Source organism: Mesorhizobium sp. WSM4846, from assembly GCF_055811415.1.
Window position 1 is genome coordinate 110,527 of sequence record NZ_JBVVPZ010000008.1, and the last position, 55,826, is coordinate 166,352.

General features: G+C 61.6%; 55 protein-coding genes and 2 pseudogenes (2 of these 57 only partly in view). 25 read left to right on the forward strand and 32 right to left on the reverse strand.

All coding sequences use genetic code 11. From position 1 onward, the window contains the following. On the forward strand, window positions 1–1,657 hold the 3' portion of the coding sequence (gene polA, locus AC0L15_RS10130; RefSeq protein ID WP_287245931.1) for a DNA polymerase I. 1,310 nt of this gene lie to the left of the window's left edge; 1,657 of the gene's 2,967 nt are visible here — the last part of the coding sequence; its start codon lies off the left edge, out of view; its stop codon occupies window positions 1,655–1,657. 254 nt (window positions 1,658–1,911) lie between these two features. Here polA and AC0L15_RS10135 read toward each other — a convergent pair whose 3' ends face one another. The 8 genes from AC0L15_RS10135 to AC0L15_RS10170 form a co-directional block, all read right to left on the reverse strand. Further along, a complete protein-coding gene (locus AC0L15_RS10135) occupies window positions 1,912–2,316 on the reverse strand; it encodes a Fur family transcriptional regulator (RefSeq protein WP_023797411.1) in 405 nt (134 codons plus the stop codon). A 273-nt stretch (window positions 2,317–2,589) separates the two neighbouring features. Further along, window positions 2,590–3,636 (reverse strand): L-glyceraldehyde 3-phosphate reductase, encoded by a 1,047-nt coding sequence (gene mgrA / locus AC0L15_RS10140; protein ID WP_287245930.1) that lies wholly within the window; start codon window positions 3,634–3,636, stop codon window positions 2,590–2,592. 125 nt (window positions 3,637–3,761) lie between these two features. Beyond that, window positions 3,762–4,925: a Gfo/Idh/MocA family protein gene (locus tag AC0L15_RS10145; RefSeq protein WP_287245928.1), complete on the reverse strand. Its 1,164-nt coding sequence runs from the start codon at window positions 4,923–4,925 to the stop codon at window positions 3,762–3,764. 12 nt (window positions 4,926–4,937) lie between these two features. Next, a complete protein-coding gene (locus AC0L15_RS10150; protein WP_287245926.1) occupies window positions 4,938–5,684 on the reverse strand; it encodes a sugar phosphate isomerase/epimerase family protein in 747 nt (248 codons plus the stop codon). Window positions 5,685–5,753: 69 nt separating this feature from the next. Continuing rightward, window positions 5,754–6,851, reverse strand: coding sequence for an ABC transporter ATP-binding protein (locus tag AC0L15_RS10155; RefSeq protein ID WP_473496292.1), 1,098 nt, complete (start codon window positions 6,849–6,851; stop codon window positions 5,754–5,756). Between the two features lie 2 nt (window positions 6,852–6,853). Next, window positions 6,854–7,789 (reverse strand): carbohydrate ABC transporter permease, encoded by a 936-nt coding sequence (locus AC0L15_RS10160; protein ID WP_287245922.1) that lies wholly within the window; start codon window positions 7,787–7,789, stop codon window positions 6,854–6,856. Next, window positions 7,782–8,675 carry a carbohydrate ABC transporter permease gene (locus AC0L15_RS10165; RefSeq protein WP_287245920.1) on the reverse strand — a complete coding sequence of 298 codons (894 nt, stop codon included), beginning with the start codon at window positions 8,673–8,675 and terminating at the stop codon, window positions 7,782–7,784. Before AC0L15_RS10165 ends, AC0L15_RS10160 begins: the two co-directional genes overlap by 8 nt. A gap of 111 nt (window positions 8,676–8,786) precedes the next feature. Beyond that, window positions 8,787–10,025: an ABC transporter substrate-binding protein gene (locus tag AC0L15_RS10170; RefSeq protein ID WP_287245919.1), complete on the reverse strand. Its 1,239-nt coding sequence runs from the start codon at window positions 10,023–10,025 to the stop codon at window positions 8,787–8,789. Between the two features lie 386 nt (window positions 10,026–10,411). Between AC0L15_RS10170 and AC0L15_RS10175 the strand changes: the two genes are divergently transcribed. Next, window positions 10,412–11,461, forward strand: a complete 1,050-nt coding sequence (locus AC0L15_RS10175; RefSeq protein ID WP_287064757.1) for a LacI family transcriptional regulator — start codon at window positions 10,412–10,414, stop codon at window positions 11,459–11,461. Window positions 11,462–11,705: 244 nt separating this feature from the next. On the opposite strand, the gene AC0L15_RS10180 is transcribed toward AC0L15_RS10175, so the two are convergent. The 11 genes from AC0L15_RS10180 to AC0L15_RS10230 all read right to left on the reverse strand — a co-directional run bounded on the left by AC0L15_RS10180 (window position 11,706) and on the right by AC0L15_RS10230 (window position 22,506). Continuing rightward, complete coding sequence (locus AC0L15_RS10180) at window positions 11,706–12,740, reverse strand: adenylate/guanylate cyclase domain-containing protein (protein ID WP_287245918.1); 1,035 nt, start codon at window positions 12,738–12,740, stop codon at window positions 11,706–11,708. 111 nt (window positions 12,741–12,851) lie between these two features. Continuing rightward, entirely contained in the window at window positions 12,852–13,904 is a 1,053-nt protein-coding gene (locus AC0L15_RS10185; protein ID WP_473496293.1) for an alpha/beta fold hydrolase, read from the reverse strand. A 210-nt stretch (window positions 13,905–14,114) separates the two neighbouring features. Then, entirely contained in the window at window positions 14,115–14,681 is a 567-nt protein-coding gene (locus tag AC0L15_RS10190) for a hypothetical protein (RefSeq protein WP_287245917.1), read from the reverse strand. Window positions 14,682–14,731: 50 nt separating this feature from the next. Then, window positions 14,732–15,538, reverse strand: a complete 807-nt coding sequence (locus AC0L15_RS10195; RefSeq protein ID WP_287245915.1) for an SDR family NAD(P)-dependent oxidoreductase — start codon at window positions 15,536–15,538, stop codon at window positions 14,732–14,734. A 130-nt stretch (window positions 15,539–15,668) separates the two neighbouring features. Beyond that, window positions 15,669–16,331 carry a VOC family protein gene (locus tag AC0L15_RS10200; RefSeq protein ID WP_287208536.1) on the reverse strand — a complete coding sequence of 221 codons (663 nt, stop codon included), beginning with the start codon at window positions 16,329–16,331 and terminating at the stop codon, window positions 15,669–15,671. Between the two features lie 65 nt (window positions 16,332–16,396). Further along, on the reverse strand, window positions 16,397–17,674 hold the full coding sequence (locus AC0L15_RS10205) for an epoxide hydrolase family protein (RefSeq protein ID WP_287208534.1): 1,278 nt from the start codon (window positions 17,672–17,674) through the stop codon (window positions 16,397–16,399). Further along, a complete protein-coding gene (locus AC0L15_RS10210; protein WP_077380650.1) occupies window positions 17,671–18,099 on the reverse strand; it encodes a DUF6130 family protein in 429 nt (142 codons plus the stop codon). Before AC0L15_RS10210 ends, AC0L15_RS10205 begins: the two co-directional genes overlap by 4 nt. An 89-nt stretch (window positions 18,100–18,188) precedes the next feature. Beyond that, entirely contained in the window at window positions 18,189–19,550 is a 1,362-nt protein-coding gene (locus AC0L15_RS10215; protein WP_473496294.1) for an epoxide hydrolase family protein, read from the reverse strand. A gap of 236 nt (window positions 19,551–19,786) precedes the next feature. Beyond that, the gene (locus AC0L15_RS10220) at window positions 19,787–20,173 is read right to left on the reverse strand and encodes a response regulator transcription factor (RefSeq protein WP_128247319.1); all 387 of its coding nucleotides are present in this window, start codon (window positions 20,171–20,173) and stop codon (window positions 19,787–19,789) included. Window positions 20,174–20,246: 73 nt separating this feature from the next. Further along, window positions 20,247–20,909: a response regulator transcription factor gene (locus tag AC0L15_RS10225; protein WP_473496295.1), complete on the reverse strand. Its 663-nt coding sequence runs from the start codon at window positions 20,907–20,909 to the stop codon at window positions 20,247–20,249. A gap of 13 nt (window positions 20,910–20,922) precedes the next feature. Continuing rightward, entirely contained in the window at window positions 20,923–22,506 is a 1,584-nt protein-coding gene (locus tag AC0L15_RS10230) for an MASE4 domain-containing protein (protein ID WP_287245911.1), read from the reverse strand. A gap of 613 nt (window positions 22,507–23,119) precedes the next feature. Here AC0L15_RS10230 and AC0L15_RS10235 point away from each other — a divergent pair. Further along, window positions 23,120–23,341 carry a helix-turn-helix domain-containing protein gene (locus tag AC0L15_RS10235; protein WP_128184758.1) on the forward strand — a complete coding sequence of 74 codons (222 nt, stop codon included), beginning with the start codon at window positions 23,120–23,122 and terminating at the stop codon, window positions 23,339–23,341. Window positions 23,342–23,350: 9 nt separating this feature from the next. Further along, the gene (locus AC0L15_RS10240) at window positions 23,351–23,827 is read left to right on the forward strand and encodes a Clp protease N-terminal domain-containing protein (RefSeq protein WP_287245910.1); all 477 of its coding nucleotides are present in this window, start codon (window positions 23,351–23,353) and stop codon (window positions 23,825–23,827) included. A gap of 192 nt (window positions 23,828–24,019) precedes the next feature. Here AC0L15_RS10240 and AC0L15_RS10245 read toward each other — a convergent pair whose 3' ends face one another. After that, a complete protein-coding gene (locus AC0L15_RS10245; protein ID WP_287245908.1) occupies window positions 24,020–24,931 on the reverse strand; it encodes a LysR family transcriptional regulator in 912 nt (303 codons plus the stop codon). 101 nt (window positions 24,932–25,032) lie between these two features. Between AC0L15_RS10245 and AC0L15_RS10250 the strand changes: the two genes are divergently transcribed. Together AC0L15_RS10250 and AC0L15_RS10255 are read left to right on the forward strand one after the other, a co-directional pair. Beyond that, the gene (locus AC0L15_RS10250; protein WP_287245907.1) at window positions 25,033–25,356 is read left to right on the forward strand and encodes a nuclear transport factor 2 family protein; all 324 of its coding nucleotides are present in this window, start codon (window positions 25,033–25,035) and stop codon (window positions 25,354–25,356) included. Next, entirely contained in the window at window positions 25,353–26,132 is a 780-nt protein-coding gene (locus AC0L15_RS10255; protein WP_236377551.1) for an SDR family oxidoreductase, read from the forward strand. Before AC0L15_RS10250 ends, AC0L15_RS10255 begins: the two co-directional genes overlap by 4 nt. 25 nt (window positions 26,133–26,157) lie before the next feature. Here AC0L15_RS10255 and AC0L15_RS10260 read toward each other — a convergent pair whose 3' ends face one another. After that, window positions 26,158–26,628 (reverse strand): MarR family winged helix-turn-helix transcriptional regulator, encoded by a 471-nt coding sequence (locus AC0L15_RS10260; RefSeq protein ID WP_287245905.1) that lies wholly within the window; start codon window positions 26,626–26,628, stop codon window positions 26,158–26,160. A 143-nt stretch (window positions 26,629–26,771) separates the two neighbouring features. Here AC0L15_RS10260 and AC0L15_RS10265 point away from each other — a divergent pair, with 143 nt between their 5' ends. From AC0L15_RS10265 to AC0L15_RS10285, 5 genes and pseudogenes are all read left to right on the forward strand, one after another. Further along, window positions 26,772–27,566: an alpha/beta fold hydrolase gene (locus AC0L15_RS10265; protein ID WP_287245904.1), complete on the forward strand. Its 795-nt coding sequence runs from the start codon at window positions 26,772–26,774 to the stop codon at window positions 27,564–27,566. A gap of 212 nt (window positions 27,567–27,778) precedes the next feature. After that, a pseudogene (locus AC0L15_RS10270) lies at window positions 27,779–27,991 on the forward strand (LacI family transcriptional regulator); the annotation flags it as partial. 283 nt (window positions 27,992–28,274) lie between these two features. Continuing rightward, window positions 28,275–29,045, forward strand: coding sequence for a hypothetical protein (locus AC0L15_RS10275; protein ID WP_473496296.1), 771 nt, complete (start codon window positions 28,275–28,277; stop codon window positions 29,043–29,045). 179 nt (window positions 29,046–29,224) lie between these two features. Beyond that, the gene (locus AC0L15_RS10280) at window positions 29,225–29,653 is read left to right on the forward strand and encodes a VOC family protein (protein ID WP_287245902.1); all 429 of its coding nucleotides are present in this window, start codon (window positions 29,225–29,227) and stop codon (window positions 29,651–29,653) included. A gap of 243 nt (window positions 29,654–29,896) precedes the next feature. Continuing rightward, window positions 29,897–30,985, forward strand: a pseudogene (locus AC0L15_RS10285) (MFS transporter); the annotation flags it as partial. A gap of 166 nt (window positions 30,986–31,151) precedes the next feature. Here the strand turns inward: AC0L15_RS10285 and AC0L15_RS10290 are convergent. From AC0L15_RS10290 to AC0L15_RS10305, 4 genes are read right to left on the reverse strand one after another with little or no spacing between them, the layout of a single operon-like run. After that, the gene (locus tag AC0L15_RS10290) at window positions 31,152–31,661 is read right to left on the reverse strand and encodes a hypothetical protein (protein WP_287245900.1); all 510 of its coding nucleotides are present in this window, start codon (window positions 31,659–31,661) and stop codon (window positions 31,152–31,154) included. Beyond that, window positions 31,658–32,146, reverse strand: a complete 489-nt coding sequence (locus AC0L15_RS10295) for a TspO/MBR family protein (RefSeq protein WP_287068683.1) — start codon at window positions 32,144–32,146, stop codon at window positions 31,658–31,660. The genes AC0L15_RS10290 and AC0L15_RS10295 overlap by 4 nt, the downstream gene beginning before the upstream one ends. 60 nt (window positions 32,147–32,206) lie before the next feature. Then, window positions 32,207–32,431, reverse strand: coding sequence for a DUF378 domain-containing protein (locus tag AC0L15_RS10300; RefSeq protein ID WP_287068684.1), 225 nt, complete (start codon window positions 32,429–32,431; stop codon window positions 32,207–32,209). Window positions 32,432–32,460: 29 nt separating this feature from the next. Beyond that, window positions 32,461–32,946: a fasciclin domain-containing protein gene (locus tag AC0L15_RS10305; RefSeq protein ID WP_473496297.1), complete on the reverse strand. Its 486-nt coding sequence runs from the start codon at window positions 32,944–32,946 to the stop codon at window positions 32,461–32,463. Window positions 32,947–33,108: 162 nt separating this feature from the next. On the opposite strand from AC0L15_RS10305, the gene AC0L15_RS10310 reads away from it, so the two are divergent. The 4 genes from AC0L15_RS10310 to AC0L15_RS10325 all read left to right on the forward strand — a co-directional run bounded on the left by AC0L15_RS10310 (window position 33,109) and on the right by AC0L15_RS10325 (window position 37,852). Next, complete coding sequence (locus AC0L15_RS10310) at window positions 33,109–33,693, forward strand: helix-turn-helix domain-containing protein (protein WP_287245898.1); 585 nt, start codon at window positions 33,109–33,111, stop codon at window positions 33,691–33,693. Between the two features lie 409 nt (window positions 33,694–34,102). Next, window positions 34,103–35,632, forward strand: coding sequence for an ATPase domain-containing protein (locus AC0L15_RS10315; RefSeq protein ID WP_287245896.1), 1,530 nt, complete (start codon window positions 34,103–34,105; stop codon window positions 35,630–35,632). After that, entirely contained in the window at window positions 35,632–36,672 is a 1,041-nt protein-coding gene (locus AC0L15_RS10320; RefSeq protein ID WP_287245895.1) for a sensor histidine kinase, read from the forward strand. Before AC0L15_RS10315 ends, AC0L15_RS10320 begins: the two co-directional genes overlap by 1 nt. A gap of 85 nt (window positions 36,673–36,757) precedes the next feature. Beyond that, window positions 36,758–37,852, forward strand: coding sequence for a sensor histidine kinase (locus AC0L15_RS10325; protein WP_287245893.1), 1,095 nt, complete (start codon window positions 36,758–36,760; stop codon window positions 37,850–37,852). Between the two features lie 328 nt (window positions 37,853–38,180). On the opposite strand, the gene gndA is transcribed toward AC0L15_RS10325, so the two are convergent. The 6 genes from gndA to AC0L15_RS10355 all read right to left on the reverse strand — a co-directional run bounded on the left by gndA (window position 38,181) and on the right by AC0L15_RS10355 (window position 44,095). Continuing rightward, complete coding sequence (gene gndA, locus AC0L15_RS10330) at window positions 38,181–39,608, reverse strand: NADP-dependent phosphogluconate dehydrogenase (RefSeq protein WP_473496298.1); 1,428 nt, start codon at window positions 39,606–39,608, stop codon at window positions 38,181–38,183. A gap of 162 nt (window positions 39,609–39,770) precedes the next feature. Beyond that, window positions 39,771–41,396, reverse strand: coding sequence for a copper resistance CopC/CopD family protein (locus tag AC0L15_RS10335; protein ID WP_473496299.1), 1,626 nt, complete (start codon window positions 41,394–41,396; stop codon window positions 39,771–39,773). Window positions 41,397–41,450: 54 nt separating this feature from the next. Continuing rightward, window positions 41,451–41,969 carry a YcnI family copper-binding membrane protein gene (locus tag AC0L15_RS10340; protein WP_287245889.1) on the reverse strand — a complete coding sequence of 173 codons (519 nt, stop codon included), beginning with the start codon at window positions 41,967–41,969 and terminating at the stop codon, window positions 41,451–41,453. A 39-nt stretch (window positions 41,970–42,008) separates the two neighbouring features. After that, window positions 42,009–42,548, reverse strand: a complete 540-nt coding sequence (locus AC0L15_RS10345; protein ID WP_287245887.1) for a copper chaperone PCu(A)C — start codon at window positions 42,546–42,548, stop codon at window positions 42,009–42,011. A 104-nt stretch (window positions 42,549–42,652) separates the two neighbouring features. Then, window positions 42,653–43,009, reverse strand: a complete 357-nt coding sequence (locus AC0L15_RS10350) for a DUF2946 family protein (protein WP_287223234.1) — start codon at window positions 43,007–43,009, stop codon at window positions 42,653–42,655. Window positions 43,010–43,201: 192 nt separating this feature from the next. After that, entirely contained in the window at window positions 43,202–44,095 is an 894-nt protein-coding gene (locus AC0L15_RS10355; protein ID WP_287245885.1) for a GntR family transcriptional regulator, read from the reverse strand. Window positions 44,096–44,360: 265 nt separating this feature from the next. Here AC0L15_RS10355 and AC0L15_RS10360 point away from each other — a divergent pair, with 265 nt between their 5' ends. The 6 genes from AC0L15_RS10360 (at window position 44,361) to AC0L15_RS10385 (ending at window position 51,950) form a co-directional block, all read left to right on the forward strand. Further along, window positions 44,361–45,866, forward strand: coding sequence for a UxaA family hydrolase (locus AC0L15_RS10360; RefSeq protein WP_287245884.1), 1,506 nt, complete (start codon window positions 44,361–44,363; stop codon window positions 45,864–45,866). 62 nt (window positions 45,867–45,928) lie between these two features. Next, complete coding sequence (locus AC0L15_RS10365) at window positions 45,929–46,927, forward strand: aldo/keto reductase (protein ID WP_287245882.1); 999 nt, start codon at window positions 45,929–45,931, stop codon at window positions 46,925–46,927. 326 nt (window positions 46,928–47,253) lie between these two features. Then, entirely contained in the window at window positions 47,254–48,249 is a 996-nt protein-coding gene (locus AC0L15_RS10370) for an ABC transporter substrate-binding protein (RefSeq protein WP_287245879.1), read from the forward strand. A gap of 103 nt (window positions 48,250–48,352) precedes the next feature. Continuing rightward, window positions 48,353–49,906: a sugar ABC transporter ATP-binding protein gene (locus tag AC0L15_RS10375; protein ID WP_287245878.1), complete on the forward strand. Its 1,554-nt coding sequence runs from the start codon at window positions 48,353–48,355 to the stop codon at window positions 49,904–49,906. Further along, window positions 49,903–50,868 (forward strand): ABC transporter permease, encoded by a 966-nt coding sequence (locus AC0L15_RS10380; protein ID WP_027153113.1) that lies wholly within the window; start codon window positions 49,903–49,905, stop codon window positions 50,866–50,868. The genes AC0L15_RS10375 and AC0L15_RS10380 overlap by 4 nt, the downstream gene beginning before the upstream one ends. Before the next feature lie 65 nt (window positions 50,869–50,933). Further along, window positions 50,934–51,950 carry a zinc-binding alcohol dehydrogenase family protein gene (locus tag AC0L15_RS10385; protein WP_287245877.1) on the forward strand — a complete coding sequence of 339 codons (1,017 nt, stop codon included), beginning with the start codon at window positions 50,934–50,936 and terminating at the stop codon, window positions 51,948–51,950. Between the two features lie 8 nt (window positions 51,951–51,958). Here AC0L15_RS10385 and phnF read toward each other — a convergent pair whose 3' ends face one another. Beyond that, window positions 51,959–52,708 carry a phosphonate metabolism transcriptional regulator PhnF gene (gene phnF / locus AC0L15_RS10390; RefSeq protein ID WP_287245875.1) on the reverse strand — a complete coding sequence of 250 codons (750 nt, stop codon included), beginning with the start codon at window positions 52,706–52,708 and terminating at the stop codon, window positions 51,959–51,961. Between the two features lie 122 nt (window positions 52,709–52,830). Here phnF and phnG point away from each other — a divergent pair, with 122 nt between their 5' ends. The 4 genes in view from phnG to AC0L15_RS10410 are tightly spaced (at most 1 nt apart) and all read left to right on the forward strand, a layout consistent with a single transcriptional unit that may run on beyond the window. After that, a complete protein-coding gene (phnG, locus tag AC0L15_RS10395) occupies window positions 52,831–53,295 on the forward strand; it encodes a phosphonate C-P lyase system protein PhnG (protein ID WP_287245873.1) in 465 nt (154 codons plus the stop codon). Further along, window positions 53,295–53,906: a phosphonate C-P lyase system protein PhnH gene (phnH, locus tag AC0L15_RS10400; RefSeq protein ID WP_287066973.1), complete on the forward strand. Its 612-nt coding sequence runs from the start codon at window positions 53,295–53,297 to the stop codon at window positions 53,904–53,906. Before phnG ends, phnH begins: the two co-directional genes overlap by 1 nt. A gap of 1 nt (window position 53,907) precedes the next feature. Then, window positions 53,908–55,020, forward strand: a complete 1,113-nt coding sequence (locus AC0L15_RS10405; protein ID WP_287245871.1) for a carbon-phosphorus lyase complex subunit — start codon at window positions 53,908–53,910, stop codon at window positions 55,018–55,020. After that, window positions 55,017–55,826, forward strand: partial view of an alpha-D-ribose 1-methylphosphonate 5-phosphate C-P-lyase PhnJ gene (locus AC0L15_RS10410; RefSeq protein ID WP_287245869.1) — the 5' portion only. It continues 102 nt past the right edge of the window; 810 of the gene's 912 nt are visible here — the first part of the coding sequence; the start codon lies at window positions 55,017–55,019; its stop codon lies beyond the right edge, outside the window. The genes AC0L15_RS10405 and AC0L15_RS10410 overlap by 4 nt, the downstream gene beginning before the upstream one ends.

The window sequence follows — 55,826 nt, forward strand, 5'->3', positions numbered from 1 at the left end:
CGGCAATGGCGACCTGCTCGGCGGCGGAGTGGTCGAAAACCAGATTCCGATCCGTGAGGCGCTTGCCATCCTGAAGCCGTTGCTGGAGGACAGGTCGGTTCTCAAGATCGTTCAGGAGTTGAAATACGACATCGTCGTCATGAGCCGCCACGGCATCGATATCGCCCCCTTCGACGACACCATGCTGATTTCCTACGTGCTCGACGCAGGCACGTCCGGCGGCCACAGCATGGCGGCTCTGTCGGAAAAGTGGCTCGGCCACTCGACCATTGCCCTTAAGGAACTGGCCGGCTCTGGACGAAGCTTCGTCGGCTTCGACCAGGTCGACATCGACAAGGCAACCGTCTATGCCGCGGAGCACGCCGATGTGACGCTCAGGCTCTGGCGGGTGCTGAAGCCGCGGCTTGCCGCCAAGGGCCTCGTCTCGGTCTACGAGCGGCTGGAACGGCCGCTGGTGCCTGTTCTGGCAAGAATGGAGCAGCGCGGCATCTCCGTCGACCGGCAGATCCTGTCGCGGCTCTCAGGCGAGCTGGCACAGGGCGCCGCCCGGCTGGAGGACGAGATCTACCAGCTCGTCGGCGAGCGCATCAATATCGGCTCGCCAAAACAGCTCGGCGACATCCTGTTCGGCAGGATGGGCCTGCCCGGTGGCTCCAAGACCAAGACCGGCCAATGGTCGACCTCGGCGCAGCTCCTGGAAGACCTCGCCGCCGAGGGCCACGAACTGCCGCGCAAGATCGTCGACTGGCGCCAGCTGACCAAATTGAAATCGACCTATACCGATGCGCTGCCCGGTTTCGTCCATCCCGATACGAAGCGCGTCCACACCTCATACGCGCTTGCCGCGACGACGACGGGCCGGCTGTCGTCCTCCGATCCCAATTTGCAGAACATTCCGGTACGCACCGTCGAGGGGCGAAAGATCAGGACGGCGTTCATCGCCGACAGAGGCAACAAGCTGGTTTCGGCCGACTACAGCCAGATCGAGCTGCGCGTGCTCGCCCATGTCGCCGAGATCCCGCAGCTCAAGCAGGCGTTTGCCGACGGCGCCGACATCCACGCCATCACCGCCTCGGAGATGTTCAACGTGCCGGTCGAGGGCATGCCCTCGGAGGTACGCCGCCGCGCCAAGGCGATCAATTTTGGCATCATCTACGGCATTTCCGCCTTTGGCCTGGCCAACCAGCTGTCGATCCCGCGCGAAGAGGCCGGCGCCTACATCAAGAAATACTTCGAACGCTTCCCCGGCATCCGCGATTATATCGACGCGACCAAGGCCTATGCCCGCGAATACGGGTATGTCGAAACGATCTTCGGCCGCCGCATCCACTACCCGGAGATACGGTCGTCAAACCCGTCGGTCCGTGCCTTCAACGAGCGCGCCTCGATCAACGCCCGGCTGCAGGGCACCGCGGCCGACATCATCCGCCGCGCCATGATCCGCATGGACGAAGCGCTGGAAAAGGCGAAGCTGTCCGCCCGCATGCTGCTGCAAGTGCATGACGAACTGGTCTTCGAGACGGCCGAAGCGGAGGTCGAGGCGACGATCCCCGTCGTGCGTCATGTGATGGAGAACGCCGCGATGCCGGCCGTGTCGATGTCGGTGCCGCTGCACGTCGACGCCCGCGCCGCCGACAATTGGGAAGAGGCGCATTAGGGCCTCATGCGGATGTCCGCGGCCGACCAGTTGCAATCTGTAGCGATCCTTCGCGCCCCCCTCTGTCCTGCCGGACATCTCCCCCACGAGGGGGGAGATTGGCAGCTTCGGCGCTGCAACCATCTTGCTCCGTTGGAGATTGGCGAAAGCCGGGATAACGGCCGATCTCCCCCCGTGTGGGGGAGATGTCCAGCAGGACAGAGGGGGGCGCTGTCCCTCCGGCTTCCACCGCTAGGTCACGGCACAACCGGCCCTTAAGCCGCCTCGGCCAGGCATTTGGCACACGTCCCGCGAAATTCGATCACCGCCTTCTTGGCGGCGAAGCCGGTCGAGCGCACCCATTCGTCGAGCCGGTGTCCGACATCGTGGTCGGAAAATTCGGTCACCTGCCCGCATGTGTCGCAGATGGCAAAGGCGGTCATCGAATGGCTGTGGTCGTGCGGCTCGGCGCAGGCGACAAAGGAATTGAGGCTTTCGAGCCGGTGCACGAAGCCGGACTTCACCAGCGTGTCGAGCGCCCGATAGACCTGCAGCGGTGCGCGAAAACCCCGATCGCGAAGCTGGTCGAGCAATGTATAGGCGCTGAGCGGCCCGCTGGCGGCCTCGAGTTTCTCGAGCACGCACAGCTGGTTCTTCGTCAGCACATCCCTTGCCGCCATGATCCTGTTTCCAACCCGTTTGCGCCGGTTGCTCGTCATTTTCCGCATGCAAGCGGCTTCAATTCTCTCCAGATAGCGACGAACCGGCCTTTTTGCTACTGTTTCTGTGTCGGCATGGCCCAGAAGCCGACCAACTCCGAGGCATTGGCGCGCGCGTCCATGAAACCAGCGGGAGCAGTTTCCGCACACCTGTTTGGCTATGCGTTGCCAATCACTTGCTAGGCAATCGCTTCAGACCAATTTTCGATGTCAACCTGAAGTGATTGCCCTCAGTCACTTCCGTGGCGGACCCTTCCGCTCAGCGGAGGCGGCCCACAGATTGATGTCGGCCTCGCGCGCGTAGGTATCGATTTCGGCGAGTTCGGCATCGCTGAAATCGAGCGCCTTCAGCGCGCCGACGCAATCCTGGACCTGTTCCGGCCGGCTGGCGCCGATCAGCGCCGAGGTCACCCGGCCCTTGCGCAGCACCCAGGCCAGCGCCATCTGCGCCAGCGTCTGGCCGCGTCGGCCGGCGATGGCGTTCAGCGCCTTGATGTTGACGATGGTCTTGTCGTTGATGAAGGCCGGCCGCAGCGACTTGCCCTGGCTGGCGCGGCTGCCCTCAGGGATGCCGCCGAGATATTTGTCGGTCAGCATGCCTTGCGCCAGCGGCGTGAACACGATTGAGCCGACGCCGAGCCCCTCCAGCGTGTCAAGCAGACCATCGTCCTCGACCCAGCGGTTGAGCATCGAATAGCTCGGCTGATGGATGATGCAGGGCGTGCCGAGCTGCTTCAATATGTCGGCGGCCTCGCGCGTGCGTTGCGAATTGTAGGAGGAGATGCCGGCATAAAGCGCCTTGCCCGAGCGCACCGCGTGATCGAGCGCGCCCATCGTTTCTTCCAGCGGCGTTTCTGGATCGAAACGGTGCGAATAGAAGATGTCGACATAGTCGAGGCCCATCCGCTTCAGGCTCTGGTCGAGGCTGGCCAGCACATATTTGCGCCCGCCCCACTCGCCATAGGGTCCGGCCCACATCTCATACCCGGCCTTGGTCGAGATGATCAGCTCGTCACGAAAAGAGGAGAAATCCGTCCGCAGGATTTCGCCGAAAGCCGTCTCCGCCGAACCGGGCGGCGGGCCGTAATTGTTGGCGAGGTCGAAATGCGTGATGCCGAGATCGAAGGCCTTGCGCGCGATCGCCTGCTTGGTCCGGTGCGGCGTGTCGTCACCGAAATTGTGCCAGAGCCCGAGCGAGATCGCTGGCAATTTCAGGCCGGATCGCCCGCAGCGATTGTAGACCATGTTCTCGTAACGGTTTTCGGCGGGCACATAGGGCATGGAATATCCTCAAATCAAAAGCGAGCCCGGCAGTTGCCACCGCGAAAAAAGGGTGAGTCGGCTCTGCCTCTCACCCTTAGCCTCTCGCCGTTCCTATGGGGAGAGGGATCGCTGAAGCGCTTGCGTTACTTCTTCTTCGCCAAGAGCCCATTCTTCTTCGCCAACAGCCCTTCCGCATCCTTGACGCCCAGTGCCGCAGGCCGTTCGCAGGTGGTCTGCATGGCAACGAACTTTCCGCTCGCGCCCGACCGCAACATGCCGGTCATCACATCGACGGCATGCAGCGCCAGTTCCATCGAGCAGCGATGCGGCCGTCCTTCCGTGATCGCCAGCGCCATGTCGGCGAGACCGGCGGTGCGGTAGTTGGCCATCATGCCGTGCGAATGCATCTGGTTGGCCACGCCGAATGGATGCTTCCACTTTGGCAGCTTCTTGATCGGCTTGGCGGCATCGGTGAAGCGAACGTCGCCGCCGAAGAAATTCGGATCCGGCAAAAACACCGTGCCCAATTCGCCGTAGAGTTCCATCGGCGCATGGCCATGGCTCCACACGTCCCAGCTGGTATTGAGCGTCACCACGGCGCCATTCTCGAACTCCATCACGCCGTGGATCGTCGTCGGCGTTGCGACCAGGACTTTTTCGCCGGCGCGAGGCTTGGACGAGATCGTACGCTCCGTCTTCGGGATCGAAGCGAAGGCTGCCACCTGCTTCACCGGCCCGATCAGCTGAATCAGGTTGGTGATGTAATAGGGTCCGATATCGAGCACCGGCCCAGCGCCAGGCTGGAAGAAGAAGTCCGGATTGGGGTGCCAATGCTCCATCCCATGGTTCATCACATGGCATGTGCCGCTGGTGATCTTGCCGAGCCTGCCAGTGTCGATCAGGTTGCGGGCAAGCTGGTGCGCGCCACCGAGGAAAGTGTCCGGCGCCGAGCCGATGCGCAGTCCGTCTTTCTCCGCCAGTTTCTTCAGGTCCAGCCCTTCCTTGACCGACAGCACGAACGGCTTTTCCGAATAGACGTGCTTGCCGGCATCGAGGATCTGTTTCGACACCTCATAGTGTACCGCCGGAACGGTGAGGTTGACGATGATGTCGATGTCGTCGGCCTTGAGCAGCCCTTCGACTGTCTCGGCGCGCAGCTTGAACTCCTTCGCCCGCGCCTTGGCTGCATCCATGTTGATATCCGCGCAGGCGCGCATCTCGATGCCGCGAAACAGAGGCGCAAACGAGAAATACGCCTTCGAAATGTTGCCGCAGCCGACGACGCCGACCCCAAGTTTTTTTGCCATGCTGGTTTGCTCCTAATAGGTCTTGGCGGCTGCGATCGAGCGGCGGGCGAAGCGCTCGATGTCGTTGGGGTTGTCGTGTTCCATGACGTAGTATTTGGCGGCGCTTTTGGCGCGCAGCGCCTGGATCAGACCGGCCCAGTCGATCGTGCCGTGGCCGACATCCGACCAGCCGTCCTCGTCGAGGCCCTCGCCGGGCTTGGCGATGTCCTTGACATGGACGGCGGCGATGCGTTTGCCATGCTTCTCGATCCAGGGCAGCGGATCGTCGCCGCCGCGCACCACCCAGGCGACGTCCATCTCCCAGCCGATGTCGGGCGCTGCCGCCAGAATATGGTCCTGCGGCACCGAACCGTCGGCAAGCTTCTTGAACTCGAAATCATGGTTGTGCCAGGCAAAGCCGTAGCCGGCCTTTTCAGCCGTCTCGCCGACCTTGGCCAGGCGTGCGCCGAAGCTGCGCCAGCCGGCCGTGTCGGTCGGCCTGCTCTCGGCGACCAGATAGGGGCAGATGAGCAGCGTGATGCCGAGCGCGTCGGCGATTTTGCGCACGCCGTCGAAATCGTTCTCGAGCGCATCGATCGAGAAATGGCCGGTCGGCATGGCGAGGCCGTTCCTGTCGAGTTCGGCACGAAAAGCCTTGGGATCGTTATAGACGCCGCCGAACCCTTCGACTTGCGCGTAGCCGAGCTCGCCCAGCATCTTGAGCACCCCTGCCCAAGGCTGGAAATTGCGGGCGCTGTAAAGTTGGAATGACCAATTCATCGTCTCTGTCCGTTCTCTGGGGGATGGATGTGCTTGAGGGTGAAATTCCCGGGGTATTACAGGCGGGTGTTACAGGCGGGTGCCGGTGGCAGCGTCGAACAGTGAAGCGCGCATCGGGTCAAAACCGATGCTCACGGTGTCGGCGTTGTTTGGCGTGCGCTCAGATGTCACCCGCACGGTGAAATTCTGATTTGCGAGCTTCAGCCAGACCAGCGTGTCGGAGCCCATGGGTTCGACGACCACGACATTTGCCGTGGCTGTGAACGGCCATCCGGAGCCGCTGTTGAACGCGACATGCTCGGGCCGGATACCGAACACCGCCGCTCCCCGCACGGGCTCCTTTTCGAAAGCGTAGGTGGCAAGCGGGATCCGCACCTCCTCGGCGACGAAGTGCCAGTTGCCATCGTCCTTCTCCAGCCTGCCGTCGAGGAAATTCATCGCAGGCGAGCCGAGGAAGCCGGCGACGAAACGGTTGACCGGGCGGTTGTAGATGGTCTGCGGGGCGTCGAGCTGCTGGATGACGCCGCCCTTCATCACCGCGATGCGGTCGGCCAGCGTCATCGCCTCGATCTGGTCGTGGGTGACATAGATCATGGTGTTCTGCAGCTTGCTGTGCAGCAGTTTGATTTCGACACGCAGCTCGGCGCGCAGCTTGGCGTCGAGATTGGAAAGCGGCTCGTCGAACAGGAAGACGTCGACGTCGCGCACCAGCGCCCGCCCGATCGCCACACGCTGGCGCTGGCCGCCCGAAAGCGCCGACGGCTTGCGTTGCAGCAATGGCTCGATCTGCAGGATCTCGGCGGCCCGTGCGATGCGCTTGGCGATCTCGTCCCTGGGAATGCCGGCGACGCGCAGCCCGAAGGACAGGTTCTTCTCCACCGTCATCTGCGGGTAAAGCGCATAGGACTGGAACACCATGCCGATGCCACGGTCCTTGGGCTCCTCCCAGGTGACGTTCTTGCCCTTGATGAAGATGCGGCCGTCCGAAACGTCGAGCAGACCGGCGATGCAGTTGAGCAGGGTCGACTTGCCGCAGCCGGACGGCCCGAGCAGCACGATGAACTCGCCCTCGGCGACGTCGATGTTGAGGGTTTCCAGCACCGAGATTGCGCCGAAATTTAGCGACAGGTCCTGGATTGAGACGCTGGGATTTTCGAGTCTTGTCATCATCATCCTTTCACCGCGCCGGCGGCGATGCCACGCACGAAAAGCTTGCCGGAAACGAAGTAGACGACGAGCGGTACCAGGCCGGTCAGGATGGTGGCGGCCATGTTGACGTTGTATTCCTTCACGCCTTGCACCGAGTTGACGATGTTGTTGAGCTGCACCGTCATCGGATAAGTGTCGGGGCGGGTATAGACGACGCCGAACAGGAAGTCGTTCCAGATGCCGGTCACCTGCAGGATGATGGCGACGACGAAGATCGGCAGCGACATCGGCAGCATGATGCGGAAATAGATGCCCCAGAAGCCGGCGCCGTCGACGCGCGCCGCCCGGAACAGTTCCTCCGGCATGGAAGTGAAATAGTTGCGGAACAACAGCGTCAGGATCGGCATGCCGAAAATGGAATGGACGATCACCAGGCCGCTCAGGCTGCCATAGAGGCCGATCTCGCGCAGGATGATGACGATCGGATAGATCATCACCTGATAGGGGATGAAGGCGCCGACGATGAGGATGACGAAGAACGTATCGGCTCCCTTGAAGCGCCAGTTGGCAAGCGCGTAGCCGTTCACCGAAGCGATCGCGATCGACAGGACGACCGACGGGACGGTGATGCGCACCGAATTCCAGAAGCCGCGCGACAGCCCGTCGCAGTTGAGGCCGGTGCAGGCGCTGGACCAGGCCTTCACCCAAGGCTCGAAGGTGATCTCGAGCGGCGGCGAAAAGATGTTGCCGAGACGTATCTCCGGCATGCCCTTGAGCGAAGTCACCACCATCACATAGAGCGGCAGCAGATAATACAGCGCCACCACGATCAGCGTGCCGTAAAGGAAGATGTTGCGGCGCGAGAACACATGCCGCGGCTTCGGCCCTCGCGGCCCGGATGCCTCAAGCCCGATAGAGCCCGTACCGGCAGGCGGGGGAACGGCGAGGTCAGCCACGCTTCTTGCCTCCGAATTCGAGATAGGCCCAGGGAACGATGACGACCACCACCGACAGCAGCATCATGGTCGAGGCGGCGAAGCCCTGGCCGAGGTTCTGGGCGAAGAACATGTAGTCATAGACATATTTGGCCGGCACTTCGGAGGCGATGCCGGGACCGCCGCTGGTCTGGGCGACAACCAGGTCATAGACCTTGACGATGCCGGCGGCGATGATGACCAGCGCGGTGATGAAGACCGGTCGCATCATCGGGATGATGATGAACAGATAGGTCTTCAGGGTGGGTATCCCATCCACCCGCGCGGCCTTCCAGATATCCTCGTCGATGCCGCGCAGGCCCGCCAGCATCAGGCACATGATCAGCCCGGTGCCTTGCCAGAGCGCGGCGATCAAGATGCCGTAGATGACGATGTTGGAATTGTAGAGCGGATCGAAGCTGAAGCTTTCCCAGCCGAGGCCGCGCACCACCCCCTGGATTCCGAACTCCGGGTTGAGCAGCCACTGCCAGACCAGACCGGTGACGATGAAGGAGAGCGCGAAGGGATAGAGGAAGATGGTGCGGAACGTGTCCTCGAAGCGGATCTTCTGGTCGAGCAGCGCCGCCATTATGAAGCCGATGACCAGAGAGAACACCAGCGACAGCACGCCGTAGACCAGGAGGTTCTCGATCGAGACCAGCCAGCGCGGCGTCGACCACAGCCGATAATACTGGTCGAGCCCGACGAAGTTCAGCCGCGGCAGCAGTTTTGAATTGGTGAAGGAATAGAGCACCGTCCACGCGCTGCCGCCGACGAAGATCACCAGTGCGGTGAGGACCATCGGAACAGAGGCGACCTTGGCGTTAAGGTTGCGGAAGAGTTGGTTTGGGCGTTCGCTCTTGCTCATCTGCAAAGCCGGGATGGATCGGGTAAGGCCGAAGGGTCAGGGCCAAGGTTCAAGGCTTGACCCGGAGCTCCCGGCCCCGCGGCGGGCCGGGAGCGAGCGGTTCGTCAGTCGTCAGTCCGCTGAGGCGACGATGTCGGCGAAGCGCTTTTGCGCCTCTTCCACGGTCATGTCCGGCTTGGCGAAGAACTCGGAGAAAAGGTCCTCCTTCTGCTTTTGGGTGTCCTGCGACAGCAGTTGGTCCGTCCAGGGCATGACGCTGCCCTTGGCCAGGATGTCGAGCCCTTTCTTCATGCAGTCGTTCGCCGCCTTGAGGTCGATATCGCCGCGCACCGGCAGCGAGCCCTTCTTGAGATTGAAGGCGACCTGCGTCTTGGGATCGAGCAGCGTTTCGGCCAGCGCTTCCTGCGCCTTGGACTTTTCCGCGTCCTGCAGCAGCGGGAAGTAGAAGGCGTCGCCGCCGGTGGCGATGACCTCGTTCAGGCCAAGGCCGGGAAGGCACGTATAGTCCTTGCCGGCGGTCTGCCCGGCAACCTGGAACTCGCCCTGCGCCCAATCGCCCATGATCTGGCCGCCGGCCTTGCCGGAGATGACGAGATTGGTGGCCTGGTTCCAGTCCTGCACATTGGTGTTCTTCGCCATCTTGCGGGCATCGTCCGCGGCCTTGAACACCTTGGCGACTTCGGGCCCGGCGGCGAATTCGGCATCCTTGTCGCGATAGACCTTCAAGAAAGCGTCCGTGCCGCCGACCGCCGTAAGCAGCACGTCGAAGGCGCCCGAGGATTGCCAGGGCTGCCCGCCGACCGCCAGCGGTATGATGCCTGCCTTCTCCAGCGCGGGGGCGGCCGCGACATATTCATTCCAATTCTTCGGCACCGGCACACCAGCCTTTTCGAAAGCTGCGTTCGACAGCCACAGCCACTGCCAGGAGTGAATGTTGACCGGCACGCAATAGATCTTGCCGTCGAGGGTACAGCCGTCGAGCAGGCTCTTCGGCTGGACGATTTCCGCCCACTTGTCCCTGGTGGCGAGCTCGGTCAAATCGCGCATCAGACCGGCCTGCACCAATTCTTCCGCTTGCCTTCCGTGGTTGAACTGGGTGGCGCCCATAGGGTCGCCGCCAGTGATGCGGCTGATCATGATCGGCCGCGCCGTGCCGCCGGAGCCGGCGATGGCGCCGTCGACCCAATGATTGCCTGTCGCGTCGAACGCCTTGGCGAATTCGGCGACCGCCGCCGCCTCGCCGCCTGAAGTCCACCAATGGGTCACTTCCAGATCCGACGCTGCCGCCGGGCCGGCGAATGGCAGCGCGGTTGTCACTGCCAACGCAGCGGTCATGAAATGGTATCGCATTTCGGCTCCTCCCAGAATCTGAAACGTTACAGATTTTCGATACGGCAATTGTTGGAAGCGCGCAACCCCCGAACAGGAGCAGCTCGGCATTTTTCGAGCCGCGAACAAACCCGTCGCGCAATGTCCGCCTACTGCACGGCAGCAAGCCGGGCTGCACTGCAAAATGATGCTGCAATGCGTGAAATGACGGCAAACCCTTGCTCGCGGGCAAGTCCTTGCCGACGCACACCGACTTTGCGTCGAATGGAGCGCCGCTCATTCCAGGTTAGCTTTTATTGGCCGCTGCGCGATGGCAAGTGACAATCTGTAACGTTTCAGTATATAGGGTGTTCATCACCGATTGCCGACCTGCACGGCAACTGCTATGCGCCTGACGGGCGGGACGAATGGACAGAGATCAGACGGAAAAGGACGACGAGGCCTCGGCACTGGGCAGGCCGACATTGAAGACGCTTGCCTTCATGACCGGGCTGGGCGTCACCACCGTGTCGCGGGCGCTGAAGGACGCGCCCGAGATCGGCGCCGAGACCAGGCGACGCGTCCAGCTCGTCGCCAAGCAGATCGGTTACCGTCCCAACCGCGCCGGGGTGCGGCTGCGGACCGGCAAGACCAACGTCATCAGCCTCGTGCTCAACACCGAGCGCGAGATCATGAGCTTTGTCTCGGACATCATCTACGGCGTCTCGGAAGTCATCGCCGACACACCGTATCACCTGATCGTCACGCCCTATTCACGCTCGCAGGATCCCCTGGATCCGATACGTTATCTCGTGGAGACCGGCTCCGCCGACGGCATCATCATTTCGCGCACCCAGCCGAACGATCCCAGGGCCCGTTACATGCTCGAGCGTGGCATCCCCTTTGCCACGCATGGCCGCACCGACATGGGGCTGATCCACCCCTATCATGACTTCGACAACTACGCGTTCGCCACCGAGGCTGTCCGCCACCTGGCCGGCATCGGCCGCCGCAGGCTGGCTCTGCTGGCGCCGCCAGTCGAGCTGACCTACCACAGTCATACGCTGAACGGCTTCACCGATGCGCTCAGCGAGGTCGGTTCCAGCGAGATCCCGTTCAACACCGTTTCGGTCGACCACTCGATCGAGCAGATCAGGATGAGGACCGCGCAGCTGATGCGCCGCGACGTCAGGCCTGACGGTTTCGTCAGCAGTGCCGCTGCGGCGACACTCGCCATCGTCGCCGGCATCGAGGACGCCGGGCTCAAGCTCGGCCGCGACGTCGACGTGGTGTCCAAGCAGTCGTCCGACCTGCTGCACCTGTTTCGCAGGGAATTGCTGGTGGTCAACGAGAACTTCCGGCTGGCCGGCGCCGAGCTCGCCCGCTCAGTGCTGGGCTGGATCGGCGGCGCGGCACCTGGCTCTCTGCAGAGCCTGAGCATGCCTTGCGAGGTTGTGGCCTATCGCCGTCCCGACTAGAGCGGATACGTTCAAATTGAACTGGGCATCTCCATCTATTTGTCTTAGCCGCATTTCTGCGACGCCAAGTGATTCCACTGGCTGCAAAATGCGCGCTGCTGACTGGCAGCCTTGGGCCGGAGAACGAACCCGGCAGCTGCGGAACCTGGACATTCAAAAGCGGACAGGGGTGACGGCGACTGCCGTAAAATGGGCATCGAAGATAGGTGGATGCACGGAGATAGTAATGATGGCGCCACTCCAATCAGTTTCCCAATGCTAGCCTTACGGCTGAGATCTGAAGCGGTTCATCTCGGCCCCTAATCACATGAAATCCGAGGTTCTCCGCGACGACATGTGGAGGGAGAACACGGATACCGGCGAGAATATCTGCGGAGACCAAAATGGGTTCACCGAGAGCCTTGGATAGCGACTCCAGACGGCCAGTGGTGTTTATGACATCGCCGAAATACGCGATCTTGTGTCGCTCAAGGCCAATCTCAGCGGTAACGACCGGGCCGCAATGCAGGACGGCGCGAAACTCCGGCACCTGCCCGAAACGCGCTTGCCACGCCGCCGCCTGATCCCTTAAGACCGCCGCGAAGTCGAAGACGCAACGAAGACACGCGGCGTCCCGCATGCCGCGATCCATGGGCCAGGTGACCAGCGCCATATCCCCGATGTAGTCGTCAATAGAGCCTTGGGAGCGACGAACAGGCGACGCAAGTGCGTTGAATATCTGTCCGAGGTAGGCCTGGGTCTCCAGATCTCCGTACCGATCCGCGAAGTGCGTGGAGCCACTGACATCGAGGAACAGAAAGATCCGCTCTTCCTTGATGGGACGGTGATAACGACCGAGAAGCAGGCTGGTGAACAGGCTTGGCCCGATAAGGTCACGTAGTCGCAACACGAATGCGACGAGGGTGGAGACGCCGAGTGAATACAGAAGACCGGACTCCGACATCACCATGGCTTCGCGAGCGGTGCTCATATAGCCGAGGAGATGGTGAAGCGCTGTGCCGGCGGCGGCGTTGCCGATCAAGATCATCAATACGTAGGTTGCGATCGTAGCCACGACGAAGACCGGCGTTGCCGCTTGCCGGATCACATTGCGCCATCGGCGCAAGATAACGCCGCGCTCATACAACAGAATAGGAGTTCCGATGAACACGCCCCTGACTGCGGCGTGCAGGGCCTCGACGTCGAACATCAGCGCGTAGGCCAAGCCCGCTACTGCCCCCACAATGGGTGCGAGGAGCCACTGCAAAGGGCGACGAAAGCGGTCCCGGCCAGTGTTCATTTCGTATCCTGCTCGATGAGATCGGGCCCCCGGCCTGTTGCCCGGCGCGGTTGTGACTTCATCAGTTTCGCCCTGGGCACCCTCGATCATGTATCGCAGTATGGCGATTGCTCAGGCTAGACTCGCCACCTGAATTATGGCGTCTGCAAATGCCTTCGGTGCTTCCTGAGGAAGATTATGCCCTATGCCACCGGTTATGAGCCGGTGCTCGTATTTGCCGGAGAACATCTTGGCGTAGGCGCTGGGGTCGGGATGCGGCGCGCCGTTGGCGTCGCCCTCCAGAGTGATCGTCGGCACGGCGATGACCGGAGCTTTCGCAAGTCGCAGCTCCAGTTCGTCATATTGTGGCTCGCCTTCCGCCAACCCGAGCCGCCAGCGGTAGTTGTGTACTACGATGTCGACATGATCCGGATTGTCGAAGGCGGTAGCGCTGCGCTCGAAGGTTGCGTTGTCGAAATTCCACTGCGGAGAAGCGAGCTGCCAGATCAGCTTGGCAAAATCCCGCGTGTATTTTCCGTAGCCAACGCGGCCCCGCTCAGTGGCGAAGTAATATTGATACCACCATTGGAGCTCGGCTTTCGGCGGCAGCGCCATCTTGTTGGCCTCCTGGCTGCCGATCAGATAACCGCTGACCGAAACCTGGGCCTTGCAGCGTTCCGGCCACAATGCCGCGACGATGTTGGCCGTGCGTGCGCCCCAGTCGCAACCGCCGACGATCGCCTTATCGATCTGCAGTGCATCCATCAGCGCAATGACATCAATCGCGACCACCGCCTGCTGGCCATTGCGTGGCGTTTTGTTGGAGAGGAACCGCGTGGTGCCATAGCCGCGTAGATATGGAACGACGACCCGAAAGCCTTTCGACGCCAAGATCGCCGCAACGTCGACATAGGTGTGGATGTCGTACGGCCATCCATGCAGGAGGATGACGACCGACCCTTTGCCAGGACCCACATCGGCATATCCAATGTCGAGGTCGCCAGCTTGAACCTGCTTCAACGGACCGAACGACGTGTTTGCTTGCGGTTCGATTGTGCCGGCGTCCGGTTTCGTAATGCTGGACTGCGCATTTGCCGAGCCCGTCATGGCAAACTGAGCGGCCGCGACGGTGGTGACGGCCACGCCCAAAAAGTGACGTCGATGGAGGTCGATCTGTTCGGTCATAGTGGTTTGTATCCGTTGATAAGGCATGGTGCCTGGTGGAGGATTATTTTCGGTCGACTATCACATCGGACACGTCGACCGTGATAGGTGCGAATTCTTGCTTTGCGACCCCCTCGGCGTCATGCAGGAGCACACGCCGCCGTGTCGGGAATACGAACCCGTCAAAGGTTTTGTGGTCATGAGCGTAGTGTGCGACCAGCGGGTTTCCAGTCACGTCGGGCGAATAGTGCGCCGCTGCATAAACGCATCGTCATAATAAAAGACCTGATCGGCGTTATGGTTGGCGATGGTCTTAGGGAACGTGACGGCCAGCCGTCGCCACGTTTGCGCGCCCTCTCTCCAGGCGGCGATTTCTCGTGCTTCGACACCGGGTAGTGTGAAGACGAACGGCGCCGTGAGGTAGTTCCATACGGCGGCGCTCGTGAAGTACGCCACCTGGATCGCATCCCAAGGTGTGCTGCCATCCAGAAAGGGCAGCGGAAATGAGCCACGTGGATTGAAACGTTCCTCGATGATGCGGCCGTCACGCGTAGCGATAGCGACCCGCTCGGGAGCGACATCCAGCACAGACATACGGTCTGGTGCTGTGAAGGGCGAAAAAACGATGTGCTCGCGATGTGGATCGAGCGTGACGGTCTGCTTGGAATAGATGTCCGGCCAGCCCCTTGCAGCCCAAAATACGCCCCCAAGCGACATTTGCGCAGTGATGCTTGTAACGTTACCCCAGTTCTGCAAACCGCCATGCGCCTCTAGAACCGTCGTCAAAAGCTTGTCCATTTGATTCTCCGCTGGCGCGTTACCAGGCTGTCCCACTGAGTTTCGCTTGGTTAGGCGGCCGCGGCGATGCCGTACCGCGCCGGCGAGCCGTTGAGCGAAAGATTTGGGATGAGTTTCTGCCGCGCCGCTTCATAGGCGTGCCAGTCGGCGACGTCGGGAAGCGAGGGAATAGTCACCAATTCGCCCTGGTCGAGGCCGGCAAGGGCCGCGTCGACGAGGTCATCGGACTGCATGATCGCCTTGCTCGGCAGATCGTCGAGTGAACCTCCTGATACGTCCCAGAAATTGGTGGCGATGGCGCCGGGCAGAACCGCCTGGATGCGCAGCTTCTTGTCCGCAAGCTCCTTGTGGAGCGACAGGCTGAAAGCGAGCACAAAGGCTTTCGTCGCGCCATAGACACCGTTGAGGATTTCCAGCGCGATGGCGACCGCTGACGAGATGTTGATGATTGTGCCGCCGCCTCGCGCCACAAAGGCCGGAGCCGCTGCATAAGTCAGGCGGGTCAACGCCGTGATGTTGAGCCCGATCATCGCTTGCATCTTGTCGATGTCGGATTCCAGGAGCGGCGCGACAGCGCCGATTCCAGCGTTATTGACCAACAGCGTGATGGCGGGATCGGCGCCGAGCAAGGTCTCGATCCGGCCCAGATCCGCCTTGTCGTTGAGGTCAGCCGCAACGGTGCTGACGTTGCAATTCGTTGAGCCGGCGATGCGCTTGGCCACTTCGTCCAGCCTCTCCTGGCTGCGCGCCACGAGAATGAGGTCATAGCCGCGGCGCGCGAGCCGGTCGGCGTAGATCGCTCCAATCCCGGCGGAGGCGCCGGTCACCATCGCGATGCCCATTTTGGAATACGTCATGATTGTTCTCCCATTCGATTGCGCTGGCAACTGCGCGTGAAACCGTCAGCCGCAAACCTGGCTTGGATCGCCGGCTAAGTTTGGCGGCGGGACGGTGACCCGTCCCGCTCACCCAATTTTCGGTTGCTGCTTAAAGCGGCAGCGGCTTGCCCGCCTGCTCCGCCACCATGTACTTGGCGTACCAGTCGGGCCAATTCTCATCGCGCTGGCCGCCGTTGCGCTTCTCGTGCTCGCCATGGGCTAACCCCGCGCGCCACATTGCGGCCGCAAGATCCGCTACCGAGGCATAGTCCGTCGTATTGGAATCGACCCGGCCAGGGAGCCGGGTGGTGACCTCCTGCAGTAGCCACTCGTTGCCGTCTGGATCCTTGAAGGTTGCGTAAGAGGAATAGCTCTGCCGCTCCGGATGCCTGCCGCTGAGCGCTGGTTTGCCCGGACCGGCGCGGTGGAACACTTCGCTCACCTCGACGCCGTGGCCAATGAGTTCGGCGCGCGCGGCGTCAATGTCCGACACGACGAGGAAAAGCCCGCTTGCGGAGCCGGGCGCGGCCGACGTGATACCGGTGCCGAAATGGATCGAGGCCGGCGAGCCCGGAGGCGTGAACTGCATCGCCCGGAACGTGTCGCCGACGACGAAGTCGCCGTCGAGCCTCCAACCCAGGCCTTCGTAAAACTGCTTGGAGCGTGCTGCGTCCGAAACTGGGATAACCACGGCCTCGAGCTTCATGTCGAGCGTCCGCGTTCCGGAAGTTTCGATCGGTTTTTCGCTATGCGTCTGAGTGGTGCTGCTCATGTCGATCTCCTTGGGTTTAACCTGTTGAGCGTTGAACGCGTCCGGGCTGGGGCCTGGTACGCGTCTCAGAAATCTTGTCGGAGCGGTCGGAACGCCGCACGCAACTCGGCGGAAAACAGTTCGGGCTGCTCCCAGGCGGCGAAGTGCCCGCCCTTGTCGACTTCATGAAAGTAAATCAGGTTTGGATAGGCGCGCCGGGCCCACGTCTCCGGGGCCAGATAAGTTTCCTCCGGAAAGACCGTGATGGCCACCGGCAGCGCGATCTCGAGGGTCCGCTCGACGGCCGCAAAAACAACGCTGCGTCCACCGTACTCCCAGTACAGCCGCCCTGCTGAGGTCGCGCTGTTGCCCAGCCAGTACTGAGTAATGTCGTCCAGCACCTCGTCCGGGGACTTTTCGGGATCGCTGTTGTCGTATGTCCAGCGTGAGAAGCCCGGATGTCCGAGCATCCATGCCGCGAGGCCTGTGGGAGAGTCATTGATGGCGTAGCCGATCGTCTGCGGCCGGGTGCCCATCATCGTAGCGTAGGATCTGTTCCCCATCTTGGCTGCGGCGCTGAGCGCGTCAAACGCTGCGCGTTCCTTATCCGTGAGTCCCGTTGGCGCTGGCCCGCCGACGGCGAGCACCGCGGCAATCTCGGGCGGCACCACCGCCGGCAAGTTAATATGAATGCCGAGCAGACCTGTCGGCGCCTGGCGCGCCATCGCGCTGGAGACGGGGGAGCCCCAGTCGCCACCCTGTGCGACGTAGCGGGTGTAACCCAGGCGTTTCATCAGCTCCGCCCAGGTTTGCGCGATGCGATCAGGTCCCCAACCCGTCTCTGTCGGTTTGCCGGAGAAGCCATATCCCGGCATCGAAGGCAGGACGAGATCGAACGCGTCCTCCGCTCGTCCGCCATGAGCTGTGGGATCCGTCAGCGGGCCCACGGTCTTGAGCAGTTCGAACACCGACCCGGGCCAGCCATGCGTCATGATCAGCGGCAAAGCATTGGGATGCTTCGAGCGGACGTGAATGAAGTGAATGTCCACGCCGTCGATCGTTGTCATGAATTGAGGCAGGGTGTTGAGCTTGGCCTCGGCCTTTCGCCAGTCGTAGTCAGTGCCCCAATACTTGACGAGCGGCTTCAGCTTCGCCAGCTGTATGCCCTGCGACTGGTCATCGACCGTCTCGCGATCCGGCCACCGTGTTTCGGCGATGCGCCGACGAAGATCTTCGAGCGCCGCTTGCGGGATGCTGACGGTGAAGGGCCGGATCGAGCGATCTTCGGCCGCACTGGCGTTGGCCAAGGCGGAAAAGATGCAAAGCCCGAATGCCAGCACGGTCGCCAACTTGTGGAGCTTCATGGCTGAATCTCCTTGCCCGGCGAGTGGAACGTCACCGTTTGCTTGGTGAAGACGTTACCTTCGGCGTCCACCACCTCGACCAGGACCTTGTGCTGACCGCGCGGCATGCCCACCAGGATGATGGTGTCGCTCTGACCGTAGTCCGCCCACGCCCAGGGCAGGTCGTCGACGGTGAGGTGCAGATGCCCGACCCGCGGAGACACGTTGCGCGCGGCCGGCCCACCGACAGGCAGGATGCGCAGGTTCTCCACCCGGTACGGGATGAACACCACGCCCCCGGCCAACGGACCCGGAAGCGGCGGCTCCACGATCAGCTTTGGCGCGGGCTCGTTGTCGATGGGCACGACCGTGCTCTGGGCGAACGCACCCGTGGCGAACACGGTGCAAGCCGCGAGTGCGGTGAGCGTCTGGATGAGAAGGTTCATTGCATTCTCTCCTTTTGGAGATGCGCTGGGGGTTAATCGCCAGGCGGATGGTGACGCGCACGTCCGGCGCGCCATTCCCGCTCAACACTTCACGCCGTCCGCAACGTCTTGAACGATGCGCGCACGTCGTCGGTGAAGTACTTCGGCTGTTCCCATGCCGCGAAGTGGCAGCCCTTGGGCGGGTGACCGTAATGCAGGAGCTTCGGGAACGCGCGCTCGGTCCAACTCTTCGGCGCCGTGTAGATCTCGCTGGGGTTCGCGCTCACGCCGACGGGAATGGTGATGCCTTTGGCGTCGAAGAAGCCCGCCTTCGCCGTTTGCCGGTGTTCCCAATAGAGCCGGGCCGACGAGATGGCCGTGTTGGTCAGCCAATAGAGCGTGATGTTGTCGAGGATGTCGTCGCGGGTAAGGCCCTCCGGCTCCCCATCGAAGGAGCGGGCTATCAGTGCATAACTGTCCGCATCGTGATCGAGAATCCATGACGCCAGGCCGGCCGGTGAATCGACGAGCCCGTAAAGCGTCTGCGGACGAAGCGCCATCTCGTTGGCATAGCCCAGGCCGAACTTGTAGAAGAAGGCGACCTGCTCGTAGGCGCGCTTTTCGTCGGGCCCGAGATCGGCGGGAGGCGGACTGCCGGCCGCAAGCGCCTTCACAATCTCGGGCGGAATGGTCGCTGGCATATTGGTGTGGATGGCGATCAGCTCGGGAGGCGCCATCAGAGCCATCTGTTCGGTGATGAGAGCGCCCCAGTCGCCGCCCTGTGCAACAAACCGGTTATAGCCCAGGCGCTTCATCAGCACGGTCCACGCTTTCGCGATGCGCACCGGATCCCAACCGGGTTTGGTCGGTTTGGCGGAAAAGCCGTAGCCCGGCATCGACGGGATCACCACGTCGAACGCGTCGGCCGCGGTTCCGTCATGCGCCGTGGGGTTCGTGAGCGGATCGATGACCTTCAGCAGCTCGATGACCGAACCGGGCCAGCCGTGCGTGATGATGACCGGCAGCGCACCCTGATGGCTTGATTTCACGTGGATGAAGTGGATGTCCAGCCCGTCGATCTCGGTGACGAAATGCGGCAGCGACTTCAGCTGCGCCTCGCACTTGCTCCAATCATATTCCGTTCCCCAGTATCGGATGAGCTTCTGCATCGTCGCGAGTTGCACGCCTTGTGTGTCGCCTGCCGCCAACGTCGCCGAAGTCCGCCGAGAAGCTGCTTCGGACACCAACTCGTGATCGGGCCAGCGCGTGGCAGCGATGCGACGGCGTAGCTCGTCGATCTCCTCCTGCGGGAAGCTCACGGTGAAGGGGCGGATTAAACCGGCATCGGCCGCGGCCGCCGGCTGAGACGAGGTGAAGTTGAACGCGGCAGCACCTGCCGAAGTGGCAAGCAATGCGGTGGCCGATGTGGCAAGAAAGTCGCGCCGATTTGGCGCCGGTTTTGCCGTGGACATGATCAGTCTCCTTCGTTGCGCGATGCCATTAGAGTGGTTGAACACTTTAGTTGTGCTCTCACGCCAGTGCGCGCTCCATCGGACGTAGGTTGGTCGTGACCGCGTGTTCGTTTATGGCGGTCATACCTAGGTTTATAGGCCCCGACGGGCCCGAGCGTCACTCGGTTGAACGTATGCGCTTCGACGATTGGACTTTGCGGTCTGCTGAGCCTGATCGCGCCCAGCGATCGGCGACGCTAGTCGCTCTCACCGGCATTGTTTCTCAATGCAACGTCGAGGCAGCGAGACAGCGTGTCGCCGTCAAAAGGCTTGCTCAAAAAGCAGACGGCGCCTCGAACCAACGCTTGAGCATGCGCCTTTTCATCGGGAAAGGCCGTGATGAAAATGATGGGCGTGTGATGTCCACGTATGCGCAAGATATCGTGCAACTCGATTCCGCTCATCTCCGGCATCTGGATGTCTGAAATCAGACACGAGGTTTGAGCCAGTTGTTCCGAATGCAAGAACGCGCGTGCGGATGGGAAAGCGTGGGCGACAAACCCAAGCGACCGTACAAGACTCGTAGTTCCGCTTCGAATGGATTCGTCATCGTCGACGATTGAAATAACGGGAGTGTCTGGCAAGCGATTGGCCCATCAATGCGCACCGACAATGGTACAAGTCGGCTGTGTTCGAAAGTCATACATAGATATGAGGCTACGAGGACATTTCCCGGCCGATACCGAGTGCTTCGGCCATTTTGACCAGGTCCGCGAGCGATTTCGCACGCATCTTCTTCATCGCGTGGCCGCGATGAATCTTAACCGTAATCTCGCTGAGGCCGATGTGAGCGGCGATCTGTTTGTTCATTAAGCCGGTAGCGACGAGCGCCATCACCTCCTGTTCGCGCGACGTCAGGCTGTCGAACAGGCCCTTTAAGTCGAGCCGTGCGCGATCGGCATCCAGCCTGGCCCGGTCGCGGGTGATCGCGGCGGTGACGGCATCCAACATATCCTGGTCGCGAAACGGCTTGGTGATGAAGTCGACGGCGCCGGCTTTCATAGCCCGTACGGACATGGGGATATCGCCGTGTGCAGTGATGAAGATGATGGGAATATGGACATCGGCCTTAGTCAACTCGGCATGAAGCTCGAAGCCGCTCAACCCCGGTAGCCGAACATCGAGAACCAGGCAGCTCGGGATCGAAGGCAGCTTGCTTTGCATGAGTTCGTTCGCCGAATGGAATAGTTCGGCGCGCAAACCGACCGAGCGGAATAACAGGCCGAGCGAGTCGCGGATTCCGACGTCGTCATCGATCACATAGACAGCAGGCTCGACCTCTGTCGTCGGCTGCAAACTGTTCGGTGCGACTTTGATCACAGACGGATCCTTGTCATGCGGAGACAGATCGAGTTGCGCTAAAATGAAATATGGCACCCCGGGGCGTGTTCGGGGCCGCCCACAACCGCCCATCGTGGGCTTCGACGATCGATCTGCAGATCGACAGGCCCATCCCCATGCCGTCGGGCTTTGTCGTGAAGAGCGGGTTGAATATTCGATTCACGTCTTGCGGACCAATTCCTGTTCCAGTGTCCGCAACCGAAACCGTTACGTGGCCATCGTCATGCAACTTGGATTTCACGGACAGCACCCGCGCCCCGCCGACCGCGGCCATGGAATCGATGGCGTTCGTGATCAGGTTTACAAGCAACTGCTGTAGCTGGATTCGATCGCCTGTTACCCGCGGCAGGCGTTCATCCAGCTCGGCTTCGACCATTATCCGGTGTTTCGCCAGACCCTCTCGCACCAGGGCGAGTGTTTCCCCGATAAGGCTGTTGAGGTCGAGCGGAGCTCGCTTGCGGTCTTCTTTCTTGAAGATCGTTCTAATTCCGTCGATCACCGCTGCCGCGCGATGACCACCGGCGATAATCTGCTTGAATGCCTCCTTTGCTTCCTCCAGATCGGGCATCGAGCGACTGAGAAACCGCAGGCCCGCATCGGCGCTTGTTATAATGCCAGATAGAGGTTGTTTGACTTCATGCGCAACCGTGGCTGCGACTGCGTCGCCGGTTACCAGTCGCGCCTCGCGCTCGTGACGCTGGCCACGGACCGCTCCGAGAAGCCGCGTATAAAGGGTCGTTATCTCGTGAAGCAGAACCATAAGGACGAGACCGCTGGACAGAACTCCGAAGATGCGGACGGTATACCAGCCAAGGCTGAAGCGGGCCGGATCGGGGTAATAGCTTAAAGGCATCTCTATCGTGAATAAGATCATGACGACCATCAACCAAAGATCGAGCATTGAGTGTCGCCGGATCCAGAGCACGACGATGGCGACGATACTCAACAACGCGACGGGCGCACCCACATAGGGCCACACCGGGCTAAGGCGAGTGGAATCGAGGGTCACGCGCGGTAACGACGCTTCGCCCGCTATGAAAAAAAGAGACGCTAACGAGACCACAGCTGCAGTCAGGGCGACACTGACAGCGATCTGCCCCCGCACGGTACCCTGTCGAAATCGTTTGCTGGGGTTCGAGCCCTTTGAGAGGGCATAGCCTATGACAAATAGGGGAAAGCCAGCGTGCTGGAAAAAGTAGATCCATGACGTACTCTGCATGCCGCCCACCAGGCCGCCCTTTGGCGTGAACAGACCTGGAAATGCCAGAACAAACGGGATCAGCATGAGCGCTGTAAAGAGATATCCGCTTGCAATCAGGAGCGTGGCACGTGAGCGCAGGATGGAAAACTGAGTGTACAGGAGGATTGCGGTGATCGAATCGTTCACGAACATCGCTGTCGCATAGGCAGGGACGAAGGCGTCGACCCGGCTCAGATGGATGCCCGAGAGCGGACTAACAGTGATCAACACGTAGACGGCCAACAGGCCAAGCACAAAAACGAGAGCGAGCTGCTTCTGCGCCTGACTTGGCGGCAAGCTCGAGAGGACGAAAAAATCGTCCTCTGGGACTGTCACGACTGTCCTCTCCATAAGATACTCATCGCAGCGGCTGCAGCGCGCGGCACGAAAGTCATGGCGCTCGAAAATGATAAAGCTATTTTGCCTGAACTCATCGTCATTCTACCACCCGGGCTGCCAAGTAACAACGAACCAGGAGGCGCGTCAGCGAGATCGCACTTTCCTGCCAATGACCCGATCTCGAACGTGGATCTTCCCCGATCGGCGATTGGGCCGTGGCCCATCAAAACCGAGCAGCGGCGGATTGGGCTGCCCTGCTGCTTGTTCGGCTTGTGCCCGGATCGACTCGAGTCCGTAGGCTCGGGCGCACAAAGATTCGTCAGCGCGTGCCAATGACCGCAATGGGTCCGGCTCCGGCTGCTCGGTGTTGGGCTGGAACGGCGGCGCAACACCTGGCTCCTTGCAGAGCCTGAGCAAGCGGACCGGGGGTTCTGGCCTATCGCGCTCCTGACTGATCTTTTTGTTCAAGCATCGGATTTTTTCCCAAACCAGAAGTCACAGATGCGTGCCTGGCGGCCGCTCTGCTCCGGGTTCTCTGGAGACCGACACGAATGCATCGTCCCGTCAACATACGTTGACACGAGACGATTTCGTCAACTAATGTTGACGCATGATCGATGTCCGCCAACTGCCCACACCTGACCAGCCGGAGGAAGCATTGGCTGCGGTCGTTGCGCTTCGGCGAGCGGCTGACCTATTGGAGCGTAGAGCGGTCAGGGCGGCCCTGAAGCAAGGTTGGTCCTGGGCGAAGATTGCCCAGGCACTCGGCATCTCCAAACAGGCAGCCCATAAGCGGCTGTCCGACATCAACGCCCAGGACAATCCGCCATAGGAGACGATCATGCTCAGCGGCATCAAAACCCGTCTATCGAACGTCCGCACCATCAAGACACTGTGCGAAAGTGCCGAAAACTACGCTTTAAATGACCAGCAGCGACAGGCCGGCGCCGAACATTTCCTGCTGGCGGCCATCGATCTTCCCGACAATACCGCCCGTCTCGCATTCCGCGAAATTGGGGCGGATGCCGCTGGCTTCCGCGACGTGGTCGGCGCTCAATATTGGGAAGCCCTGCGCTCCGTTGGGGTGAACGCCGGCGAACAAATATCCCGGGGTTTGACCCCAGAACCGCTTCAGGGAGCGCCAGGCCTCTATGACGCAGCCCCGTCGGGAGCTGAGGTGATGAAGGAATTGGCGGCCAACCGAAACGATCACCGTCCACTGCTGGGTGCGCATGTCGTGGCTATAGTCGCCGCAATGGAGCAGGGCGCGTCGCGGCACGTGCGTTGCGCTGCATGGGAGTTGATCCCGGTGCGCTGATGGCGGCGGCGAACGAGTTCTCGCGCGCCAGCTGACGGAAGGTGGTGTAGGTTGGTTTGTCAGTGGCGGACGGAGTGTTCGAACGCATGCGCCGAAATATTCGGCTGAACTTCGGCAACACAACTATGTCTGCTTTTGGAAGGCGATCGACAGCTCGAACGACGCCCATTGCGGCGCAAAGCGGAACGGCGCTTAAGCCGTGTTTCGGGCTTTTGATCCGAGTTCCCGTGCTAGCTCAACGAATGCTCTGTGCGCCGCGGATGGATTCCGTCGTCCCGGGTAATAGATGCAGAGTTCGTCGGAAGGCGGCAGCCATTCCTTCAGAACGCTGATCAACCGCCCTGCCTCAATATCCTCGCGCACGTCACGTTCCATTACGTAGCCCAGCGCCACACCTTCGAGCACTGTGCCGCGGGACAGGCTTGCCTCATCCAAAGTCATCGGTCCGTTCACATCGATCAATAGCGGTTCCCCATCCTTCTCGAAGCGCCAGCGAAAGAGCGCGCCATTCGGCAGCCGGATACGGAGACACCGATGTTGAAGCAGGTCAGTCGGCGTGGAAGGCGTACCATAGCTTTTGAAATAGTCGGGCGAGCCTATGACCACATTTCTCTGCGGCCGACCCAGCGAGATCGCAATCATGTCACTCGGCACGAGGGTGGCGCGACGTACGCCCAGGTCGAAGCCTTCCGCGACGATGTCCAAGAGCCGTCCCTCGGTGACCAGATCGATATGGACCTGCGGGTAACGCCTGATGAACTCCAGAAGCAGGGGTGAAAGGATTTCTCGCGCGGCAGTGGCATAGGAATTGATGCGGAGCGTTCCCGTGGGGTTTGCCTGCTTTGAGCGCGCTGCATCCATGGCACCGTGGATGTCCTGCAACGCAGGACCGACGTTCTCGACGAACAAGCGACCGGCATCCGACAGGGATACGCTGCGGGTGGTTCGGTTGAACAAGCGAACGCCAAGGTGGGCCTCCAGCTTGCCGACGGCATTGCTAAGGGCAGTCGTCGACATTCCCAGTTCAAGCGCCGCGCCGCGGAAAGAGGATTTGCGAGAAACGGCTACGACAGCTTCCAGATCTTGAAGGCCAGGCCTCGCCATTATCCCACTTTCCGCAATTCGACATCCATATTTATCCCAATTATCCGAACATCGGAATACGCCTACTTGTGGAGCGAACAATCCCCAAGAGGAGATGAGAGATGCAACTGCCTCAGGCGATCCAGGCTTATTTCGAAGCGGATCGGAAGAACAACTGCGAGGCTCTGCTGGCCTGCTTCGCGCCGAGCGCCGCTATCCATGACGAGGGCCGCTCCCACTCCGGGCACTATGCCATCGGCAGCTGGTGGGAATACTCGAAAGCCAGGTATCGGCACGTCGCCGAGCCGCTCGAGGCCCTTACCGACGAGCATGGAACGAAGGTGATCGCCAAGGTCACCGGTGAATTTCCCGGCAGCCCTGCAAATCTCACCTACGTTTTCCGTCTGATGGGCGACAAGATCGCAGCCTTGGAGATCGGTGCATGAGCGACTTCCTGAATCTCTCAGGCAAGCGCGCCCTGATCACCTCCGGCACAAGGGGAGCCGGGGCGGCAACCGTCGACCTGTTTCGCAAACTCGGCGCGCGGGTGCTGACGACGGCCCGCTCGTTCCCCGCAAGTTCTTCGGCGGACCTCTTCGTGGCTGCCGACCTCACCACCAGCGAAGGCTGCTTTACGGTCGCCAAGGCAGTCAGGGGGCAGTTGGGCGGCGTCGATCTCATCGTTCACATGCTCGGCGGTTCTTCCTCGCCGGCCGGCGGCTTCTCGGCGCTTGGCGAAAGTGATTGGCACAAGGAACTCGATCTCAACCTGTTTCCCGCCGTGCGGCTCGACCGAGAACTGATACCGGGAATGATCGCGCAGGGCAGCGGCGTGGTGATCCACGTCTCTTCCATCCAGAGGCTGCTCCCCCTGCCGGAAGCCACGACCGCATACGCCGCGGCGAAGGCGGCGCTGTCGACCTACAGCAAAAGCCTCTCCAAGGAGGTGTCGCCGAAAGGCGTGCGTGTCGTTCGCGTGTCTCCGGGCTGGATAGAAACCGAGGCTTCCGTCAAGCTCGCCCGACGTCTCGCCGATGAGGCAGGCACCGACGTTGAAGGCGGCAAGAAGATTATAATGGACTCCCTCGGTGGAATCCCCCTCGGTCGCCCGTCAAGCCCGGCCGAGATCGCCAATCTAGTTGCCTTTCTGTCTTCCGATCGTGCCTCTTCGATCACGGGTGCGGAGTACGTAATCGACGGAGGAACCGTGCCTACAGTGTAAAAAAAAGCCTCCCATGCTTGCCGGCTTAGGCCGTGCTCCTCCAGACGCCCGTATGTTCATAGATCGCGTCACGCAGCTCCCTGACGTCACGATTGATCTGGTTGAGATGCGCTGGGCTTTGTCCTGAGGAGGAAAGCAGAGCGTCAGCAAGGCAGCCTGCACGAAATCTGAGTTCGCGTCCCTTATCAGTCAGCGCAACCACGACCTGCCTCTCGTTCGCGGGATTCCGTGTCCGGCGCAGAAGTCCTGCCACTTCGAGCCGTTTGAGCAAGGGCGTCAGAGTGCTCGACTCAAGCGCGAGCCTTTCGGCGATGCTGCCAACGGTCAGCTTGTCCTCGCGCCAGAGGACATTGAGTACGAGGTATTGGGGATAGGTCAGGCCCAAATCGTCCAGCAGTGGCTTGTACACTCTCTGGATGGCCATGCCGGCAGAGTAGATCGCGTAACAGAGCTGATCGTCGAGCGGCAATGGGTTGTTGGGTTTTTTCGCCGGCATGGGTGGCTCTCCTTGTACCCGATATAGCCTACCCGATCCCAAAAAAGAATATCGCGATAAAAATTATGCTGGACATATCGCGGCTGGAGCCGTAGAGAAAGATATCGCGATAATTGTTATCGGACAAACAAGAGGAGATCAGCATGACTTCCAGGACGACCAACCTTCTGGCCGCAACTGCCGCCGTCGCAGGACTTGCCGCAGCCACGGCCACTCACTCTGCCGAGATAATTCCCGACAACCAGACCGTCCGGAACGTGGTGCTGGTGCACGGCGCGTTCGCTGATGGATCGGGTTGGCGCGGCGTCTATGACGAACTGACCGCCCGCGGCTATCGTGTGTCGATCGTCCAGAACCCGCTTACCTCGCTTGCGGACGACGTTGCCGCAACCAAACGCATTCTTGACCGTCAGGATGGACCTGCGGTCCTTGTGGGGCATTCCTGGGGCGGCACGGTGATAACGGAAGCAGGTACCCATTCAAACGTGACAGGCCTGGTTTACGTATCGGCGTTGTCGCCAGATGCCGGAGAGACGACTGCGCAGCAGTACGAGGGTTACCAGACCCCGCCTGAATTTGTCATCGAAACTACCGCGGACGGCTTCGGCTTCGTTTCTCCCGACAGGTTCAAGATCGGCTTCGCCAACGACACGACGGACGCGGATGCCGCTTTCATGCGGGACTCTCAGGTGCCGATAAACATGTCCGCCTTCGCAAGCAAGCTTGAGCATGCCGCATGGCGAAGCAAGCCGAGCTGGGCAGTGATTGCAACCGACGACAAGGCCTTCGATCAGCGTATGTTGCAAGCGATGGCGAAGCGCATCGGGGCGACAATCACGGAGGTCGCGGCAAGCCATGCGGTCTTTATGACGCAGCCAAAGGTCGTCGCTGACGTGATCGACGAAGCTGCCCGCAAGGGATCTGTCGAGGCGCAATAGTTCGGCCACGCGCCGTGTGCGGACATTTCGAGCTTTAAGCTGTCATAAACGAAAATACGGCCGCCGGATGGCTCATCCGGCGGTTTTGTTTCGAGAGTGTTTCTCTCCGACTCCGCAGACCACTGCCGGTTGTCTCCTTGAAGGCAATCCGGCAGTGGACTGCGCTGGCACTTCTTCGCTACGACCAAGGCGGTCGAGGAATGTCCAGGTTCAGGCTCGGCCGGGACGTCGACGCGGTGTCCAAGCAGTCGTCCGACCTGCTGCACCTGTTCCGCAGGGAATTGCTGGCCGTCAACGAGAACTTCCGGCTGGCCGGCGCGGAGCTCGCCCGCTCGGTGCTGGGCTGGATCGGCGGCGCGGCACCCGGCTCCTTGCAGAGCCTGAGCAAGCCGACCGGGGCTATGGCCTATCGCCGTCCCGACTAGAGCGGATGCGGTCAAATTGAGCTGGGCCATCCCGCTCCATCTATTTGTCTTAGCCGCATTTCTGCGACGCCGAGTGATTCCACTTGGCTGCAAAATGCGCGCTGCTGACTGGCAGCCTTGGGGCCGTGAGCCGTCTGTCTGCAATCACGGTGAGTTCAGCGGTTAGCCGCCGTTCGGCTGACGTGCCCAGCCCGACGTTTGGCCCGATCTCCTGACGGCTCCCTGTCAGGAGGGCCGTGCTAAACTTCTGCCACGATTGCTGAAGAACAAAAGGTCTTTGACTATGACGACATCGCCGTTTCTCGCCGCTCTCGGATCCAAGGCTCCGCCAGCCGACGGGGCGAAAGACATGCACCTGTACGGGTGGCTGATCGGAAGCTGGGAAATGGACACCATACGTCATCTCGATGACGGCACGACCGAGGAATCAAACGGAGAAATCCATTTCGGCTGGGTGCTGGAAGGTCGCGCCATTCAGGATATCTGGATCAGGCCCAGACGCCCTGCGCCGTCCACCATGTATGGCACGACCTTGCGTATCTTCAATCCCGACATCGGGGGCTGGCACATCATCTGGAACGACCCGCTCAACCAGGACTACTCGCGCCAGATTGGACGAGCCGAGGGTAAGGACATTGTCCAGATCGGCGAGGATTCGCGGGGCCTCAGAGCGCGGTGGCGTTTCACCGAGATCGCGGCCGACAGCTTCCATTGGATCGGCGAGGAAAGATCGTCCGGCAACGATCCGTGGCAAATCACCTACGAGCATTTTGCCCGCAGAGAACGGATCCTTGATACCTTGGGCCGGTCCAGCAGAAACTGGCCCTTCCCTTTCCATCTAAGTGAAACCGCTTTCGGCTCTTCTGGACGGGGCCGGATGCGGACCGGCCGCTGGGAGCAGATCATCCAGCAAGCTGCCGCCCAACGGGCGCCTGATGACCGACACCCGCGAGCTTGCCTGTCAGATCCACCCGGAAAGCGCCAGGTTTGGAGGCTGCCTCGCCTCCAAAGTCACTACACCCGCCTAAGACGTGCAATTAAGATGAGTCAGTAGCAGGCCTTGCTAGCCGCTTCCCCGATGAGGTTCGGAACACCGCGCTCCTTGGCGGTCGAAACCGGCCGGATCGAGGCGCCCATGGGGCTCGTAGCCGTCTGCGGGTTTTTGAAATACGGGCTTTACACTATCGCGCATCATTTGGCCGTCCGATCGCAATCAAGGAAAGGGTTACGACAATGAACAACAAGCACTTTTTGCGTGGCATGGCCACGGTGAACTTCTGGGCCGACGACGTGGCCGCGGCGCGCGACTGGTACGCGGAGCTGTTCGGCGTCGAGGCGTACTTCCAGCGGCCCGATGCGGAAAACCCCGCTTATGTCGAGTTCCGAATCGGCGACGACGAGGACGAGTTCGGCATCATCGACCGCCGCTACTCACCAGCAACGATGCAGCCCGGTCCGGGCGGCGCCACACTGCTGTGGCACGTCGACGACATCGAGGCGGCGTTCGCTCGGCTCAAGGCCATGGGCGCCACGGAGTACGATCCGATCACCAAGCGCGAGAGCGACTTCGTCACCGCCTCGGTGGTTGATCAGTTCGGCAACGTATTGGGTATCATGTACAATCCGCACTACGTCGAGATGCTCGAGTTGCGGACAGCGTAGGCAGACGAGGCCGCATTCCCATGGGAGAGATTTGCCCCCTAGGTGCAACGGGATACCAGGTTATCGATCGCATTGCGGCTTGGCCGGAAGGAGGGCGGTAGGCTGAAAGTATTCAACGCAGACAAGGCCGGTGCGGCCGGAGTCATGCTCGCGACGCTTGTTGGCGTGGCTGCGATGAGTCAGGTGTTTCGTACTATTGCGGCCATCGTCGCCCCCGGACTGCAACGTTAATTCGGACTCTCGACCGAAGAACTCGGCATCTACGCCGGCGCCTTCCATCTGTCCTTTGCCCTCGCCCAGATCCCGATGGGCCTAGCGCTTGACCTTTATGGCGTGAGAAAGACCGTTGGTTCGGCTTTCCTCCTTGCAGTAGCGGGAGCGCTCCTGTCGTTCATTGCAACCGGCTTCCCGGTTTTGATGCTGGGGCAGTTGCTCATTGGCATCGGCTGCGCACCAGCCTTTGTGGGATCGCTGTTCTTTGTAAGCAAACATTTTTCTGAAAAGAGTTTTGCCCGAGTATCGGGCTTGGTTCTCAGCTTCAGCGGCCTTGGGTTACTGGCCACTGGCACGCCGCTGGCATGGGTAGTCGAACATTGGGGCTGGCGCAGCGCTTTTGTGGTGACAGGCGTCGTTGCGGCGGCAAACTTGGTCTGCATCCTGGTCCTCGTTCGGGATGATCACGGCAAGAACTCAGGCGACATCGCAGGCGCAATTCGAGAGACGCTTGCAATCTTGAAAGAACGGCAGACCAAGGGCATCGTTGCGCTCGCGCTCGTTGGCTATCCGTCCTACATCGCGCTGAGGGGCCTGTGGGCGACACCCTTGTTCATGGAGCGACACGGCTTCACACTGACGGGCGTCGGGAATGTGCTTCTCGCCTCGTCGGTCGCGACCTTGGTTGGCCCACCGCTATTCGGTCTGGTGCGGGCGAAAGGACGCTCACGGCGATACCTGATCTGCGCGAGCATGGCCACTTCCGCCGGGATTTTCCTTATCCTTGCAATCTCCGCCAACTGGATCGTCGATGCTACGATGTGCGTTGCGCTTGGGGCGCTCACCGGCTTCACGATCCTGCAGTTCGCAGACACTAAGAGTGCATATGATCCTCAGGTCGTCGGCCGGGCATTCGGAATTGTGAACACAGCTGCATTCCTCGGCGTTGCCATCTTGCAGGGCGCAACTGGATGGGTGGCGTCCACCGCGAGCACGTTTAGCGTCAATCAATTCGCTGCTGTCTTCGCGTTCATCGCCTCGGCGTGCCTGCTGGCCATGGTCGCCTTCTTCATGCTTCCCTGGCCAGAATGGGAGGTCGGCAGCAAAACTGATGTTTAGGTATCAACGCCTTGCTAAGTGGATGGTAAGCCAATCCTGATAGTGTTGAATGGGAGGCCGGGCGTGCTTAGTCTAGTCGACAGCTTGGGGGCCGCAAGCGGACTGGCAGCTTCTAGCCTCGCAAGCAAGATACCGGACGTTTTTCAGCACAGCAGCGGCATAAGGGTTAAATCGAACGGCTGTCATATGCCCAATGCAGCAGAGCCTGGCGCTGACGCGGCCGGCACCAGCAGTCCCCAGGCTCGCAGGCTCGGCGAAGCTGCGCGATATGGCGGCGAATAGCTTTCCAACGGGCGATCTGTCGCTCGTCCTCGCCGGGCATGCGACGACCTTGGTGGTAGCGGCAGTACCACTGGAACCAGCCACGCGGATCGTCGGAATGTATCCATCCCTTGGCTCGCCAGACGATGAGCGGTTGGCTGGCGTCGACACCGAACCAATTAAGTGACGGATCTTTTCGCAGCGACGACAGCCGGGCCTCTGCAAACCAGCTGTTGGGGAATTCGTCGCGACAATCGGTCATGTACTTGCCGCCGAACACGCCGAGCGAGAGCATCTCAGAGGGTGTCAAGTCTGGCCGGAAATCGGGATGAAAGTCACGGCCTATTGGCGCAACGAGAGCGTACCGGTAGCCTTGCTGCATTCGATCGTTCACGACGACCCACCGGGGTCTCATCGTGCGCCCTGCGACAGTGGTTTCGAGCGGTTGCGCCGCCAGATGGACAAGTTAAGTGCCGCCGCGAAACTCACCCACGCCAGGTAAGGAAAAAGCAGCAAGGCAGCAGCCGCATTCACGGGGTGAAACATTATAATCGTCGCCAGGATCGCAGCCCAAAGCACCATGATCTCCACCACGGCCAGCCCGGGTCGGTGAAGTCCAAAAAAGATCGGCGTCCACGCAGCATTCAGCAGAAGTTGGACTGCATAGACACTGAGAGGCAGTGCTGCGCCGGCAATGCCTGCTTCTAGCCATACGAGCCAGCCCGACAGTCCGATCGATGCATAGAGAACCGTCCAGACCGGGGCGAACAGCCAATCGGGCGGGCGCCATCTTGGCTTGTCGAGCTGCTTGTACCAGTCGCCTGGCCTAAAGATCACGCCGGTAGCCGCCGCAGCGAAGCTCGCGACCTCGAAGGCGACCAGCACGAGGAGGGAATGCATGTCCATCCGGCAAAAGATGGAGGGAACCGCCGACGAGGCAAGCGGGTCCCTCCGAAGGCCCTATCGGTTCTGGCCAGCAGCGAACTCGCCGGAGCCCATCGCAGAAAGCAGGGGGGTGATCTGCCAGGCCGCCGATAGCCCTACCAGGATGTAAACGATCCGGGCGAACCCCGAGCCAGCCCCGAAGATGGCGGCCACGAGGTCAAAGCTAAATAGCCCGACCAGCCCCCAGTTCAGCCCGCCTACGATTACGAGGATGAGCGTAAAAATGTTGATGAACTTCATGGTTCTTCTCCAGGTCGAGGGATGAGAGGTCAGCCTTCCGGCGGCATGATCACCTTGTCGATGACATGGATGACCCCGTTCGAGGCAGCAAGATCGGCAGCAGTGACGGCGGCATCGTTGACCTTGACGGTGGAGCCCTCGACTTCGATGTCTATCATTTTGCCATTTACCGACTTCGCTTCATCGATACCCGCCACGTCCGCAGCCATCACCTTCCCCGCGACCACATGGTAGCTGAGGATCTCAGTGAGCTTTTGCTTATTCTCCGCCTTCAGCAGGTTTTCGACGGTACCGGCCGGCAACTGGGCGAAGGCTTCATCGGTCGGAGCAAAGACCGTGAACGGACCCGTCCCTTTGAGAGTGGCGACCAGGCCTGCCGCTTCGAGCGCGGCACCCAGCGTCTTGAATTGACCCGCTTCCATGGCGGTGTCGACGACATCCTTCTCCGCGGCGAACGCGCTGACGCTGCTGCCGAGCGTGACCGCCGCAGCAAACAGAATGCTTTTCAACTTCATGGCATATCTCCCCTTTATGACCGGTGCGGGATGCACGTCATGGCTTTCATCTGGAGCAAATTCGTTGTCTTACCACTCAAATTTTCGTGAACGGAAATTGAATTATCTTGTGAAGAGAATACCGTTGTCATAGTTTCCCGAAACGAAAAGGAGTTTTGCCACGTGCTCTCCGACACGCTTTCTAACGAACTCCAGCGCTACGCGATCGGCCCTCGTATCAAGGCACTGCGTCTGAGAAAGAAGCTGGGGCTCGTGCAGTTGGCCGGGCATACAGGGCTCTCGCCTGCGATGCTGTCGAAGATCGAGCGCGGGCAGATGTTTCCAACGCTGCCCACGCTGCTTCGGATCGCCATGGTTTTCGGCGTCGGCCTCGATCACTTCTTCAATGCCGACAAGGAGGAGCCGCTCATCGCGATCGTCCGAAAGCAGCAGCGTCTCAAACTTCCAAGCCCGCCGGGCGAAAAGCACCCGGCCTATCTATTCGAAAGCCTGGACTATCCCGCTTCTGACCGCCGCATGGAGGCGTTCTACGCCGAGTTCCCGGTCGATTCGCCGCCCTCAGAGCCGCATCAACATGGCAGCGCTGAGTTCATCTACGTGCTCAGCGGTCGGCTTATAGTCAATGTGGATGGCAAGGATGCCGCGCTGGACACGGGGGACACTGTATATTTCGACTCTAGAGTTCCGCACAGTTACCGCGGTGAAGGCACGGAAATTTCAACCGCTATTGTTGTGACTTCTTCATAGGCCGCCGTTGACTGAACACTCCTGAAACTCATCCCTATGCATTGCCAGCGTTGGTGGAGGAAGTCGGCTTTCAGGTGGGGAGCCGCGGGTAGCCAACGGCCGAGATGGGCGCATTGCTGCTCGAGAGCAAAGTGGGGCCGCCAACCGACACTCCGCTCTTGATCTTCAAGTATGAAAAGTAGCCGTTGAGGCGAGCGGGCCGCTCAGCGACTCGTACACTATGTCGGCGGCCGGATCGGTAGCCAGGATCGCAATGCGGCTCCGTTCGGCTGCCGCATCGCGTGTTGAACATCTTTGGTGCCGCTACGAGCGGCTGGGCCGCGTGGAGGCGAACCGCGACTTCGTCCGCCGCAATAGTCCGTCCGACCGGCCGTGAGAACGGCATATCGGGCGTACGGAACTATTGAAAATGCCGGCCGTTAGGGTGTTCACCAATGCGAAGGGGGCCAACGTGGAAACTGACGACGCTTCACCGATAGTCACAGGAGTGGAAGGCCTCGATTATGTCCTTCGAGGTGGGTACGCCAAGTTCCGATCTCATCTCGTCGAAGGCAGACCCGGCTCGGGAAAGACCACACTCGGGCTGCAGTTTTTGCTCAATGGCGCGCAGAACAAGGAGAGATGCCTCTACATCACACTATCCGAAAGTAAGCGCGAGCTGCTTTCGGTCGCGAGCCGACATGGCTTGAGTCTCGATGGCATAGAGATCCTAGAGCTTGTCCCTCCAGAGCTTAGCCTCGATCCATCCCAGCTCCAGACATTGGTTCATTCTTCCGAACTCGAGCTTGGTGAGACCGTGCAATCAGCGCTGGCTGAAATCGAGCGCCTCAAGCCAGACCGTGTCGTGTTCGATTCGCTATCCGAAATCCGTCTCTTGTCACAAGGCTCGTTGCGCTATCGGCGGCAAGTACTGGCACTTAAGAGCTTCTTCCTGCTCAGCAACGCAACTGTCCTATTGCTCGATGACCTGACCGCAGAACATGACGATCTAAATTTGCACTCGATCAGTCACGGCGTCATTAGGTTGGAACAGCTGTCGCCGGTGTACGGCGGAGAGCGACGGCGGCTGCGCGTCATCAAGATGCGTGGGGTACAAATCCGCGGTGGCTACCACGATTTCGTCATTCGGCCGGGCGGCCTGACCGTGTTTCCCAGGCTTGTCGCTTCCGAGCATGAGATGGTCGAGTATGGCCCGCCTGCCTCAAGCGAAACTTCAATTGACAACTTGGCTGGCGGAGGCTTGGAACGCGGCACCAGCACCCTACTTATGGGTCCCTCCGGGGTGGGAAAATCAACCATTGCCAGCGCTTATTGCCATGCTGCGCTCCTCCGAGGCGAGAGCGTCCTGGTGCTCTTATTCGACGAGACAAAACGAATCTTCATGGCGCGCGCTTCAGGCCTCGGCATGAATCTGGAGGCGTTTGCCGAAGAGAGCAGATTGTTGCTGGAACAGATCGACCCGGCGGAGCTTTCGCCTGGTGAGCTGTCGTCGCGCATTCAGTCCGCCGTCGAACGGTCAAATGCAAGGATCGTCGTCGTCGATAGCCTCACCGGCTACCTTAACACCATGTCTGGAGAGCAGCATCTCGTGCTTCAAATGCACGAGATCCTTACCTATCTCAATCACAAGGGAGTGGTTACAATTCTGGTTTTGGCCAATCATGGATTGATTGGCCAAGTGGCAGCTCCTGTGGAAATGACGTATCTCTGCGATTCCGTCATGCTTTTGCGCTTCTTCGAGAGTGGCGGTCGCTTGAGGCGCGCTATTTCGGTTGTAAAAAGGCGCGTAGGCCCGCACGAAGACACCATTCGTGAGTTCAAAATCACCGCCGCTGGATTGGCTGTAAGTGAGCCACTGGAGGATTTCCGAGGCATCCTTACGGGCGTGCCTTCATTCGAGGGCAAGAAGGCCGACCTTCTCGAAGGTGAGCCGTCCTGATGACACTGGACCTGGAAGTTCTTGTGCTTGCGCCGATAGGGCGTGATTGCAAGGTTGCAAGTTCGATCCTAGCTGCCAGTCGGATCAGTTCATGCATCTGCTCGAGTCTCGACGAAGCAATGCCGCTTCTGGACCGCGCACATTGCCTTGTTGTTGCCGAGGAGGCACTGATCAACGCCGATCGCAGTCTGTTTGCTGCTTGGCTCGAGAATCAGCCGGCGTGGTCAGATTTTCCAATCGTGCTTCTGACAATGCGTGGCACCGAGTTCGACAAGCGTCTTGCGTTTCTCGATCGTCATCTGATCGTGCTTGAACGGCCGTTTCTGGCCTCGAGTTTCGCCAACTCTGTGCGATCTGCTCTGCGCGCCCGCGCCCGCCAGATCGAGGTCAAGTCCTATATCGAACAGAAGCAGGAAGTGACGCAGCGGCAGAACCTGCTGATCCGGGAACTGCATCATCGCGTTAAGAACACGCTGGCCAATGTTAGGGCCATGATGGGCGCAACAGCCATATCAACCGATAGCGTTGAGGAGTTCGTGCGTAATTTCTCGGCCAGGATCGTCTCACTGGCTGAAACGCATTCGATTTTGACGGACGACTACTGGCAGACCGCCTCTTTGAACAAACTTCTTGAGGGGGAACTCCGACATTACGAGACAGACGACAGCCCACGTATTCGGCTTGAAGGACCGAACGTCGCGCTCATTGCCGACATTGCCGTACCGGTCGGCATGGCCCTCCATGAGCTTGCCTCCAATTCGGCGAAATTCGGGGCGTTGTCTCGGCCTGAAGGTCAGCTTGCCGTCTGTTGGTCAGTCGGCAGTTCTGGTGCTGGGCAGACGCTCAGCCTCGCCTGGCAGGAGCGCAACGGACCCCCGGTTCAAACGCCGAAGCGGCGGGGTTTTGGCACCGCGCTTCTAGAAAAGGTGGTCCCCGTGCAGTGTGATGCCAAGGTTGAACTCGACTATCAACATGACGGCCTGCGCTTCACCTTGGTCCTACCGCTGCGCGAGACAAGGCTCGTGCCTTCCTACTCGTGAACCTCACCGCGGCTTCAAATTTGGCGATGGCCGGTTGAGCCCATGACTGGTACTGTGCCTTTCAGGGAAAAGAACGGGCCCCGAGATGACATCGGATTCAGAGAAGGCCGTTGAGCAGTTGCTCGATACACCCGATCTTGCCACCGCGCTGGAAAGCGATCAGTTCAAAAAATTCCTCGACCAGGTGCCAATCGCGATTGCTGTTTCGGACTTGAGCGCGAAAGAGCGCGTGGTCTATGCCAATCCGGAATTCGAAAAACTGTCCGGTCTAAAGGCGGCCGCGCTTACCCGGCAGAATTGGGCAGCACTCCCTGGTATTGGCCTCCATCAGCACAAGGACCGGCCACTTGGCGAAGCCGTGGTTGAGGAGACCGATTTCGTCGGCACCTTCCGGCTGGAGCGCGAAGCGGACAGGGCCGTAATAGCTGACGTTTATTCAAACATCATCGTGGACGACAATGGCATGCGGTGCTTCCGGTTGGTGGCTCTGGTCGACGTGTCAGCCCATGGTGAAAATGACGACGGGCGCCCGGTGGAGGAACTCGTTCGCGAGAAGGACACGCTGCTGCGCGAACTCCAGCATCGGGTGAAAAACAACCTCCAGATGATCACGGCGTTGATCCGTCTCGAAACCCGCAACGCCACGGAGCCCGATCAGAAGCGGTTTGAGAGGCTCGCCGGGCGTGTCGACGCTCTGGCGATCCTCTACCAGACGCTATCGGCCGACGAACAGAAGGATGAAGTCGACCTTGGCGTCTATCTCAGCCAGATCGCGTCCGCGGTGATGACTTCGCATGCCGTAGAGGGTATTCGCCTCGACATGAAAGTGGACACATATCCGGTGTCGATCAACGTTGCTATGCCGGCGGGACTGGTCGTGAACGAACTGCTGACCAACTCACTAAAACATGCTTTCCAGGGGCGCGAAGGCGGCACGATAACGCTGCACAGCATCGTCGATGGCGACGGCTGCCGGGTCATCGTTGCTGACGATGGTATCGGCCTGCCGGAGGGCGAGTCATGGCCCAAGACCGGCAAGCTTGGCGCGCTGATCGCCCGCTCGTTAGCCGAGAATGCCAAGGCGCAGTTCGACGTAAAGTCGAGTGCTGGCGAAGGGACTGCGGTCACTATCATCTTTAGGCGATCCGAGGCAGAAAGCTCCGCTCTGAAATCCATCTGAAGTGCTGCTGCTCGACAGTTGTTACGCTGCAGGGCTAGTTCGGCTCGACCTACGGGATCAAGGCGCTTAGCCGCAGCGCGCGTGAAGCTTCCTGCCTCTGCGACGGCAATGAAGGCTGCGACATCGCTGAAATCGCGTTTCTCATTTATCAATTCATTCTAACTTCATTCGGATTATATAGCGGCCAATTAACGCCTGTCTCCTCCGTTATTTCTACGATCTCAATGACGGAAAGGGCCAAGAAAAATCAGTGACATGAACACATGGACGCTTGAGACGTCGGCTTTCAGGAAAAGCAAGGTTCATCTCAACAGTCCGAGATTGGGCGCTAAGCTGCCGCTCCGCTGCCCCACGGGCCATGGAAAGCGCCCGGCCCATCGATGCGTTCGAAGCCGTGCGCGCCGAAGAAATCGCGTTGCGCCTGGATCAGGTTCGAGGTGCCGCGGCCCTGGCGGTAGCTGTCAAAATAGGCCAGCGCCGACGACAGCGCCGGCACCGGCGAGCCGGCCTCCGACGCCCTTGCCACGATGCGCCGCAGCGACGGATGCGCCTCCTGCATCATCGCGATGAAGGCCGGTGCCATCAAAAGATTGGTGGCCGCCCCGCCGGTGCCGAAGGCTTCCGCCATCGTGTCCAGCAATTGCGAGCGGATGATGCAGCCTGCCCGCCAGATCTTGGCGATGGTCGGCATCGGCAGGTTCCAGTTGAATTCCTTCGACGCGCCGCTCATCACCGCGAAGCCTTGCGCATAGGCTGATATCTTGCCGGCGAACAGCGCCAGTTCGAGATCGCCAAGAAGCGCGTCCTTGTCTCCGGAAATCCTGGTCACGCCGCCTTTGCCATAGGCCTTTTCGGCGGCCAGCCGCTCGTCCTTGATCGACGACAGCACGCGCGCCGCCACCGCGGCCTCGATCGCGGTGGCCGGAATGCCGAGCTGCTGCGCCTCGATCACCGACCATTTGCCGGTGCCCTTCTGGCCGGCGCGGTCGAGGATGATATCGACCACCGGCTTGCCTGCCTTCGGATCGTCGGCGGCCAGCACCTTGGCGGTGATCTCGATCAGGTAGGAGTTGAGCCGGCCCTTGTTCCAGCCGGCAAACACCTGTGCGATCTCCTTCGGCCCCATGCTTAAGCCGTCGCGCAAAATGCCGTAGATCTCGGCGATCATCTGCATGTCGGCATATTCGATGCCGTTATGGATGGTCTTGACGAAATGCCCGGCGCCATCGGTGCCAAGCCATGCCGCACAGGGCTCATCCCTGAACTTGGCCGAAATGGCGGTCAGCACCTTTTCGACGCGTTTCCAGGACTGTTCCGTGCCGCCGACCATGATCGACGGTCCATGGCGCGCCCCCTCCTCGCCACCGGACACGCCCATGCCGATGAAGGTGAGACCCGAATCGGAAAGCTCGGAGAAGCGCCGCATCGTGTCGCGGAAATTGGCATTGCCAGCATCGATGACGATGTCGTTGGCCGACAACACGCCGCGCAGTGCCGCGATCTGCTCGTCCACCGGCTTGCCGGCCAGCACCATGATGACGATCGGCCGCGGCGGCCGGATGGCGGCGGCGAGTTCCTCCAGGCTGTAGCATGGCACCACCATATCCCTGAGCGCCCCGGCATTCTCGACAAAGGCGTCGGTGCGTGCCGCGGTGCGATTGAAAACGGCTATGCGGTGCCCCTTCTCGGCGATGTTGAGCGCCAGGTTGGAACCCATCGTACCAAGCCCGATCAGGCCGATTTCGGCTTTTTCCATCGTTTCTTCCCTGCTTTCGGATCTTTTGTTGAGGCGCGATTTGTAGCGGTGCCCATTCTTCTTGGGATGCCATTCTTGTCGAGATGCCAATCTTGCCGAAATGATTGACGGGCCTTCAGGGCCGCGTCAACCGCACTCGCCGAATTGTGTTGCAGCTTGTCCTCAAGGCCTGATGTCGATCGGCGCCTCTATCTTCACGATTTCGAAATCCGAGACGAGAATATCGAGCCGCGCTGTCCATCGGCCGGGAACCGGGACGACGAGACCGTCGACACGCCAGCTGCCGTCGCCTGGCTTTGTCGCCGCGCGCTTGATCGGCTCGATCCCGGCATCGGGTTTTGACAGCACCAGCGTCACTTGTTCAGCATCGAGCGGGCCGAAATCCCCGGTCATGATGACGATCGAGGCGGCAACCGGCCCAACATGGCCGGGTGTGATGCTGAGGTCGGCCATCGCCTTCGGCGTGTGGATATGCACCGAAGCCGGCTGCGCCGCTGCGATCGCCAGGGCGCGTGGCGGCGGCGTGAAGCGCCAGCCGGCGGCGACGCCGAATATCGCCAGAATGATCAGCATCTCAATGCCGATCGAGCGGACCAGCCTCTTCTGTACTTCCGTCTCTCCCGCTTCCGCGGGACCGGTCAGCTTCCAGCGGTTGATGGCGGCCAGAATGAACAGAAACAACAGCAGCGCCAGCTTGACCAGCAGCAGCCGGCCATAGGCGGTCTCGAGCAAAGCTGCGGGCGCCTGTACCTGGATGACAGCCAGCACCAAGCCGGTGGCCGCAAGCACGGCCACGACAGGCAGGATCGCCTGGGAAAACCTATGCAGGAAAGGCGCGGCCTCGGCCGGCTTCCGCCTGATAGTGAGACCGAGCGGCGCCAGCGCCCCGGCCCAGAACGCGACGCCGGCGCCGTGCAGAAACACCATCGGCCTTGTCAGCCATTGCGGTTCGGCAGCACTTGCATGTCCGCTGGCGCCAAGGGCGGCGCCGACACCGGCCAGGCCGGCAAAGGCAAACAGTTTTGCGCCGCCGCGCGGCCCGACCAGCGACAGCAGGCCAAGCCCGAGCGCCACCAGCGCGACCAGCACTGTCCAGCCGAAGCTGGTGGCGAGCCCGGCCTGCCAGACGCCTGGCTGCGCCAGCCGGACGAACGGTGCGCCGAGCGCGTCCAGTCCCTGCAAGCCGAGCGATAACGGCGCCGCGACGAGGCCGCACAGGATCGCGGCGATGACGAAGCGCCGGCCGGAACGCCCGCCCTTCGCCAGCCAGGCGATGGCAAAGGCGCCGCTGACGCCGAGAAACAGGCCGAAATAGAGAAAGACCTTGCCGATCCAGATTGCCGACCTCAGACCCCGGTCGACAGCTTCGGCGACGGCCGGCGCCGCACTCGGCGCGCCGATCGAAAACAGCACCGAGCCGCCGACCGGATGGCCATCGGCGGAGATCACCCGCCAGCTCAGCACATGCGTGCCGGATCCGAGCCGTTTCGGATTGTCGATGTCGAGCGTCTGGCCATTGAGCCGAAAGGACGTCAGCGGAACCGGCGTTCCATCGGGCCGCACCAAGGTCAGCATCAGCGGTGACACCGGCTCGCTGAAGGTCAGCGCGAACTGCGCGGGGCTCTGCGCCAGCACGGCGCCGTCCGTCGGCTCGGTTGTGACCAGCGCCGCGTGGGCGAAGGCCTGACCTGGCGCGGCAATGGCGGCAAGCAGCACGATCGCAGCCAGCAGGCAGATCGCAAATCGGCCGGTTGTGCAGACCGTTCGCAGCAGGGATGCAGCACTCATGTCACGGCACAAAACAGCGGCGCACTCTTTCGAACAAGGCGCGCCGCCAAATAATCATTGCTTCGGCGCAAGCTTGAGGCCGGGCGCCGGATATTCCAGCGCGTCCTCATCCTGGCCGGCCGCTGGTATCTCGATCCAGCGTTCGGCGGCGCCGTCGCATTCCTGCACCACCGGGAAGTAGAGCGTTTGGCCGGCCGGCAGATCCGCCGCCAGTGTGCCGCGGAAGACGAATTCGTCGTAGAATTCGTCCGGCAGGCTGCCGCCGCTCCAGTTGACTTCCTTGACGCCGCTGGACACCTCTTGACCATGGAGCTCATAGGATTTCTCGTATCTGCCGTTCTTGACCTGCAGCGTCCAGCCGGCCTTCGGCATCGGCTTCACTGAAATCACTCCCTCCGGGATCTGCACGCGCACGGCGGTCGTCGCCTTGCCTTCACAGCCATGCGGCACGTGCAGGACGGCCTTGTAGGTCGAACCGACCGTCGCCTCCTGCGCTTCCAGCGTAATGTGGGCAAAGGCAGCACTTGTCCCCAGGACGAAAAACGCGCCGGCCGACAGAAGATAACTGTTCATGATGGTTCCTCGAGTTTGAATTGTGCGGATCTGGCCGGATCAATTGGCATGGTCGTGCATGCCGCCCGTTTCGCCCATGCCTTCCACCGCGAACTCGACGGCGACCGTGCCAGCCTTTTCGAAGGTCAGCGCAGCGGAAAACGTCTCGCCTTGTTTGGGCTGACGCTTGAGGCCGATAAACATCAAGTGATAACCGCCGGGAGCCAGCGCGACCTCGCCGCCGGCCGGGATTTCGAGGCCGCCGCTGACCGGCCGCATGGTCATGACGCCGTCCTTGACACCCATTTCGTGCAGCTCGGTCCTGTCCGACACGTCAGAGGAGATCGACAGCAGCCGATCCGGCGAACTGCCGGTGTTGGTGACGGTGAAGTAGCCGCCGGCCACTTTGGCGCCGGGTGGCGTGGCGCGCGACCAGGGATGCACGATCTCGAGGTCGCCAACCCTGAACTCGTGCGCGAAAACGGCCTGGGCGCTGATAAACAGCAGGGCGAGGAGGAGTACGGCGACGCCGAGTCGCTCCTCGAAGCTGCGCAGGAAGCGGCTGTTGCGGCCGAGCCGCGCGCGAAAAGTGTGAGACATGATAGCTCCAGGAACTGAGAAATCGCGCCGTCGGCCGGTCGCGAACAGTTTCGATGTTGAACGCATTCGCCCGCGAAAAATTCCGCAAGGCGAACTGGGACGGATTAGGCCGTCACCGGAGGCGCGCGCGGATTCGACGGAGAGCGGTCGCGGGCAAAGTCGAGATGCCTGAACGCCGGCAGCACAAACGCAACGGTTTCGACGGAAAAATTGCCGGACACGGTGGCGGCAGCGGGCGGCGGCGCATAGACAGCCGAAGCCATGCCGCAGCCAGGCATGCAGCAAGCCGGCATGTGCTGCTGGTGCGGTTCGCCGCCGGGAAGCTGGGCCGCGCTCTGCTGGGTGCAGATGACATTGCCGAAAGCATCGCGTTGCGAAGCATCCGGGCCGATGCCGAAGGCGAATGCGCCAAGCACCGACTGGAGCATGAGCAAATAGGCGGCGGCGAATGTCGCCGGCATGCTCCATCGTCTCCGCCGGATGTTCAAACGCCTGCCTCCTCACGCAGCAACGGCAAGATATCTAGCACGCGGCCGGCGCTCGGAAAATCGCCAAATCACCACTGCGGCAACGCGGCGCTTTAATGCATGTCGCGCAAAAGTGTGCAGCGGTTTTGCGATAACGACATGCATAAAACAACAACCTAAAGCTCGCTACGCTTGCTGGCCTTCTGGAATCGACGTCAGCAGCGTGTGCCGCGCGGACTTCAGATGCTTGCGGCAGGCGGAGTCTACCTTGCCGAGATCGCGCGATTTGAGCGCCGCGATATAGGCTAGGTGTTCCGCGACTGCCACTTCGTTGCGCTCGCGCTCCTGCGCCTTGTTCCACTGATAGTGGTAGTGGAAGATCATGGCGATGACGTCGTAGAAATCGACGATGAAGCGATTGTGCGACGCGCGGTGGATCAGTCGGTGAAAGCGCTCGTCGAGTTCCGAGAATTCGTTGAAACGCGTGGCGATCTGGCGCGCCAGCAGGCGATGCTCGTCCTCCAGCAGGTCGAGGTCGGCCCACACCGGGCTGTCTTCCGGCAGGGCGGCGAAGGCGGCGGCCGAGCGCAGTTCGAACATCTCGCGGATTTCGGTCAGTTCCAGCGCGAAAGCGCGGGTAAAGCCTTTCAGCACCCAATGGCTGTTGCGGCGCTTCTCGATCAGCCCGAAGCGGGAAAAGCGGATCAGGAACTCGCGCACGCTGGTGGTGCCAACGCCGATCTCGCGCGCCAGCTCGAGTTCGTTGATCTGCATGCCGGGCTCAGCACCGCCGGCAAGCAGCCGCCGCATGAAGGAGCGCTCGATGATCTGCGAGAGCGTGTCGGTTTCTTCCTCGGGAAAAAAGTCGTCCGGCCGCGGCACGCGCAAAACCGTCTTGCTGCGCTTGTTCCAGGCGATCAGCCCGGTCTCTTCCATGCGCGCAAGGATGGTGCGGATGGTCGTGCGGCTGACGCCAAGCAGGGTGCCCAGCTCGGGCTCCGACGGCAGGCTTTTCGTTTCGTCGAGCAGCCGCAGACCGCGATTGTAGGCGTCCTTATAGACGTTGTTGCTCTTCGACATCCCCTGCCCCGTTGCGCGCCGGCGCTTGCGGCGGCCGGCTTGAAGCGCGATATGCAGATGCTCTGGCGCAGGCTCCCAGGAAGCGGAATCGCTTTTCGGAAGTCAGGCCTGGTTCCAGTGTGCGGTCCTCTGCGCATCCACAAGAACGCGCGGCTTCGTGAAAAAACAATTGACGCAAAACTGTTTTTTCACGATAAAAGACATTAACCGTTAACAGGCGCGTGTCAATCGCTTGCCGATCCCAGGAACACCCAGGAAACTGCCCGTGAACACCGCAAACAGCATTCTTCTGTCCCCCGCCGACAATGTCGCGGTCGCCAACGGCCGCATCGAGATCGGTGCGGTGCTGCCGGGCGGCGCCGTTGCCACGGCGCTGATCGAACCCGGCCACAAGGTGGCGATCAAGCCGATTGCCGTCGGCGAGGCCGTGGTCAAATACGCCCAGGCGATCGGCCGCGCCACTGAAGCCATTACGCCCGGCGAGCATGTCCATTCGCACAATCTGGTCTTCGAATCCGGGCGTTTGCCGGTGGTGCCGCCGAGCGAGGCCGTGCACGCCACAGAGGCCGATCGCGCCCGCACCTTCATGGGCTACCGCCGCGCCGACGGCCGTGCCGGCACGCGCAACTTCGTCGGCATTCTCGCCAGCGTCAATTGCTCGGCCACCGTTTGCCACGCCATCGCCGACGAGGCGAACCGGACGCTGCTGCCCAGATATCCGGGGATCGACGGCTTCGTTCCCATCGTTCACGGCCAGGGCTGCGGCATGAGCGCCACCGGCGACGGCATGATGGTGCTGCACCGCACGCTGGCCGGCTATGCCCGTCACCCGAATTTTGGCGGTGTGCTGATGGTCGGTCTCGGCTGCGAGGTCAACCAGCTCACCCTCTATGGCCAGAAGGGCGTCGCCGCGGGAAAGCGCCATTTCAACATCCAGGAAGCCGGCGGCTCGCGCAAATCTGTCGAGAAGGCGTTGGTCGTGCTGGCCGAGATATCAGAGGAGGTCGGCAAGCTCGAGCGTGAGCCGATTCCGGTCAGCGAGATCGTCGTCGGCCTGCAATGCGGCGGCTCCGACGGCATGTCCGGCATCACCGCCAATCCGGCGCTGGGCGCCGCCGTCGACATCCTGGCCGGCGTCGGCGGCATCGGCATCCTTTCCGAGACGACGGAAATCTACGGCGCCGAGCATCTTCTGGCCTATCGCGCGGCGACCCCGGAGATCGCCGCCAAGCTCGATGGCTATGTAAAATGGTGGGAAGACCATGTTGCCAAGCATGGCGCCTCCATCGACAACAATCCGTCACCAGGCAACAAGCGCGGCGGCCTGACCACCATTTTGGAGAAGTCGCTTGGCGCCGTCGCCAAGGGCGGCCAAACGCCGCTCAACGGCGTCTTCGGCTATGCCGAGAAGGTCAGCGGCCGCGGCTTGGTGTTCATGGACACGCCCGGCTACGACCCGGTTTCCGCCACCGGCCAGGTGGCTGGCGGCGCCAACGTCATCGTCTTCACCACCGGCCGCGGTTCCTGCTTCGGCTGCCGGCCGACACCGTCGATCAAGGTCGCCAGCAACTCGACCATGTACCACACGATGGAAGAGGACATGGACGTGAATTGCGGCGTTATCGCCTCGGGCGAAAAGACCATTGCCGGCATGGGCCGCGAGATTTTCGAGTTGATCGTCGAGACGGCTTCTGGCCGCAGGACCAAGAGCGAGGAGTTCGGCTACGGCGACAACGAGTTCGTGCCCTGGCACCTCGGCGCGACCCTCTAGCCCGACCGCTAACCGACAACGACAACGGACAGACCGGAACAACGGCCGGTGGGAGGTTTTGCATGAGGAAACGCCGTGTCGGCAGCACCGGGCTGGAAATAACCGAGGTCAGCTTCGGCGGCGCGGCGGTCGGCGGGCTCTACCGAGCCTGTCCACGCGAGACGGCGATGCAGACGCTGCAGGTCGCCTGGGATGCCGGCCTGCGCTATTTCGATACCGCGCCCTTCTACGGCTTCGGCCTCTCGGAACGCCGCTTCGGCGATTTCCTGCGCGACAAGCCGAGGGACTCCTACGTGCTGTCGACCAAAGTCGGGCGCCTGTTGCGGCCGGTGCCGGAAGACCGGATTCCGGACCATTCCTATGTCGACCCGCTGCCCTTTGCGCCCGACTACGACTATTCCTATGACGGCATCATGCGCTCGGTCGAGTTCAGCTATGCGCGGCTTGGCCTCAATCGAATCGACATCCTGTTCGTCCACGACATCGGCGTCTATACGCATGGCGTCGAGAAAACGAAGCTGCATTTCCGCCAGTTTATGGATGGCGGGCTAAAGGCGCTGGAAGAGCTGAAGTCGTCCAGGGTCATTTCCGCCTACGGCCTTGGCGTCAACGAGGTGCAGATCTGTCTCGATGTGCTGCGCCAGGCGCCGCTCGACTGCATCCTGCTCGCCAGCCGCTATTCGCTGCTCGACCGCACCGCCGAAGCCGAATTGCTGCCGCTTTGCCGGCAACGGCAGACCTCGCTGATCATCGGTGGCGTCTTCAACTCGGGCATTTTGGCGACCGGCCCGGTGCCGGGCGCGCATTTCGACTACCTGCCGGCCACCCAGGACATTCTCGACCGCATCGGCGCCATGGAAAAAATCGCTGCCGAGGGCGGCTACCCGCTTGCCGCGGCGGCGTTCCAGTTCCCGCTGCACCAGCCTGTGGTGGCTTCTGTGCTGACGGGCACCGCCAAACCGGCCAATCTGGAACGAAATCTGCAACTGCTCGACATCCAGGTGCCTGAAACAGAGTTCGCCAAATATGATCCCTACACGGTCGTTCAGAAGCTCGGCTGATGCGCTGCGGCCTTCGCCGGTTGAACGGCGGACGATGCGATCAGGAGGCGCCCCACCTTACCCCTCAAATAAGAATGAATATTCCATCTTGACTAGCAGATGGAATTAATATTCCATACCTTTTCGGAGAGGGTTTGGCAATAAGGATCGGCACTCCCTTCCGGTCGAGGCATACGCAGCACGATACGAAACACCGCTTGCGTCGACCGGACCGATGCACTATCAAAATGCGGTAAATGTTTTTTATTGATAAAGTTCCGTTTGGCCAGCGCCTATCCAAACCGAGCTTCCGCTACGTTCACCAGGCGACCTAGGGAGGAAGTCTAATGAAATTCGTGACCAGCATTCTCAATCGCCGCGCATTCGTGGCGCTCGCCGCCGCCTCGATGCTTGCCGGCGCGATGCATTCGGCGCCGGCTTCGGCGGCGGACGTAACCATTCCGATCATCGTCAAGGACACCACCTCTTTCTACTGGCAGATCGTGCTGGCCGGCGCCCGCAAGGCCGGCAAAGACCTCGGCGTCAACGTGCCGGAACTCGGCGCCCAGGCGGAGACCGACGTCAACGGCCAGATCTCAATCCTTGAAAACGCCGTCGCCGGCAACCCGGCTGCCGTGGTCATCGCACCAACCGAGGCCAAGGCGCTCGGCAAGCCGATCGACGAGGCAGCCACCAACGTCAAGATCATCGGCATCGACTCCGGCGCCGACTCCAAGGCCTTCACCTCGTTCCTGACCACGGACAATATCCAGGGCGGCCGCGTCGCCGCTGACGGGCTGGCGGCCGCGATCGGCGAAGCCAATGGCGGCAAAATCGAGGGCGACGTCGCCCTGATCACCGCGCTTCCGGGTGCCGGCTCGCTCGAGCAGCGCGCCGAGGGTTTCAAGGAACAGCTTGCCGCCAAATATCCCGGCCTCAAGCTCATTGCCGACAAATACGCCGATGGCCAGGCCACCACCGGCCTCAACATCGCGACCGACCTGATCACCGCCAACCCGAACCTCAAGGGCATCTTCGCCTCCAACCTGATCATGGCGCAGGGCGTCGGTCAGGCGATTGCCGAGAACAGCCTTGCCGGCAAGGTCGGGCTGATCGGTTTCGACAGCGACGAGAAGCTGGTCAAGTTCCTCAATGACGGCGTCATTTCCGGCCTCGTCGTCCAGGATCCGTACCGGATGGGCTATGACGGCATCAAGACGGCGCTCGCTGCCTCGAAGGGCGAGAAGGTCGAGGCCAATGTCGACACCGGCGCCAACCTCGTCACCAAGGCCAACATGAAAGATCCGAAGATCGACGCGCTGCTCAATCCGAAGCTCGACTGAGCACCGGCATTGGCACGCCGTTTCCGGGGCTTTTTTGCCCCGGAAACGGACTACACGTGCCACTCGTGAGGCCAATCTGGGAGGCCAATCTGGGAGGATTGTCATGACGTCGACGGCGCAGGAACTGCATCCCGCCCCAACGCTGGAACCGGGCAGGACGATCCTCGAACTCAAGGGCTTGGAGAAGCGATATCCTGGCACGCACGCGCTGAAGCCGGTTGACCTCGCCTTCAAGGCCAGCGAAATCCACGCCATTGTCGGCGAGAACGGTGCCGGCAAATCCACCCTGATCAAGCTTTTGACCGGCGTCATGCCGCGCACCTCCGGCGACGTCATCTGGGAGGGCAAGCCGGCAGCGCTCGCGACGCCGCATGAGGCGATGGCGCTCGGCATCAATGCCGTGCACCAGGAGGTCGTTCTGTGCCGCCATCTCACTGTCGCGGCCAACATGTTCCTCGGCGAGGAGGATTCCCGCTTCGGCATACTGCAGCAGCGGGCCATGGTCAGGGAAGCGCAGAAGATCATCGACGATCTCGGGTTCGATCTGCCGGCCCATGTCGTGCTGGGTGACCTGACCATAGGCCAGCAGCAGCTGATCGCCGCCGCCCGCGCCACCGTGCGCGGCACCAAGTTCCTGATCTTCGACGAGCCGACCGCCTATCTCACCCGCAAGGAAGCCGACCAGCTGTTCACGCTGATCCGCCGGCTGAAGGGCGAAGGCGTCACCATCATCTACATCAGCCACCGCATGGAAGAGGTGTTCGAGCTCGCCGACCGCGTCTCGGTGCTACGCGACGGCACGCTTGTCGGCACCAGGAACATCGCCGAGACCAACGAAGCCGAGCTGGTCAAGATGATGATCAACCGCTCGATCGAGCAAGTCTATCACAAGGAGCATTTTACCCCGGGCGCGACGCTGCTCGAAGCCCGAAATCTTTCCGGCAAGGGCTTCGAAAATGTCTCGATGACGGTCCGTGCCGGCGAAATCGTCGGGCTCTACGGCCTGATCGGCGCCGGGCGCAGCGAGTTCGTCACCACGCTCTACGGCCGTCACCGCAAGTCGGCCGGCCAGATCCTCTGGGAGGGCAAGGAGGTTCAGGTCAACTCCGAGCATGACGCCATCAGGCTCGGCATGGCGCTGGCGCCGGAAAGCCGCCGCGACCAGGGCCTCTGCCTCAACCTGCCGGTCGGCCTCAATCTCAATCTGCCAATCTACAAGCGCATCTCCAGCAATCTGCTGATCTCCAGCGCACAGGAGAAGACCGAGGCGGATCACCAGATCGCCAATCTCAGGATCAAGACGCCGACGCGCAACGCCCTCGCCTCCAGCCTGTCCGGCGGCAACCAGCAGAAGATCGTCATCGGCAAATGGCTGGCGCACGGCGCCAAGCTGTTCATCTTCGACGAGCCGACAGTTGGCGTCGATGTCGGCACCAAGGCAGAGATCTACCGCCTGTTCGGCGAACTGTTGTCCAAGGGCGCCGGCATCATCCTCATCTCGTCCTACCTGCCCGAGGTCTATGAACTGGCCGACACGCTGCATGTGTTCCGGCGCGGCAAACTGGTGGCCACTCATGGTTTCCACACTGCCGACCATGAGGAGATCCTCACCCAGGCGCTGGCCGAGAAACAAGAAAAACCGGGAGGACAGATATGAGCACCGAGGCGATCCCGGCCGAAAGGCCGAAACGCAACTACAACGCGCTGTTCGGGCTGACGCTGCTGGCGCTGCTGGTGCTGTTGTGGGTCATCCTGTCGGTGGCGACGCCGAGCTTCGCCTCCGCCAACAACATCTCGAACCTGCTGCGGCAAGGTTCGATGATCGCCATCCTGGCAGTCGGCCAGACCTTCGTCATCATCACCGGCGGTATCGACCTTTCCGTCGGCGCCGTCGTCGGCTTCGCCACCGTCATCGTGGCGATGCTGATCAATGCCGGCGTGCCGATTTACCTCGCCATCCTGATCACCTTGCTGGTCGGCGTCGCCATCGGCCTGTTCCACGGCTTCGGCATCGTCAAGATGGGCCTGCCGCCCTTCATCATCACGCTGGCGACGCTGACCTCGCTGCGCGGCATCGGCCTTTTGATGACCAACGGCAACTCGATCTCGATCAACAACGACGCCTTCCAGCTGTTTTCACGCAGCTCGTTTCTCGGCGTCCCCAATCTGTTCTGGATGGTGATCCTGGTTGGTATCCCCGCCTACATCTTCCTGCATCACAGCCGCTGGGGCCGGTATCTGTTCTCGGTCGGCTCCAACGCCGAGGCATCGCGTCTGTCCGGTGTCAACGTCCAGCGCACCATCTACATGGCCTATACGCTATCGGGCCTCTGTGCGGCTTTTGTCGGCGTGCTGCTTGCCTCACGCATCGGCATCGGCAATCCGACACAGGCCGAGGGCTGGGAGTTGCAGGCGATCGCCTCGTCGGTGATCGGCGGCACCTCGCTGTTCGGCGCCGTCGGCTCGGTGCACGGACCGCTGCTTGGCGCCTTCATCCTCGCCACCATCAACAACGGCGCCAATCTGTTGAACGTCAATGCCTTCTGGCAGCGCATCATTACCGGCGTGCTGATCATCGTCATCGTCTATTTCGACGGCCTGCGCCGCCGCGGCAAGTAGACCATCTTAACAACCGCCGGCCCCGCGATCGGGCCGGCGGTGCCATGAACCGACTGGATCAAAGCATGAAAGCCGTCATCTGCCGTTCGCCCGGCGATCTTGTTGTGGAAGACCGCCCGGCGCCGAGCTCACCACCGCCGGGCTGGGCGCTGGTCGCGGTCAGTCATGTCGGAATCTGCGGCACCGACTATCACATCTTCGAGGGCAAGCATCCGTTCCTCGCCTATCCCCGCATCATGGGTCACGAGGTCTCCGGCACCGTGATCGAGGCCGGCGAAGGCGTCGACCTGCCGGTGGGCGAGCCGGTGATCATCAATCCTTATCTCGCTTGCGGCAAATGCATCGCCTGCCGGCAAGGCAAGCCGAATTGCTGCGTCAGGATCGAAGTGCTTGGCGTCCACCGCGACGGCGCCATGTGCGAACGGATCCTAGTGCCGGCGCAAAATCTCTATCCGGCCAACGGCCTGTCGCTGGCCGATGCCGCCGCCGTCGAATTCCTGGCGATCGGGGCGCACGCCGTGCGGCGCTCGCTGGCCGATCCCGGCGCGCGCACGCTGGTCATCGGCGCCGGGCCGATCGGCCTCGGCACAGCGCTGTTCGCCCATATCGCTGGTCTCGACGTGACGCTGCTCGACATGAGCGCGGAAAGGCTTGGCTTCGCCGCAAGCGAACTCGGCTTCGCCACCCTCGACGGCTCGCGGCAGTCTGCGACCGATCTGGTGCGCGAGGCGACCAACGGCGAAGGTTTTGACGTGATTTTCGATGCCACCGGCAACACCCAGTCCGTCCAGACGGCCTTCGCCCATGTCGCGCATGGCGGGACGCTGGTCCTGGTCAGCGTCGTCAAGGACGACATCGTCTTTTCCGATCCCGAATTCCACAAGCGCGAGATGACGCTGATCGGCAGCCGCAACGCTCTGCGCGCTGACTTCGACCATGTCGCTGCCTCGATCCGCGATGGTGCTGTGCCGCTGGCAAAGCTCATAACCCATCGCACGACGCTTTCGGATACACCGCGCGACCTTGCCTGCTGGGCGCATGAAAAATCCGGCCTGATCAAGGCCGTCATCCAGGTCGGATGAAACCGGACCTAAAGCGCCGATATCTTGAGCTCGACCCGCTCGGCCGGAAACCGCGTTTCGGCGAACTGGATCGGCTGGCCGTCCGGCGTGACGTTGACGGCGACCGTGACCAGCACGATGGCGCCGGGCTGCAGATTAAGATCGGCAAGGTCGGCGGCGTCGGCGTGGCGGGCCGACAGCACCGTCGATTGCCTGAGATAGTCACCGATGCCGAAACGCTGGAATGAGGCGGTCACCGATCCGGTTTCGGCCATGGCGGCATCGATGCCGGCGAAGCGTCCGGCGTCGAACCAGCCGGTGGCACGCGAGACCGGTTGCCCATCGGCTTCGCCGCGTGTCTCGAGGCGTATTACAGTCGAACCCCTGGCAAGCCCCAGCCCTTCGGCGACGCGCCGGCTGGCCGGCTCGACCGCCGATTCGAGCAGCACGCTGCGGCGCTCCGACGCCTGCCCTTGCAAGCCCTCCGAAAAACGGGTGCGGGCGCCGATCGGATAGGACAGGCGCTTGCGCGACAGGACGAAGGTGCCGCGCCCCTGTTCGGCCCTGAGCACGCCATCCTGCACCAGTGCGGCGATGGCGCTGCGCACCGTATGGCGGTTGACGCTATAGCGCTCGGCCAGTGCAACTTCCGGTGGCAATGCAGCATTCTCGGCAAAGTCGCCGACGGCGATCGAATGCAGGATCTGGTCGGCGATCTGCCGCCACAGCGAGACGCCGCTGCGCCGCTCCAGGCTGCTGGCCAACTGCTGACCGATCATCTCTGTGCCCCGATCTTTTCGCCCCTGTCATCCATCCGTCATGGACACGCATTAGAAAATAGATATAATTTGTATAATTGTCTATATCAATGGACAAATTTCGATGCAAGGGAATGTCAACCATGCGAGGAAAGGAAGCGCGCGATCAGCAGCTTGAGCGCAAGGCCGTCATGGCGACGCTGGCGCAATCGACCGGCGACGATATCGTCCGCCTCTGGAACGAATCCGGCCTGCCTTCGGAAGCAGAACTCCTGCGCGGTCCCGAAACCGGCCTGGTCACCGTGCGTGGCCGCATCGGCGGCGGCGGCGCGCCATTCAACGTCGGCGAGGCGACGGTCACCCGCGCGACGGTGCGGCTTGCCTCGGGAGAAGTCGGCCACTGCTACGCGCTCGGCCGTGACAAGCAGAAAGCAAAACTGGCGGCGATCGCCGACGCGCTCTGGCAGGATCCCACCCGCCGCGACGAGGTCGAGAGCAAACTCGTTGCGCCGCTGCAGGCCGCACTGGCCAGCGGACGTGAGCGGCGGCGCGCCGAGACGGCGGCAACGAAGGTCGATTTCTTCACCATGGTGCGCGGAGAAGACTGATGGAAATCGCAACCCAGGCGATCGAGGGCGGCTTTGCCGATCCGGTGTTCGACGCCCAGACGGTGTTCCGCGCCGTGATGGACGCAATGGCGCGGCCGGGCACCCTGCAGCCTCTGCCGATCTTTGCCCGCCCGCCGGCGCCGCTGTCGGCCACCGCGGGCGCCATCGCGCTGGCGCTGTGCGACAACGACACGCCGCTCTGGCTCGACCTCGTTTTGCAGGCCCCAGCAGCGGTGAAATCCTGGCTCGGCTTCCACACCGGCGCGCCACTGGCCCACACGCCAGCCGATGCGCATTTCGCGCTGATCGCCACGCCGGCCGAGATGATGGCGCTCGACGGCTTTTCACAAGGCACCCAGGACTATCCCGACCGCTCGACGACGCTGATCCTGCAGGTCAGCGATCTCGTCTCAGGCACCCCTCTGCTGCTCGAAGGTCCTGGCATCGAAACAACCGGAACAATCGCGCCGGCGCAGATGCCGCGCCACTTCGTCGAACAATGGAACCAGAACAATCAGCGTTTCCCGCGTGGCGTCGACATTATCCTCGCCACCCCGGAAGGCGTTGCCTGCCTGCCGCGCACGACGCGCATCAAGACGATGGAGGCGTGATATGTATGTCGCGGTAAAAGGCGGTGAAGCCGCCATTGCCAACGCCCACGCCCTGCTCGCCGACCGCCGCCGCGGCGACCGTTCCGTGCCGGCGCTTCGCCTCGACCAGATCGTCGAGCAGCTGGCGCTCGGCGTCGACCGGGTGATGAGCGAAGGTTCGCTCTACGACCGTGAATTGGCGGCGCTGGCCATGGTTCAGGCGCGCGGCGACATGATCGAGGCGATCTTCCTGGTTCGCGCCTATCGCACTACGCTGCCGCGCTTCGGCTACACCAGGGCGATCGACACCGGCGCGATGCTGGTCGAGCGGCGCGTGTCGGCGACCTACAAGGATCTGCCTGGCGGCCAGCTGCTCGGCCCGACCTTCGACTACACCCACAGGTTGCTCGACCCCGAGCTTGCCGCCGGCGGCGAGGTCGCCGAGCCGCTGCAGCGCGCCAGCGACGCGGACGCCATGCCGCGTGTCTCCGCCATCCTCGCCCGCGAAGGCCTAATCGAGCCCGACGGCGACATGCCGCAGGACCATATCCCGGGCGACATCACCCGCGAGCCGCTGGAATTTCCGATGGCGCGCGACATCCGCCTGCAGGCGCTGTCACGCGGCGACGAGGGTTTTTTGCTGGCGCTCGGCTATTCCACCCAGCGCGGCTATGCCCGCAACCATCCGTTCGTCGGTGAGGTTCGCATCGGCGAGGTCGAGCTGGAACTCGACGTGCCGGAGCTGCCATTCGCCGTACGGCTCGGTTCTGCGCGTGTCACCGAGTGCCAGATGGTCAACCAGTTCAAAGGCTCCGCCAAGGCGCCGCCGCAATTCACCCGCGGCTACGGCCTCGTCTTCGGCCAGAGCGAGCGCAAGGCGATGGCCATGGCGCTCTGCGACCGCGCGCTTCGTGCAACCGAATTCGGCGAAGATGTCGTCGCCGCTGCCCAGGACGAGGAATTCGTCATCTCGCATTCCGACAATGTCCAGGCGACCGGCTTCGTCGAGCATCTGAAGCTGCCGCACTATGTCGACTTCCAGGCCGAGCTCGACCTGGTGCGCCGCATGCGCGCCGAGCACGACGCCCGCGAGAATGCCGGCAAGGTCGAAGAAAAGAGGGAGGCCGCGGAATGACCGCACAACCGACCGATATCGCAACCTACAACTTCGCTTATCTAGACGAGCAGACCAAGCGGATGATCCGCCGCGCGATCCTCAAGGGTATCGCCATTCCCGGCTACCAGGTGCCGTTCGCCTCACGCGAAATGCCGATGCCCTATGGCTGGGGCACCGGCGGCGTCCAGGTTACCGCCTCGATCATCGGCCCGGACGATGTGCTGAAGGTCATCGACCAGGGCGCCGACGACACCACCAATGCGGTCTCGATCCGCGCCTTCTTCAAGAAGGTCGCAAATGTCGCCGTCACCACCGACACGGCGAAGGCGACCATCATCCAGACCCGCCACCGCATCCCCGAGCACCCGCTGACCGCAGGCCAGGTGCTGGTCTATCAGGTGCCGATTCCCGAGCCGCTGCGCTTCCTCGAGCCGCGCGAGACGGAAACGCGCAAAATGCATGCGCTGGAGGAATACGGCCTCATGCATGTAAAACTCTACGAAGACATCGCCAGACACGGTCGCATCGCCACCACCTACGCCTATCCGGTCAAGGTCGAGGGTCGCTATGTGATGGACCCGTCGCCGACGCCGAAGTTCGATAACCCGAAAATGCACCGTTCGCCGGCTCTGCAACTGTTTGGTGCCGGGCGCGAAAAGCGCATCTATGCGCTGCCGCCTTTCACCGATGTAGTCAGCCTCGACTTCGAGGACCATCCGTTCGAGGTGCAGACCTTCGACCAGCCCTGCGCTCTGTGCGCGGCCGAAAACGTCTATCTCGACGAGGTCATCCTCGACGACCATGGCGGCCACATGTTCGTCTGC

What these genes read in the sequence shown, in the direction of transcription:
- AC0L15_RS10215 (WP_473496294.1), bottom strand. Translation starts at nt 19,550, where the DNA reads ATGTCCACGGCAAAACCGGCGCCAAATCGGCGCGACTTTCTTGCCACA.
- mgrA (WP_287245930.1), bottom strand. Translation starts at nt 3,636, where the DNA reads ATGCCCTATGTGCCCGCCGAAAACCGTTACGAGAACATGGTCTACAAT.
- AC0L15_RS10155 (WP_473496292.1), bottom strand. Translation starts at nt 6,851, where the DNA reads ATGACAAGACTCGAAAATCCCAGCGTCTCAATCCAGGACCTGTCGCTA.
- AC0L15_RS10235 (WP_128184758.1), top strand. Translation starts at nt 23,120, where the DNA reads ATGATCGATGTCCGCCAACTGCCCACACCTGACCAGCCGGAGGAAGCA.
- phnH (WP_287066973.1), top strand. Translation starts at nt 53,295, where the DNA reads ATGGAAATCGCAACCCAGGCGATCGAGGGCGGCTTTGCCGATCCGGTG.
- AC0L15_RS10165 (WP_287245920.1), bottom strand. Translation starts at nt 8,675, where the DNA reads ATGAGCAAGAGCGAACGCCCAAACCAACTCTTCCGCAACCTTAACGCC.
- AC0L15_RS10300 (WP_287068684.1), bottom strand. Translation starts at nt 32,431, where the DNA reads ATGAAGTTCATCAACATTTTTACGCTCATCCTCGTAATCGTAGGCGGG.
- AC0L15_RS10170 (WP_287245919.1), bottom strand. Translation starts at nt 10,025, where the DNA reads ATGCGATACCATTTCATGACCGCTGCGTTGGCAGTGACAACCGCGCTG.
- AC0L15_RS10325 (WP_287245893.1), top strand. Translation starts at nt 36,758, where the DNA reads ATGACATCGGATTCAGAGAAGGCCGTTGAGCAGTTGCTCGATACACCC.
- AC0L15_RS10260 (WP_287245905.1), bottom strand. Translation starts at nt 26,628, where the DNA reads ATGCCGGCGAAAAAACCCAACAACCCATTGCCGCTCGACGATCAGCTC.
- AC0L15_RS10145 (WP_287245928.1), bottom strand. Translation starts at nt 4,925, where the DNA reads ATGGCAAAAAAACTTGGGGTCGGCGTCGTCGGCTGCGGCAACATTTCG.
- AC0L15_RS10190 (WP_287245917.1), bottom strand. Translation starts at nt 14,681, where the DNA reads ATGGACAAGCTTTTGACGACGGTTCTAGAGGCGCATGGCGGTTTGCAG.
- AC0L15_RS10370 (WP_287245879.1), top strand. Translation starts at nt 47,254, where the DNA reads ATGAAATTCGTGACCAGCATTCTCAATCGCCGCGCATTCGTGGCGCTC.
- AC0L15_RS10255 (WP_236377551.1), top strand. Translation starts at nt 25,353, where the DNA reads ATGAGCGACTTCCTGAATCTCTCAGGCAAGCGCGCCCTGATCACCTCC.
- AC0L15_RS10380 (WP_027153113.1), top strand. Translation starts at nt 49,903, where the DNA reads ATGAGCACCGAGGCGATCCCGGCCGAAAGGCCGAAACGCAACTACAAC.
- AC0L15_RS10315 (WP_287245896.1), top strand. Translation starts at nt 34,103, where the DNA reads ATGCCGGCCGTTAGGGTGTTCACCAATGCGAAGGGGGCCAACGTGGAA.
- AC0L15_RS10385 (WP_287245877.1), top strand. Translation starts at nt 50,934, where the DNA reads ATGAAAGCCGTCATCTGCCGTTCGCCCGGCGATCTTGTTGTGGAAGAC.
- AC0L15_RS10295 (WP_287068683.1), bottom strand. Translation starts at nt 32,146, where the DNA reads ATGCATTCCCTCCTCGTGCTGGTCGCCTTCGAGGTCGCGAGCTTCGCT.
- AC0L15_RS10200 (WP_287208536.1), bottom strand. Translation starts at nt 16,331, where the DNA reads ATGAGCAGCACCACTCAGACGCATAGCGAAAAACCGATCGAAACTTCC.
- gndA (WP_473496298.1), bottom strand. Translation starts at nt 39,608, where the DNA reads ATGGAAAAAGCCGAAATCGGCCTGATCGGGCTTGGTACGATGGGTTCC.
- phnF (WP_287245875.1), bottom strand. Translation starts at nt 52,708, where the DNA reads ATGATCGGTCAGCAGTTGGCCAGCAGCCTGGAGCGGCGCAGCGGCGTC.
- AC0L15_RS10205 (WP_287208534.1), bottom strand. Translation starts at nt 17,674, where the DNA reads ATGAAGCTCCACAAGTTGGCGACCGTGCTGGCATTCGGGCTTTGCATC.
- AC0L15_RS10345 (WP_287245887.1), bottom strand. Translation starts at nt 42,548, where the DNA reads ATGTCTCACACTTTTCGCGCGCGGCTCGGCCGCAACAGCCGCTTCCTG.
- AC0L15_RS10240 (WP_287245910.1), top strand. Translation starts at nt 23,351, where the DNA reads ATGCTCAGCGGCATCAAAACCCGTCTATCGAACGTCCGCACCATCAAG.
- AC0L15_RS10305 (WP_473496297.1), bottom strand. Translation starts at nt 32,946, where the DNA reads ATGAAGTTGAAAAGCATTCTGTTTGCTGCGGCGGTCACGCTCGGCAGC.
- AC0L15_RS10185 (WP_473496293.1), bottom strand. Translation starts at nt 13,904, where the DNA reads ATGACCGAACAGATCGACCTCCATCGACGTCACTTTTTGGGCGTGGCC.
- AC0L15_RS10405 (WP_287245871.1), top strand. Translation starts at nt 53,908, where the DNA reads ATGTATGTCGCGGTAAAAGGCGGTGAAGCCGCCATTGCCAACGCCCAC.
- AC0L15_RS10275 (WP_473496296.1), top strand. Translation starts at nt 28,275, where the DNA reads ATGACGACATCGCCGTTTCTCGCCGCTCTCGGATCCAAGGCTCCGCCA.
- AC0L15_RS10250 (WP_287245907.1), top strand. Translation starts at nt 25,033, where the DNA reads ATGCAACTGCCTCAGGCGATCCAGGCTTATTTCGAAGCGGATCGGAAG.
- AC0L15_RS10365 (WP_287245882.1), top strand. Translation starts at nt 45,929, where the DNA reads ATGAGGAAACGCCGTGTCGGCAGCACCGGGCTGGAAATAACCGAGGTC.
- AC0L15_RS10180 (WP_287245918.1), bottom strand. Translation starts at nt 12,740, where the DNA reads ATGAACACTGGCCGGGACCGCTTTCGTCGCCCTTTGCAGTGGCTCCTC.
- AC0L15_RS10175 (WP_287064757.1), top strand. Translation starts at nt 10,412, where the DNA reads ATGGACAGAGATCAGACGGAAAAGGACGACGAGGCCTCGGCACTGGGC.
- AC0L15_RS10245 (WP_287245908.1), bottom strand. Translation starts at nt 24,931, where the DNA reads ATGGCGAGGCCTGGCCTTCAAGATCTGGAAGCTGTCGTAGCCGTTTCT.
- AC0L15_RS10135 (WP_023797411.1), bottom strand. Translation starts at nt 2,316, where the DNA reads ATGGCGGCAAGGGATGTGCTGACGAAGAACCAGCTGTGCGTGCTCGAG.
- AC0L15_RS10280 (WP_287245902.1), top strand. Translation starts at nt 29,225, where the DNA reads ATGAACAACAAGCACTTTTTGCGTGGCATGGCCACGGTGAACTTCTGG.
- AC0L15_RS10265 (WP_287245904.1), top strand. Translation starts at nt 26,772, where the DNA reads ATGACTTCCAGGACGACCAACCTTCTGGCCGCAACTGCCGCCGTCGCA.
- AC0L15_RS10195 (WP_287245915.1), bottom strand. Translation starts at nt 15,538, where the DNA reads ATGACGTATTCCAAAATGGGCATCGCGATGGTGACCGGCGCCTCCGCC.
- AC0L15_RS10355 (WP_287245885.1), bottom strand. Translation starts at nt 44,095, where the DNA reads ATGTCGAAGAGCAACAACGTCTATAAGGACGCCTACAATCGCGGTCTG.
- phnG (WP_287245873.1), top strand. Translation starts at nt 52,831, where the DNA reads ATGCGAGGAAAGGAAGCGCGCGATCAGCAGCTTGAGCGCAAGGCCGTC.
- AC0L15_RS10320 (WP_287245895.1), top strand. Translation starts at nt 35,632, where the DNA reads ATGACACTGGACCTGGAAGTTCTTGTGCTTGCGCCGATAGGGCGTGAT.
- AC0L15_RS10335 (WP_473496299.1), bottom strand. Translation starts at nt 41,396, where the DNA reads ATGAGTGCTGCATCCCTGCTGCGAACGGTCTGCACAACCGGCCGATTT.
- AC0L15_RS10150 (WP_287245926.1), bottom strand. Translation starts at nt 5,684, where the DNA reads ATGAATTGGTCATTCCAACTTTACAGCGCCCGCAATTTCCAGCCTTGG.
- AC0L15_RS10350 (WP_287223234.1), bottom strand. Translation starts at nt 43,009, where the DNA reads ATGCCGGCGACATTCGCCGCCGCCTATTTGCTCATGCTCCAGTCGGTG.
- AC0L15_RS10210 (WP_077380650.1), bottom strand. Translation starts at nt 18,099, where the DNA reads ATGAACCTTCTCATCCAGACGCTCACCGCACTCGCGGCTTGCACCGTG.
- AC0L15_RS10375 (WP_287245878.1), top strand. Translation starts at nt 48,353, where the DNA reads ATGACGTCGACGGCGCAGGAACTGCATCCCGCCCCAACGCTGGAACCG.
- AC0L15_RS10340 (WP_287245889.1), bottom strand. Translation starts at nt 41,969, where the DNA reads ATGAACAGTTATCTTCTGTCGGCCGGCGCGTTTTTCGTCCTGGGGACA.
- AC0L15_RS10290 (WP_287245900.1), bottom strand. Translation starts at nt 31,661, where the DNA reads ATGAGACCCCGGTGGGTCGTCGTGAACGATCGAATGCAGCAAGGCTAC.